The organism is Caballeronia arvi (assembly GCF_001544695.2).
In the GTDB taxonomy this organism is placed as follows: domain Bacteria; phylum Pseudomonadota; class Gammaproteobacteria; order Burkholderiales; family Burkholderiaceae; genus Caballeronia; species Caballeronia arvi.
In genome coordinates this window covers 1-57,671 of record NZ_FCOM02000024.1, presented here as the reverse complement: position 1 = coordinate 57,671, position 57,671 = coordinate 1, and the positions used below count along the sequence as shown (strand labels likewise).

The 57,671-nt window shown below is 63.1% G+C and carries 50 protein-coding genes, 1 tRNA gene and 1 pseudogene (1 of these 52 running past the window's edge); 26 read left to right on the top strand and 26 right to left on the bottom strand.

Annotation, left to right across the window (positions count from 1 at the left end; translation table 11 throughout):
* Positions 1–138, bottom strand: partial view of an inorganic phosphate transporter gene (locus AWB74_RS24040; protein ID WP_061149213.1) — the 5' end (the start) only. The gene continues 1,449 nt to the left of window position 1, outside the view; 138 of the gene's 1,587 nt are visible here — the first part of the coding sequence; it begins with the start codon at positions 136–138; the stop codon falls past the left edge of the window.
* A gap of 291 nt (positions 139–429) precedes the next feature.
* On the opposite strand from AWB74_RS24040, the gene AWB74_RS24035 reads away from it, so the two are divergent.
* From AWB74_RS24035 to AWB74_RS24025, 3 genes are all read left to right on the top strand, one after another.
* The gene (locus AWB74_RS24035) at positions 430–1,368 is read left to right on the top strand and encodes a CHAD domain-containing protein (protein WP_235024667.1); all 939 of its coding nucleotides are present in this window, start codon (positions 430–432) and stop codon (positions 1,366–1,368) included.
* Positions 1,369–1,543: 175 nt separating this feature from the next.
* Positions 1,544–1,678: a hypothetical protein gene (locus tag AWB74_RS48210; protein WP_268811200.1), complete on the top strand. Its 135-nt coding sequence runs from the start codon at positions 1,544–1,546 to the stop codon at positions 1,676–1,678.
* A 131-nt stretch (positions 1,679–1,809) separates the two neighbouring features.
* Positions 1,810–2,184 carry a hypothetical protein gene (locus tag AWB74_RS24025; protein ID WP_235024666.1) on the top strand — a complete coding sequence of 125 codons (375 nt, stop codon included), beginning with the start codon at positions 1,810–1,812 and terminating at the stop codon, positions 2,182–2,184.
* Positions 2,185–3,065: 881 nt separating this feature from the next.
* Here the strand turns inward: AWB74_RS24025 and AWB74_RS24015 are convergent.
* The 4 genes from AWB74_RS24015 to acs form a co-directional block, all read right to left on the bottom strand.
* A tRNA-Ser gene (locus AWB74_RS24015) sits at positions 3,066–3,155 on the bottom strand.
* A 43-nt stretch (positions 3,156–3,198) separates the two neighbouring features.
* Positions 3,199–5,223 carry a sodium:solute symporter family protein gene (locus tag AWB74_RS24010; RefSeq protein WP_061149208.1) on the bottom strand — a complete coding sequence of 675 codons (2,025 nt, stop codon included), beginning with the start codon at positions 5,221–5,223 and terminating at the stop codon, positions 3,199–3,201.
* The gene (locus AWB74_RS24005; protein WP_061149207.1) at positions 5,220–5,546 is read right to left on the bottom strand and encodes a DUF4212 domain-containing protein; all 327 of its coding nucleotides are present in this window, start codon (positions 5,544–5,546) and stop codon (positions 5,220–5,222) included. The genes AWB74_RS24010 and AWB74_RS24005 overlap by 4 nt, the downstream gene beginning before the upstream one ends.
* 76 nt (positions 5,547–5,622) lie before the next feature.
* Complete coding sequence (gene acs / locus AWB74_RS24000; protein ID WP_061149206.1) at positions 5,623–7,605, bottom strand: acetate--CoA ligase; 1,983 nt, start codon at positions 7,603–7,605, stop codon at positions 5,623–5,625.
* 584 nt (positions 7,606–8,189) lie between these two features.
* On the opposite strand from acs, the gene AWB74_RS23995 reads away from it, so the two are divergent.
* The 8 genes from AWB74_RS23995 (at position 8,190) to AWB74_RS23960 (ending at position 14,624) form a co-directional block, all read left to right on the top strand.
* Positions 8,190–8,780, top strand: a complete 591-nt coding sequence (locus AWB74_RS23995) for a TIGR00645 family protein (RefSeq protein ID WP_087039169.1) — start codon at positions 8,190–8,192, stop codon at positions 8,778–8,780.
* 51 nt (positions 8,781–8,831) lie between these two features.
* A complete protein-coding gene (locus tag AWB74_RS23990) occupies positions 8,832–10,355 on the top strand; it encodes a fumarate hydratase (RefSeq protein ID WP_061149204.1) in 1,524 nt (507 codons plus the stop codon).
* A 201-nt stretch (positions 10,356–10,556) separates the two neighbouring features.
* Positions 10,557–11,033, top strand: coding sequence for a bacterioferritin (gene bfr / locus AWB74_RS23985; RefSeq protein ID WP_014190999.1), 477 nt, complete (start codon positions 10,557–10,559; stop codon positions 11,031–11,033).
* 13 nt (positions 11,034–11,046) lie between these two features.
* The gene (gene murI / locus AWB74_RS23980) at positions 11,047–11,916 is read left to right on the top strand and encodes a glutamate racemase (protein ID WP_061149203.1); all 870 of its coding nucleotides are present in this window, start codon (positions 11,047–11,049) and stop codon (positions 11,914–11,916) included.
* Between the two features lie 175 nt (positions 11,917–12,091).
* A complete protein-coding gene (locus AWB74_RS23975; protein ID WP_061149202.1) occupies positions 12,092–12,328 on the top strand; it encodes a (2Fe-2S)-binding protein in 237 nt (78 codons plus the stop codon).
* A gap of 334 nt (positions 12,329–12,662) precedes the next feature.
* Positions 12,663–13,394, top strand: a complete 732-nt coding sequence (locus AWB74_RS23970) for an energy transducer TonB (RefSeq protein WP_061149201.1) — start codon at positions 12,663–12,665, stop codon at positions 13,392–13,394.
* Positions 13,395–13,423: 29 nt separating this feature from the next.
* Positions 13,424–14,182 carry a MotA/TolQ/ExbB proton channel family protein gene (locus tag AWB74_RS23965; protein ID WP_061149200.1) on the top strand — a complete coding sequence of 253 codons (759 nt, stop codon included), beginning with the start codon at positions 13,424–13,426 and terminating at the stop codon, positions 14,180–14,182.
* A gap of 19 nt (positions 14,183–14,201) precedes the next feature.
* Positions 14,202–14,624 carry an ExbD/TolR family protein gene (locus AWB74_RS23960; RefSeq protein ID WP_061149199.1) on the top strand — a complete coding sequence of 141 codons (423 nt, stop codon included), beginning with the start codon at positions 14,202–14,204 and terminating at the stop codon, positions 14,622–14,624.
* Positions 14,625–14,972: 348 nt separating this feature from the next.
* Here AWB74_RS23960 and AWB74_RS23955 read toward each other — a convergent pair whose 3' ends face one another.
* Entirely contained in the window at positions 14,973–15,935 is a 963-nt protein-coding gene (locus AWB74_RS23955) for a LysR family transcriptional regulator (RefSeq protein WP_061149198.1), read from the bottom strand.
* Between the two features lie 162 nt (positions 15,936–16,097).
* Here AWB74_RS23955 and AWB74_RS23950 point away from each other — a divergent pair, with 162 nt between their 5' ends.
* The 4 genes from AWB74_RS23950 (at position 16,098) to hemP (ending at position 18,415) form a co-directional block, all read left to right on the top strand.
* Entirely contained in the window at positions 16,098–16,970 is an 873-nt protein-coding gene (locus AWB74_RS23950) for a pirin family protein (RefSeq protein ID WP_061149197.1), read from the top strand.
* 119 nt (positions 16,971–17,089) lie between these two features.
* Positions 17,090–17,488: an OsmC family protein gene (locus AWB74_RS23945; RefSeq protein WP_061149196.1), complete on the top strand. Its 399-nt coding sequence runs from the start codon at positions 17,090–17,092 to the stop codon at positions 17,486–17,488.
* 39 nt (positions 17,489–17,527) lie between these two features.
* A complete protein-coding gene (locus AWB74_RS23940) occupies positions 17,528–18,016 on the top strand; it encodes an SRPBCC family protein (RefSeq protein WP_061149195.1) in 489 nt (162 codons plus the stop codon).
* A gap of 150 nt (positions 18,017–18,166) precedes the next feature.
* Positions 18,167–18,415, top strand: coding sequence for a hemin uptake protein HemP (hemP, locus tag AWB74_RS23935; protein ID WP_061149194.1), 249 nt, complete (start codon positions 18,167–18,169; stop codon positions 18,413–18,415).
* Between the two features lie 275 nt (positions 18,416–18,690).
* Here hemP and AWB74_RS23930 read toward each other — a convergent pair whose 3' ends face one another.
* From AWB74_RS23930 to uvrB, 6 genes are all read right to left on the bottom strand, one after another.
* Entirely contained in the window at positions 18,691–19,104 is a 414-nt protein-coding gene (locus AWB74_RS23930) for a GlcG/HbpS family heme-binding protein (protein WP_061149193.1), read from the bottom strand.
* A gap of 38 nt (positions 19,105–19,142) precedes the next feature.
* Positions 19,143–20,546 carry a 4Fe-4S binding protein gene (locus AWB74_RS23925; protein ID WP_200822022.1) on the bottom strand — a complete coding sequence of 468 codons (1,404 nt, stop codon included), beginning with the start codon at positions 20,544–20,546 and terminating at the stop codon, positions 19,143–19,145.
* Positions 20,543–21,394 carry an FTR1 family iron permease gene (locus AWB74_RS23920; RefSeq protein ID WP_061149191.1) on the bottom strand — a complete coding sequence of 284 codons (852 nt, stop codon included), beginning with the start codon at positions 21,392–21,394 and terminating at the stop codon, positions 20,543–20,545. The genes AWB74_RS23925 and AWB74_RS23920 overlap by 4 nt, the downstream gene beginning before the upstream one ends.
* 75 nt (positions 21,395–21,469) lie before the next feature.
* Positions 21,470–21,808: a cupredoxin domain-containing protein gene (locus AWB74_RS23915; RefSeq protein WP_061149190.1), complete on the bottom strand. Its 339-nt coding sequence runs from the start codon at positions 21,806–21,808 to the stop codon at positions 21,470–21,472.
* Positions 21,809–21,878: 70 nt separating this feature from the next.
* The gene (locus AWB74_RS23910) at positions 21,879–22,424 is read right to left on the bottom strand and encodes an iron transporter (protein WP_407642464.1); all 546 of its coding nucleotides are present in this window, start codon (positions 22,422–22,424) and stop codon (positions 21,879–21,881) included.
* A gap of 312 nt (positions 22,425–22,736) precedes the next feature.
* Positions 22,737–24,833 carry an excinuclease ABC subunit UvrB gene (gene uvrB / locus AWB74_RS23905; RefSeq protein ID WP_061149189.1) on the bottom strand — a complete coding sequence of 699 codons (2,097 nt, stop codon included), beginning with the start codon at positions 24,831–24,833 and terminating at the stop codon, positions 22,737–22,739.
* Positions 24,834–25,230: 397 nt separating this feature from the next.
* Here uvrB and AWB74_RS23900 point away from each other — a divergent pair, with 397 nt between their 5' ends.
* A complete protein-coding gene (locus AWB74_RS23900; protein WP_061149188.1) occupies positions 25,231–26,430 on the top strand; it encodes an amino acid aminotransferase in 1,200 nt (399 codons plus the stop codon).
* A gap of 75 nt (positions 26,431–26,505) precedes the next feature.
* Here the strand turns inward: AWB74_RS23900 and AWB74_RS23895 are convergent, their stop codons facing one another.
* Complete coding sequence (locus AWB74_RS23895; RefSeq protein WP_061149187.1) at positions 26,506–26,724, bottom strand: hypothetical protein; 219 nt, start codon at positions 26,722–26,724, stop codon at positions 26,506–26,508.
* Between the two features lie 252 nt (positions 26,725–26,976).
* Between AWB74_RS23895 and AWB74_RS23890 the strand changes: the two genes are divergently transcribed.
* Positions 26,977–27,513, top strand: coding sequence for a hypothetical protein (locus tag AWB74_RS23890; RefSeq protein ID WP_061149186.1), 537 nt, complete (start codon positions 26,977–26,979; stop codon positions 27,511–27,513).
* A gap of 79 nt (positions 27,514–27,592) precedes the next feature.
* Here the strand turns inward: AWB74_RS23890 and AWB74_RS23885 are convergent, their stop codons facing one another.
* Positions 27,593–29,005 (bottom strand): lactate utilization protein B, encoded by a 1,413-nt coding sequence (locus AWB74_RS23885; protein ID WP_061149185.1) that lies wholly within the window; start codon positions 29,003–29,005, stop codon positions 27,593–27,595.
* A gap of 10 nt (positions 29,006–29,015) precedes the next feature.
* Entirely contained in the window at positions 29,016–29,750 is a 735-nt protein-coding gene (locus AWB74_RS23880; protein WP_061149184.1) for a (Fe-S)-binding protein, read from the bottom strand.
* A 192-nt stretch (positions 29,751–29,942) separates the two neighbouring features.
* On the opposite strand from AWB74_RS23880, the gene AWB74_RS23875 reads away from it, so the two are divergent.
* Complete coding sequence (locus tag AWB74_RS23875; RefSeq protein ID WP_061149183.1) at positions 29,943–30,758, top strand: IclR family transcriptional regulator; 816 nt, start codon at positions 29,943–29,945, stop codon at positions 30,756–30,758.
* Between the two features lie 78 nt (positions 30,759–30,836).
* On the opposite strand, the gene pbpG is transcribed toward AWB74_RS23875, so the two are convergent.
* On the bottom strand, positions 30,837–32,033 hold the full coding sequence (gene pbpG, locus AWB74_RS23870) for a D-alanyl-D-alanine endopeptidase (RefSeq protein ID WP_061149182.1): 1,197 nt from the start codon (positions 32,031–32,033) through the stop codon (positions 30,837–30,839).
* A 769-nt stretch (positions 32,034–32,802) separates the two neighbouring features.
* Here pbpG and AWB74_RS23865 point away from each other — a divergent pair.
* Positions 32,803–33,378, top strand: coding sequence for a phasin family protein (locus tag AWB74_RS23865; RefSeq protein ID WP_014190976.1), 576 nt, complete (start codon positions 32,803–32,805; stop codon positions 33,376–33,378).
* A gap of 156 nt (positions 33,379–33,534) precedes the next feature.
* Here the strand turns inward: AWB74_RS23865 and lpdA are convergent, their stop codons facing one another.
* The 4 genes from lpdA to AWB74_RS46480 form a co-directional block, all read right to left on the bottom strand.
* Positions 33,535–35,598, bottom strand: a complete 2,064-nt coding sequence (lpdA, locus tag AWB74_RS23860) for a dihydrolipoyl dehydrogenase (RefSeq protein ID WP_087039165.1) — start codon at positions 35,596–35,598, stop codon at positions 33,535–33,537.
* A 75-nt stretch (positions 35,599–35,673) separates the two neighbouring features.
* Positions 35,674–37,305 carry a dihydrolipoyllysine-residue acetyltransferase gene (gene aceF / locus AWB74_RS23855; protein ID WP_061149181.1) on the bottom strand — a complete coding sequence of 544 codons (1,632 nt, stop codon included), beginning with the start codon at positions 37,303–37,305 and terminating at the stop codon, positions 35,674–35,676.
* 79 nt (positions 37,306–37,384) lie between these two features.
* A complete protein-coding gene (aceE, locus tag AWB74_RS23850; RefSeq protein WP_061149180.1) occupies positions 37,385–40,078 on the bottom strand; it encodes a pyruvate dehydrogenase (acetyl-transferring), homodimeric type in 2,694 nt (897 codons plus the stop codon).
* Positions 40,079–40,219: 141 nt separating this feature from the next.
* Positions 40,220–40,363: a hypothetical protein gene (locus AWB74_RS46480; RefSeq protein ID WP_160110311.1), complete on the bottom strand. Its 144-nt coding sequence runs from the start codon at positions 40,361–40,363 to the stop codon at positions 40,220–40,222.
* On the opposite strand from AWB74_RS46480, the gene fixL reads away from it, so the two are divergent.
* From fixL to AWB74_RS23820, 6 genes are all read left to right on the top strand, one after another.
* Positions 40,362–42,896 (top strand): oxygen sensor histidine kinase FixL, encoded by a 2,535-nt coding sequence (gene fixL / locus AWB74_RS23845; RefSeq protein WP_061149179.1) that lies wholly within the window; start codon positions 40,362–40,364, stop codon positions 42,894–42,896. The genes AWB74_RS46480 and fixL overlap by 2 nt on opposite strands.
* A complete protein-coding gene (gene fixJ / locus AWB74_RS23840; protein ID WP_014190971.1) occupies positions 42,893–43,528 on the top strand; it encodes an oxygen response regulator transcription factor FixJ in 636 nt (211 codons plus the stop codon). The genes fixL and fixJ overlap by 4 nt, the downstream gene beginning before the upstream one ends.
* Positions 43,529–43,751: 223 nt before the next feature.
* Positions 43,752–45,152 (top strand): DUF3300 domain-containing protein, encoded by a 1,401-nt coding sequence (locus AWB74_RS23835; protein WP_407642462.1) that lies wholly within the window; start codon positions 43,752–43,754, stop codon positions 45,150–45,152.
* Positions 45,153–45,211: 59 nt separating this feature from the next.
* On the top strand, positions 45,212–46,123 hold the full coding sequence (locus tag AWB74_RS23830; RefSeq protein WP_235024665.1) for a DUF2950 domain-containing protein: 912 nt from the start codon (positions 45,212–45,214) through the stop codon (positions 46,121–46,123).
* A 220-nt stretch (positions 46,124–46,343) separates the two neighbouring features.
* Entirely contained in the window at positions 46,344–47,198 is an 855-nt protein-coding gene (gene folD / locus AWB74_RS23825) for a bifunctional methylenetetrahydrofolate dehydrogenase/methenyltetrahydrofolate cyclohydrolase FolD (RefSeq protein ID WP_061149176.1), read from the top strand.
* Between the two features lie 164 nt (positions 47,199–47,362).
* Positions 47,363–49,486 carry a M3 family metallopeptidase gene (locus tag AWB74_RS23820; protein WP_061149175.1) on the top strand — a complete coding sequence of 708 codons (2,124 nt, stop codon included), beginning with the start codon at positions 47,363–47,365 and terminating at the stop codon, positions 49,484–49,486.
* 81 nt (positions 49,487–49,567) lie between these two features.
* Here AWB74_RS23820 and AWB74_RS23815 read toward each other — a convergent pair whose 3' ends face one another.
* The 3 genes from AWB74_RS23815 to AWB74_RS23805 form a co-directional block, all read right to left on the bottom strand.
* Positions 49,568–50,137, bottom strand: a complete 570-nt coding sequence (locus AWB74_RS23815; RefSeq protein ID WP_061149252.1) for a hypothetical protein — start codon at positions 50,135–50,137, stop codon at positions 49,568–49,570.
* 576 nt (positions 50,138–50,713) lie between these two features.
* Entirely contained in the window at positions 50,714–51,988 is a 1,275-nt protein-coding gene (locus AWB74_RS23810; RefSeq protein ID WP_061149174.1) for an amidohydrolase family protein, read from the bottom strand.
* Positions 51,989–52,075: 87 nt separating this feature from the next.
* Positions 52,076–52,903: a nitrilase-related carbon-nitrogen hydrolase gene (locus AWB74_RS23805; protein WP_061149173.1), complete on the bottom strand. Its 828-nt coding sequence runs from the start codon at positions 52,901–52,903 to the stop codon at positions 52,076–52,078.
* A gap of 103 nt (positions 52,904–53,006) precedes the next feature.
* On the opposite strand from AWB74_RS23805, the gene AWB74_RS23800 reads away from it, so the two are divergent.
* Positions 53,007–53,939, top strand: a complete 933-nt coding sequence (locus AWB74_RS23800; protein ID WP_061149172.1) for a LysR family transcriptional regulator — start codon at positions 53,007–53,009, stop codon at positions 53,937–53,939.
* On the opposite strand, the gene AWB74_RS23795 is transcribed toward AWB74_RS23800, so the two are convergent.
* From AWB74_RS23795 to AWB74_RS49030, 3 genes and pseudogenes are all read right to left on the bottom strand, one after another.
* On the bottom strand, positions 53,899–54,483 hold the full coding sequence (locus tag AWB74_RS23795; protein ID WP_061149171.1) for a GNAT family N-acetyltransferase: 585 nt from the start codon (positions 54,481–54,483) through the stop codon (positions 53,899–53,901). The genes AWB74_RS23800 and AWB74_RS23795 overlap by 41 nt on opposite strands.
* Before the next feature lie 84 nt (positions 54,484–54,567).
* The gene (locus AWB74_RS23790; protein WP_061149170.1) at positions 54,568–57,345 is read right to left on the bottom strand and encodes a sensor histidine kinase; all 2,778 of its coding nucleotides are present in this window, start codon (positions 57,343–57,345) and stop codon (positions 54,568–54,570) included.
* Between the two features lie 197 nt (positions 57,346–57,542).
* Positions 57,543–57,671: pseudogene (locus tag AWB74_RS49030) on the bottom strand (IS110 family transposase); the annotation flags it as partial.

Below are 57,671 nucleotides of genomic sequence, written 5' to 3'. Positions count from 1 at the left end.
TACGGATTCGAGATCGGACGCGAGATGAAGCCCGACATAACCGGCGCCGCCGATGAGAATGAGAAAGAAGACGAAGAGGCTGGTGCGGCGGGCGCGTTCACTGACGCCGCCTTGCTGAGGAAATGCGATATCCGGCATGATAGCCTCGCGCGTTTGCCGTAGCGGTGCTCAGCATACTTTCCGCCGACGCGCCGGATCATGAATCTTTTGTGTCAACAGTTCGCGTAAAGCTTTCACTGCGCGAAGCAACGACGCGATGCGTGTCAGCGAGAACGATTTCATCGAAGTTTCGACGCGCCGTCATACACATGACATTTTGCATGTCTATGTTTCCGGCCAGCACCCTTTGGACGACCGCCGCAGAACGGCGGCGCGCGACCGAAGTGCAAGCAGAACGAAACGTCGTGCGATAAAAGTGCATACCGAGACATGACACTGAATTTCGACCCAGCGCTCGCACGAAAGAGCCTCAGCAGCTCGCTCGGTTCTCTTCCTGCCGCCGCGCGCCCCCGCGTCTCCGATCCATTCTCTCTTCGCGATCAGCCTGTCGCCGATGCTTTCGTCATGCTGACGGCGCCGCTCGCGTCCGAAGCCTTTCAGCAAGCGGAACTGATGACCGGGCGCGCCGACGCCGCGCTGCTCGAACGAATGCGCTCGACGCTTCGGCGCCTGCGCGCGCTGTGGTGGGCATTCGAGCCGCTGCTCGACGAGAAAGAGGCGCGTGTCGTACGCAAGCGCTTCAAACGTCTCGCCGACATCGCCGGCGAACCGCATGATTTCGATGCCGCGTGCGACCTGCTTGCTCGCGCGCAAACGAGCTGCGCGCGTCTCGGGCCGGTCGTGCAGACGCTGCGGCAGGAGCGGCGCGCGGCATCGGCGACGAGTTGCGTGATCTTGCGCCGCGCGCACGTCGACGTGCTGCTGCGCCGCGCGCTCGCCGATGCTCTTCGCCGCCTGGAAGCGCGCGGTGAGGATCGTTCGCTGGAAACGTTCGCGCGTCAGCGCGTGTCGCTCGCCGACGATCTGCTCAGCAAGCGGGAGCATCGCGCGGCCAGGATGAAGCGCGTGGATGCGAAGACCTTGCGCAGCATCGAGGAAGCCGCGGCGAAACTGCAATGCCTGCTCGAACTGTTCGCGCCGGTTCTGGAGCGCGGGCACCGGCATACGATGGCACATCTGCTCGCGGCGCAGGCGGCGCTCGTGCGCCTGCATGACGTGCTCGCGAGCGAGGCCGTCGTCCGACGCGTCGCGCCATCGCTGAACGACAAGGACGCAGTCGACGAAGCGGTTCGCTGGCTGAACAAGGCTGCCCGCGACGAATCGCGAGCGGCGCTCAGGCGCCTGCGCGCGCTGCCTGATCCCGTCTGACGCGCCCGGACAGCGTCCCCTCTTTCGACCATCCCCCCGCGGCGGCGTGGCTCCCGGCGTCCGGCGGGCGCCGTCACGAGGGTTTCGCGGCTGGCGACGCATCGGCATCCTGAACGCATGGCAGTCGCGCACGGCGACGCCTTTCGTCATCGATAGCCGTCAACGGAGTTTCGCCATGTATTTCGGGACACTCGTCGTTCAGCCGCGCAGGGAACAAGACAACTGGGAACGCGACATGGATGCGTCGCTCATCGACACTCCGGGGCGCTGGCGTACGTTCTGGCGCTGGATGGCGCGGCTCTTTGCCTGATCTGCTCGCGCCGGTCCCGAAGCGAAAGTAAAGTATCGTCGCGTGCCTGGGTAATAGGATTCGTCCGGTCGTTTTTCACCGCTGAAGCGGCTTAAATGCGTGCCTCTCGTCATATAGAAAGAGGCTTATTGATGAACAATCTGCAAATTTCCGTCGATGCGCACGGCCACGCGACGCTCTCGCAATCGGTGCAGATCAGCGAGCACTGCAGCAATCGCGCGCGGCTGCTGACGTCGCTCGTGAACATCGTTGCCGCGCCGGGCGGCTTCGAGCACTTCTGCGCGTATCCGGAAGCGATGCGCCGGGACATGCTGGAGTTGATGCGCTCGGTCGCGGAAGAACAGTTGCCGCTCATCGCGGCGCTCGAAGAGCACGCAACGAAGTCCGGTTACGAGCGAGGCGCTCAGGCAGCGCGCGAGGTCCTGGTTCACGAAGAGCAGGCCGCAAATTCCGCTCTGCATTACGATGCTGAAAATCAGCCCGCTCAGTTGCTGATCCATCATTGAGCTTTCCGATATCGCGCCTGCCATCGGCGCGATGACGCGATGCCCCGCGCCCGACGCGGGGCTTTTCATTCGTGGCGGGCGAAGTCGCGTGTCCCGCCCGGCGTCGCTCTGCAATGCCCTTCCTTTCGGCCCCAACGACAAAGCCATGCGCACCTCAAGCGTCCTATTGACGCCAATCGCCGTCACGTTCCTATTCAGTGCGATTACCGTTCGCGCGCAGTACACCGAACACTGGATGACAAACGCGGAAGTTGCGCGCGCGCAGCCGCAGCCTGCTGCATCGCGAAAAACCTCGAAGCCCGTGCAGAACGCGCCGCGGCAAACCGTCGCCGCGACAGCCGGGGACGATCCGATCGCAGCATTCGCTCACGATACACATTCGCAGCGCAACACTGCGCGCCGCTGATGGTTTGCGGTTCACGCTGAGAATATCGCGACTTTTCCGATTCCATTCCGAATTGCATCGACTATGCTTCTGAATGTCGTAAGAGGTGGGTGACATGCGCCGCTGCGCCCTGCCATGTGCGAGAGTTCATCGAGCATTATTAGAGGCGCAGTCATGCCGTGGCGCCCACTACTCTTACGACAACCTTCCCGCCTGATTTTCCCCTGCTCAAAATATTGCATGCGCGTTCGCGCATCGCTGTCGTCTGTTCTCTCAGTGAATCCGTAGGTATCCGAATTTTCCAAAAAATCGGTGAGCTTTCGATCGCCTGTGAAACGTCGGAAGCTCGAAGCCTGCGATATCGAATCTTCGCGATCTTCGAAACAACGACACTCTGCGTTTCACGCATATCAGCAAAACGCGCGATACACGATGCCTAACTCAATTAGGGACGCAGAAAAAGAAAAAGCCCTTGAAGATCAAGGGCTTGAAAAGCTGGCGGAGAGAGGGGGATTCGAACCCCCGATAGGTTTTACCCTATACACGCTTTCCAGGCGTGCGACTTAAACCACTCATCCATCTCTCCGGAAGACCGCGATTATACCAACTTCCCGCGTCCGCGCCAGCCCCTATGGATGACGAATGTAATCGACGAGTGCGCGCGTGTAGGCATCCGGTTTCCGGTCGAAAAGGCTCACCGCAATCGCCACCGCGAAGCCAGCAGGCACGCCGAAGACGCCGGAGCTGATCGGCTCGATGCCGAACCAGCGCGGCCCCGCGAAGCCCGTCAGTTGCACGAAGAACGGATACGTCGACACGATGTAATACACGCACACGACGAGCCCCGCGATCATGCCAGCCACGACGCCGCGCTGCGTCGTGCGCTTCCAGAACACGCCGAGCACGAGCGCTGGAAAGAGACTCGACGCCGCGAGCGAGAACGCCGCGCCGACGAGAAAAAGAATATTGCCCGCATTGAGCGACGCCACGTACGACGCCAGCAACGCCACGCCGAGCAGCAGAATCTTGGAGATGGTCACGCGCCGCTGGCTCGTCGCACGGCGATCGACCATGCAGTAATAGACATCGTGTGACAGCGCATTGGCGATCGTCAGCAGGAGCCCGTCCGCCGTCGACAGCGCCGCGGCCAAGGCGCCCGCCGCGATCAAGCCCGAGATGACATACGGCAGCCCGGCGATCTCCGGCGCCGCGAGCACGACCATGTCCGGCTGCATCTGGATGCCGGCCCATCGCACGATGCCGTCGCCGTTCACATCGCTGATGCGGATCAGATACGGTTCGACCCGACGCCACTGCGTCACCCATTGCGGCAGATCGGCGAAGCGATGCCCGACGAGCCCCGTCAATATCTCGTGCTTGATGAGCACCGCGAGCACTGGCACCGTCAGATAGAAGAGCGCGACGAAAAAGAGCGTCCAGCCGACCGAGCGCCGTGCCGACGACACCGAGGTCGTCGTGTTGTAGCGGGTGAGTATGTGCGGCAGGCTCGCCGTGCCCAGCGACAGACACAACAGCAGCGCAAGAAAATTGACCTGATGCACGCGTGGACTCTCGTCGCCCGCCGAACCTGGCGCAAAGGCGTCGGTCATTGGCACGGGGGGCGCCACGCGCTCGATCAGCGCGTCGCGTTCGCGCGACCACTTCACTTGTGCGTCGGCGGGATCGCGCGGGAAGGCCGCCAGATCCCGCTCGCGCTCGTTGATCTCGCGCAGCGGCCCGTTGTGCCGCCGCAGTTCGGCGATCTCGGCGACGAGGCGCGCACGCTCGGCGTGAAACGACTGCGGCAGCGCATCGATGCGCGTCTGGATCTGCGCGGCCTGCCGCTGGTAATCGGCGCGCACGCGCGCTTCGTCGGGCGATGCGGCCATTGCCCGTTCCAGTGTTTCGACACGCTCCAACACACGCCCGTAGTTGAATTGCGGAAACCAGCCGAGGCCTTCGCGATGCGCGATCATCGAGACGGGAATCAGCATCGCGCTGATCAGGATGATGTACTGCGCGACCTGCGTCCACGTCACCGCGCGCATGCCGCCGAGAAACGAGCACACCAGAATGCCCGCGAGTCCGCAGAAGATGCCGATCGAAAACTCGATGCCGATGAAGCGCGACGCGATCAACCCGATGCCCTGGATTTGCGCGACGAGATAGACGAACGAGCACAGAATCGCCGCGATGGCCGCGAGCGCGCGCACGAGGTTGCTGGAAAAGCGCGTGCCGAGGAAATCGGGAATCGTATAGCGCGCGAGCTTGCGCACGTAAGGCGCGAGCAGGAACGCGACGAGACAGTAACCGCCCGTCCAGCCCATCACGTAGGCGAGGCCGTCGTAACCGCTCGCGTAGATCGAACCGGCCAGACCGATGAACGACGCAGCCGAAAGCCAGTCGGCCGCGGTCGCCATGCCGTTGAACGCAGACGGCACGCGTCGACCGGCCACGTAGTATTCGACGAGATCCGACGTGCGCGACAACAGGCCGATCACCGCGTACACCGCGATCGGCACGAACAGGAACACATAGCCGATCCACGTGCCCGGCCCCGTCGTGCGCTCGATGCGCTCCATCAGAAAGATGAAGAGCAGAAAGCCGACGGTATAGAGCGTGTAGGAAAGGATCAGCCGGTTGGTGAGCTTCATGCCGCGTCGCCTCGTTCCGATCGGGCGGCGCGCAACAGTCGCGCATCGGCGATCTGCATCAGCACGATATAGACGAGGATCAGCGCGACATACACGAGAATCGCGCCCTGCGCGCCGAAGTAAAACGGCAGCGTAAAGCCCGCCACGCGCACGTGCTCGAAACGTTGTGCGAAGAGCGGCAGGCCGAACGAGACGATGAAGCCAATCGTCATCAGCACGGCGATCAGCGCGACGTTGAAACGCCAGTAGCGTCGATGCGCGCGCGCCATCGCCACGGATACGGGCGGCGGCGAGGCAGGCGTCGGGCTGGAGGAATCGGACATGCGGCTTTTTATCAAAAGCGCATGTCATCGGCAATACGGATCGACCGCTGCTCAACTGGCAGCGGCCGATCCACGATCAGCGCGCTTCGCCGAGCTGATCGAGAATCGCGGGATTTTCAAGCGTGGAGACGTCCTGCGTGATCTCCTCGCCCTTCGCGAGCGAGCGCAAAAGACGTCGCATGATCTTGCCCGAACGCGTCTTCGGCAGGTTCTCGCCGAAGCGAATGTCCTTCGGCTTCGCGATCGGACCGATCTCCTTGCCGACCCAGTTGCGCAGTTCAGTCGCGATCTGCTTCGCTTCATCGCCTTCCGGACGCGAGCGCTTCAGCACGACGAACGCGACGACGGCTTCACCGGTCGTATCGTCCGGGCGGCCGACGACCGCAGCCTCGGCGACCATCGGATTCGCCACCAGCGCCGACTCGATTTCCATCGTGCCCAGACGGTGGCCCGAGACGTTCAGCACGTCGTCGATGCGGCCCATGATCGTGAAGTAGCCGGACTCCTTGTCGCGCACGGCGCCGTCGCCGGCGAGATAGAGCTTGCCGCCGAGTTCTTCCGGGAAGTAGCTCGTCTGATAGCGCTTCGGGTCGCCCCACACATTGCGGAGCATCGACGGCCACGGACGCTTGACGACCAGAATGCCCCCCTGCCCGTTCGGCACGTCCTGACCGGTTTCATCGACGACCGCGGCCATGATGCCCGGCAGCGGCAGCGTGCACGAACCCGGCACGAGCGGCGTCGCGCCCGGCAGCGGCGTGATCATGTGGCCGCCCGTTTCCGTTTGCCACCAAGTATCGACGATCGGGCACTGGCCGCGGCCGACGTTCTCGTGGTACCACATCCACGCTTCAGGATTGATCGGCTCGCCGACCGTGCCGAGGATGCGCAGCGTCGACAGGTCGTAGCTCTTCGGATGCACTTTCGCATCCGCTTCCGAGACCTTGATGAGCGAGCGGATCGCCGTCGGTGCGGTGTAGAAAATTGTGACCTTGTGGCGGTCGATCATCTCCCAGAAGCGGCCGGCGTGCGGATACGTCGGCACGCCTTCGAACATCACCTGCGTCGCGCCGATCGCGAGCGGACCATACGCGATATAGCTATGCCCCGTGATCCAGCCGATGTCTGCCGTGCACCAGAAGATGTCGCCGGGCTTCATGTCGAAGGTCCACTTCATCGTCTGCGCGGCCCACAGCAGCGTGCCCGCCGTGCTGTGCTGCACGCCCTTCGGCTTGCCCGTCGAACCCGACGTATAGAGGATGAAAAGCGGATGCTCCGCGCCGACCCATTCCGGCTCGCACTGCGCCGATTCGTTCTCGACGATCTCGTGCAGCCACGCGTCGCGGCCTTCGGTCCATGCGACCTTGCCGCCCGTGCGCTGGTAGACGATGACGTCCTTCACCTTCTCGCAGCCGCCCGCCGCGAGCGCTTCATCAGCGATGCTCTTCAAAGGCAGCGCCTTGCCGCCACGCATTTGTTCGTCGGCGGTGATGAGAGCGACCGCGCCGACATCGACGAGACGTTCGTTGAGCGACTTCGACGAGAAGCCGCCGAACACCACCGAATGCGTCGCGCCGATGCGTACGCACGCCTGCATCGCGACGACGCCTTCCACCGACATCGGCAGATAGATCACGACGCGGTCGCCCTTCTTCACGCCGCGCTTCTTGAGCGCATTGGCGAGACGGCTGACGCGTTCGAGCAGGTCCTGATAGGTGACGTTGGTGACGGTGCCGTCGTCGGCTTCGAAGATGATTGCGTTGTCGGCTCCGCGGCCCGCTTCGACATGGCGGTCGAGACAGTTGTACGACGCATTCAGCTCGCCGTCTTCGAACCACGTGTAGAACGGCGCCTTCGATTCGTCGAGCACCTTGGTGAACGGCTTGTGCCACGAAAGCGTGTCGCGCGCGAGGCCCGCCCAGAAACCTTCGTAATCGCGCTCGGCTTGCTCGGCGAGCGCCTTGTAGGCGTCCATGCCGGAGATTGCCGCACCCGCCGATGCCTTGGCTGACGGCGGGAACACGCGTTTTTCATGCAGAACCGATTCGATCGCAGACATCGACAACCCCTTTGATGGTGTTTCCAGAATCCGGCGGCGCGCGCGTCGCTGAATGGGCCGCGTGCGCCGCATGTTATGAGGTTCGAAAGCGGACAACGCGCAGCGTTCCCCTTCCGGACCGTGTCTCCATAATGATGACCGCGCCCGTGCGACGCGGAAGATGTCACAGCACATTCGCCTGCTGCGCCCATCCTGCAATGATTTGAAGATAAGCCCGTCAACTTACCCGCTTCTTACGTGCCGGAGCCGATCGGCACGGGGTATACGCGAAGTCGGCGCGGCTCCCGCAATGCGGCCCCACAATCGTAACTGAACTCCCCGCGCGTTATCCAGAGATGCTTTCTTACTCATCGCGATGATGTCGCACGTCGGCAGTAACGTTCCTGGACGTACGCGCCTGACTCGACATGCCATCGGCGCTTTCCGAAAGCTTTCGGCAAGCACGCGCGGTGACGCGCTACAATAGCGGGCTTCCCGATACCGCGAATGCGTTTCTCTCCGCATTCGCCGGCGCATCGCACGTTTTGGTTCGTCATATTCGCCCGTCATCATCTCCGGTCCGACCATCGACTGAAAAGCCGCCCATGTCCGCTCCCAAGCATGCTTCCGCCTCGCCCTCGCCGTCCGGCCCGATGAAAGCGCTGCCGAAAATCATCTTCATGAGCCGCTGGCTGCAGGTGCCGCTTTACCTGGGCCTGATCGTCGCGCAAGCCGTGTACGTCGTGCTGTTCCTGAAGGAAGTGTGGCATCTCGTCACGCACGCGATGACGCTCGACGAGACCAACATCATGCTCGTCGTGCTCGGCCTGATCGACGTGGTCATGATCTCGAACCTGCTCATCATGGTGATCGTCGGCGGGTATGAGACTTTCGTGTCGCGGCTCGGCGTGGAAGGCCATCCCGACGAACCCGAATGGCTCGATCACGTCAACGCGGGCGTGCTGAAAGTGAAGCTCTCGATGGCGCTCATCAGCATTTCGTCGATCCATCTGCTGAAAACGTTCATCAACCCGGATCAGCACACTTTCCATACCGTGTTGTGGCAGGTCATCATCCACGTCGCGTTCCTCGTCTCGGCGCTCATCATGGCGTACGTGGACCGGTTGACCACGCACACGCATCCGCGCCATTTCCACGACGAATCTTTTTCGCCGCCCCGAAACGCAATCGAGTGAAGCGTCGCCCAGAACGCCTACACATAATTTCGTCCCCCCTGAGCTTACGCCATGACCGTCATCAAGCAGGAAGACCTGATTCAGAGCATCGCCGATTCGCTGCAGTACATCAGCTGCTACCATCCGCTCGACTATATCCAGGCGCTCGGCCGCGCCTACGAGCTGGAAGAGAGCCCCGCCGCGAAAGACGCGATCGCACAAATCCTGACCAATAGCCGCATGTGCGCCGAAGGCAAGCGTCCGATCTGCCAGGACACGGGCATCGTCACGGTGTTCGTGAAGGTCGGCATGGACGTTCGATGGGACGGCGCGACGATGTCCGTCACCGACATGATCAACGAAGGCGTGCGCCGCGGTTACCTGAACCCGGACAACGTGCTGCGCGCGTCGATCGTCTCGCCGCCCGAAGGCGGCCGCAAGAACACGAAGGACAACACGCCGGCCGTGATCCACTATGAGATCGTGCCGGGCGACAAGGTCGACGTGCAGGTCGCGGCCAAGGGCGGCGGCTCGGAGAACAAGTCGAAGTTCGCGATGCTGAACCCGTCGGATTCCATCGTCGACTGGATTCTCAAGACCGTCCCGACGATGGGCGCCGGCTGGTGCCCGCCGGGCATGCTCGGCATCGGCATCGGCGGCACGGCCGAAAAGGCGATGGTCATGGCGAAGGAATCGCTGATGGACCCGATCGACATTCAGGACATCATCGCGCGCGGCCCGCAGGACTGGATCGAAGAACTGCGCGTGGAACTGCACGAGAAGGTGAACGCGCTCGGCATCGGCGCGCAGGGTCTCGGCGGTCTCGCAACCGTGCTCGACGTGAAGATCATGGCCGCGCCGACGCACGCGGCATCTAAGCCCATCGCGATCATCCCGAACTGCGCTGCCACGCGCCACGCGCACTTCACGCTCGACGGCACGGGCGCAGCCAAGCTCGACGCCCCGCCGCTCGACGCATGGCCGAAGGTCACGTGGCAGCCGAACACGGAGACGAGCAAGCGCATCGACCTGAACACGCTGACGCCGGAAGAAGTCGCGTCGTGGAAGCCGGGCCAGACGCTGCTGCTGTCGGGCAAGATGCTCACGGGCCGCGACGCGGCGCACAAGCGCATCGCCGACATGCTCGCCAAGGGCGAAAAGCTGCCCGTCGATTTCACGAACCGCGTGATCTACTACGTCGGACCGGTCGATCCGGTGCGCGACGAAGCCGTCGGTCCGGCAGGCCCGACGACGGCCACGCGCATGGACAAGTTCACGGAAATGATGCTCGCGCAGACCGGCCTCATTTCGATGATCGGCAAGGCCGAGCGCGGACCGGTCGCGATCGAGGCGATCAAGAAGCACAACGCGGCCTATCTGATGGCGGTCGGCGGCGCGGCGTATCTCGTATCGAAGGCAATCCGCGAAGCGAAGGTGCTCGCGTTCGAAGACCTCGGCATGGAAGCGATCTACGAATTCGACGTGCAGGACATGCCGGTAACGGTTGCCGTCGATTCGACCGGAACATCGGTCCACAAGACCGGTCCCGCCGAATGGCAGGCGAAAATCGGAAAGATCCCCGTCGCAACGGCTTGAAGCGTGATCAATAGCGGTTTATAACGCTAAAGATGAAAGAGCCGGGCAAACTGCCCGGCTCTTTTCTTTGCAAAGACGTTATTCGAGAAGGATTTTCATTCTCAGTTTTGTCTGGAACAAAGAATTTCTTCTCAACCTTGGCATTGTCACGCTCTAGGTTTATCTTTCCCTCAGTGCCCCACGTTACAACAAGGAACAATCATGCAAGGCGACGCAAAGGTCATCGAATTTCTGAACGCTCAGTTGAAAAACGAGCTGACCGCGATCAATCAGTACTTCCTGCACGCCCGGATGTATCAGCACTGGGGCCTCGAAAAGCTGAACAAGCATGAGTACGACGAATCGATCGGCGAGATGAAGCACGCCGACTGGCTGATTCAGCGCGTGTTCATGCTCGACGGCCTGCCGAACCTGCAGGATCTGCACAAGCTCCTGATCGGCGAAGAGACGAAGGAGATTCTCGAGTGCGACCTGAAGCTCGAGCAGATTTCGCAGTCGACCTGCAAGGAAGCCATCGCGTACTGCGAGTCCGTGCGCGACTTCGTCTCGCGCGAGATCTTCGAAAAGATCCTGCACGACACCGAAGAACACATCGACTGGCTGGAGACGCAACTGGATCTGATCGACAAGGTCGGCATCCAGAACTACCAGCAGACCATGATGGGCGATCACGAATAATTCCGTGTCGCGTATGTCCGGACACGCCGAGTTTCGCGTCGATGCGCCCGTGAGCACTGCGCCGGTCGGAATCTTCGATTCCGGCCTGGGCGGCCTGTCGGTGCTGCGCGCGGTGCGCGCGACGTTGCCGCGCGAGCGGCTGATCTATGTCGCCGATTCCCTTCACGCACCTTATGGCGAGCGTGACGACGATTTCATCGTCGACCGCACGATGGCGATCGGCGAATGGCTCGTCGGACAAGGGGCGAAGGCGCTCGTCGTCGCGTGCAATACGGCGACCGCGCAATCGATCGCGCTCGTGCGCGAACGGCTGCCGATTCCGCTCGTCGGCGTCGAGCCTGGCGTGAAACCGGCGGCGGCGCTGTCAACGTCGCGCGTGGTCGGCGTGCTGGCGACCGCCGTGACGCTGCGTTCTGCGCGCTTCCAGTCGCTGCTCGACCGTTACGCGGGCGACTGCCGTTTCATCTGTCAGGCTGGCCACGGGCTGGTTCAGGCGGTCGAGCGCTGCGACACCTCGTCGCCCGCACTGATGGCGTTGCTCGAAAGCTATATTGCGCCGATGCTCGACGCCAACGCCGACACGCTCGTGCTCGGCTGCACGCACTACCCTTTCCTCGATCGCGCGATTCGCGAGATCGCCGGCGAGCGGCTTCAGATCGTCGATACCAGCGTCGCAATCGCGCGGCAGCTCGATCGTCTGCTCGACGCTCATGCGCTAAGGAATGTCACCGCGCCGCCGGACTCCCTGCCGCGCTTTTGCTCCACCGCCGACGGCGAATCGCAGCGCCAGCTTGCGGCCTCCCTCCTTCAGCTCGACGCTGCCGTCGAGCACGTCGACATCCCTTCGCGCCGCACGCGCCTCACTGAACCCGACATCGTCTGAGGGTTTCTTTCGCGAAGGCGCGCGCACGCCGCGCGCTTTCGCCCGCCAGACAAGGCTCCTAGCAATAAACCCGCTAACTTGCGTGCTCTGTTACAAAAAACACCGAGCCCCGCTTGCAAACACGGCAATCTAGAATGATAATAATTCGCATTAACGCTAGCTATCGCGAACGATCATGATTGTCTGTGTCTGCAAATCAGTGTCCGACCGCAAGATCCGAGCCGCCATCGCCGATGGAATGGATTCCTTCGACGAACTGCAATTCGAGCTCGGCGTGGCGCTGTGCTGCGGCAAGTGCGAGGCAACCGTGCGCGATGTGATGATGGAAAGCGGCGTCTGCGCGTCGCGCTGTGGAATCGAGCAACGCGAAATGGTCGCGCCGCTCACGTTCTACGAACGCAAGGCCGCCTGAAGCATCCCGCACGGCGCGGCCAACACCGCGTCCGCGCCTCAACCGACGTCGCCCGCTGCTTCCGCCCGCGTCGTTTGGTCGTTTTGATTGCCTCCAGCAAGCCAGGTTACCTTCGAATCTCCGGTCACTTCTAGCCAGCCGCGCAACCCCTTACCCCTGGAGGGAAAGATGGAATTGCTGATCGGTTTCGTGACCACCCTGTTTATTTCCCTGCTTATTTTCCGAAAATGACGTCTGGTTTCTTCCGCACCGCGCTTGTGCCGTCATTCGACTTCGAGATGGAAAGCAGCGTTTTCAGCCAGCACCCACGCAGCACCGCACGCAACCAATAACAATGCAGTCCCCGACCACTTCTCCCGCCGCGTTCCGGACGGCACAGGCATCCAACGGCAATCCGCGTGTGATCGCGGCGTGCGCCGCTGTCGTCGCGATCCACGTTGCGCTTCTGGGCGCCGCGCTGACGATGCGCAACGAGCCGCTGCCGCGCCCGATCGAAGCAAAGTCGATCACCGCGCAGTTGATCAGCGAAACGCCGCAGCCCGCGCCGCAGCCGGTTGCTGTGGAAACGCCGCCGCCGCCCAAGCCGGTTCCGCAGCCCGTTCCGAAGCCGCAGCCCAAGCCGAAGGTCAAACCGAAAATCGAGCCGAAGCCCACGCCGATGCCGGTGACGGAAGCGCCATCGCAGATTGCCGCGCCCGCGCCCGAACCTACGCCGCCCGCTCCGCCGCAACCCGCGCCGCCGCCCGCCGCGCCGGCCATCGGCAAGCCGAGCATGGATCTCGCCGCGCCGAAGAACGTCGCCCATCTGAGTTGTAACATCGCGCAGCCAGACTATCCGGCGATGGCGAAACGCCGTGGCGAAACCGGCACGGCGGTCATCCGTCTGACGGTGGGTCTGTCCGGCAAGATCGAGAACGCCACGTTGCAAAAGAGCAGCGGCTCGTCGCGCCTCGACGACGCGGCGCTCGACGCCGTGCGCGGCAGCGCGTGCAGTCCCTATAAGGAAAATGGCGAAGCGATTCGCGCGACCGCCACGGTGCCGTTTGTTTTCAGTCTGAACGACTGAGCGGTTTTTTTAGATACAAGGAAAGAGAAATGGAAAACTACGGGATTGCGCACGTCTGGGCGCAAGGCGACTTCGTGACGCGGGGCATCGCGCTCGCGCTCGTCATCATGTCGGTGCTTTCGTGGACGGTGATCGTCGTGAAGGCGTGGAACGTCGTGCGCCTGAAGCGCCTGACCAAGAACGCCGAGCAGGCGTTCTGGCACTCCGACGACTTCAATGACGGCATCAAGAAGCTCGGCAGCCAGTCGTCGAGCCCGGCGGACAACCCGTTTCTCGCGCTCGCGCTCGCCGGCCAGGAAGCGGCCGAGCATCACACGCAGACGCAGCCGCATCTGCACGACCGCATGGACGTGTCGGACTGGATCACGCGCTGCCTCAAGGATGTGATGGACGAAGGCGTCGGCCGCATGCAGTCGGGCCTCGCGGTGCTCGCGTCGATCGGTTCCACTTCGCCGTTCGTCGGTCTCTTCGGCACGGTGTGGGGGATCTATCACGCGCTCCTGACCATCGGCGCGACCGGCCAGACCTCGATCGATCAGGTTGCCGGTCCCGTGGGCGAATCGCTCATCATGACCGCGTTCGGCCTCTTCGTCGCGATTCCGGCGGTGCTCGGCTACAACGCGCTCACCCGCGCGAACAAGGGCATCGTCACGAAGCTGAACCGCTTCGCGCACGGCCTGCACGCCTTCTTCGTCACCGGCGCCAAGCTCAATTCGGCTACGCGCCCCGCGAAGAACGGCAACGCCGACAGCCTGCGGATCGCGACGCGCGCGTCCGCGTCGTCGTAAGCGAGAGGAGGTTCGCATCATGGCCATGAGCCCTTTCGCCAGCGATGAAGACGACGGCATGATGAGCGAAATCAACATGACGCCGCTCGTCGACGTCATGCTGGTTCTGCTGATCATCTTCCTCGTCACGATTCCCGCCATGCATCACGCGGTGAAGATCGACCTGCCGCACGCGAGCAGCCAGCCGCAGGACGAAAAGCCCGCGCACGTGAACATCGCGATCAAGGCCGACGGCACGACGCTGTGGGACGATCAGCCGATCGACGAAGCGACGCTCAATGCGCGAATCGCGCAGGCGGCGCAGCAGAATCCGCAGCCGGAAATCCATTTGCGCGCGGATCGTCAGGTGGCGTATGAAAAAGTCGCCGATCTGATGTCGGCGGCGCAGTCGGGCGGACTGACGAAGATCGGTTTCGTCACCGAACCGAAGAACGGCAAGTAACGCCCAGGCGACATCGGTAAGCGCCCTCTTTCGGGCGCTCAAAGTAAAAGGCCTTCATCGTCAGATGAAGGCCTTTTTTCGTGCGCGCTCGGCGCATTCGGGCGAGGCGGTCACTTTGGGTTCGTATAGCCAGAACCAGAAGTCCCGTCACATGCGGCAGCCGTGGTCGACACGGACAGCGCAATCAACCCTATCAGGCTAACTATCAGAGCAGCCGTGAGTTTTCGCATAGGAGCTCCTTAGCGAAAGAGCCTTCAATATACCGCCGCGACTTATGTCGTTCAATTGAATCTGACCATCGCAAGTGCGCGCTTCAATGTCATAAACCAATGAGCGCCGCAAACGCGGTCAAACTGTTTCTCGTTCCGGCTTTTCGTGAACAGGACATTCTCCGGGAAAGCGCTGGCCGCTGCCGATCGACTCGACGAGAAAATCCACGAACGCGCGCACTGCAGGGACCATGCCCTGCCGCGACAGAAAGACCGCGTAGAGTTGCGGCGATGGAAACGTCCAGCCCGGCATCACCGGCGATAGCTGGCCCGAGCGCAACGGCGCGCCGTACATCATCTCCGGCAGCGCCGCGATGCCGACGCCGCGCATCACCGCTTCGCGGATCATAGAAAGATCCGCGGTGACCAGCCGCGGCTCATGCTCGAACTCGTGGCGCGTGCCATCCGGCGCGATCAGCCGATAGACATGGCGCCCGTCTGCCGAGGGCGTATCGAGCGTATCGTATTGGGCGAGCTCGGCGGGCGTCATCGGCGGCGCGTTCGACTTGAGCAGCGACGGCGCCGCGACGAGCATCTGCTCGGTACGCCACAGCGGCCGCGCGACGACGTTCGAGCTCGCGGGCGGCTCCGAGCGCACGCGCAGCGCGACATCGATCGCATCTTCGAACAGATCGACGACGCGGTTCGTCACGCGCAGCACGATGCGCACTTCCGGATAGCGATGCATGAAATCCGGCATCACGGCGGAAAGAAACGTCTGCGCGATAGTGACCGGCACGCTCACGCGCACCGTGCCGCGCGGCGAATCGCGCAGGCTCTGCACGACGTTGACGGCCGCCTGGGCCTCGGCGAGCATCGCCTGGCAATGCTGGTAGAAGAGTTGCCCCGCCTCGGTGAGCGCGAGCTTGCGCGTGGAGCGCTGCAAAAGACGCACGCCCAGCGACGCCTCCAGTTCCGACACGCGCCGCGACAGCCGCGACTTCGAGATGCCGAGCACGCGCTCCGCGGCCGAAAACCCGCCGTGCTCGACGACGTGCGAGAAGTACATCAGATCGTTCAGGTCATGCGAGTCGGCTTTCATCTATTACTCGATGTCGCTCTGAAGCGTGAAGCGGTTCGTTATCGCCAGCGGGACAATCCATTGCGCCGCGGCCTCTTTTAACGCGAAATGCGGCCCATATAATAGCTCTGTGTTTCAAATTCAGCGCTATTCCCTTATTTTCCGATTCCGAAGCGAGGCCCCATGTCCACCAGCCGCAGCATCGAACGCATCATCCCGGCGACCCGCACCGTCGAAGGCGGCGGATTTGTCGTGCATCGCCCGTTTCCGACCCGTCTTCTGATGGATTTCGATCCGTTCCTGCTGCTCGATGAAATGGGCCCCGCCGACTACGCGCCCGGTGAGGCGAAGGGCGCACCCGATCATCCGCATCGCGGTTTCGAGACCGTCACGTACATGCTCGAAGGCGAGTTCGGCCACAAGGATTCGGCGGGTCACTCGGGCACGCTGCGCCCCGGCGACGTGCAATGGATGACCGCCGGCGCGGGCGTCGTGCACAGCGAAATGCCAGCGGAAGAATTCACGCGGCGTGGTGGCCGCGTGCACGGCCTGCAACTGTGGGTGAACTTGCCGCAGCGCGACAAGATGATCGCGCCGCATTATCAGGAGATTCCGTCGGCGCAGATTCCCGTCGCGACGAGCGAGGACGGCAAGGTCAGCGTGAAGGTCATCGCCGGCGAGGCGCTCGGCGTGAAAGCCGCGATCGAAACGCGCACGCCGATCCTGTATCAGCACTTTTCGCTGAAACCGGGCGCGAAGGTCGAACTGAGCGTGCCGCGCGACTATCGTGTGTTCGCGTATCCGCTGTCCGGCACTGCGCTCTACGGCCCGCAGAGCCAGCCCGTGCGCGCGCAGCAAATGGTCATCTTCCGCGACGACAGCGATACGATCGCGCTCGCCGCCGGCGACGAACCGGTGGAGTTGCTGCTGATCGGCGGCGTGCCGCTGAAAGAGCCGGTCGTGCGCTATGGCCCGTTCGTGATGAACACCGAAGACGAGATCCGTCAGGCGGTCGTGGATTATCAGGAGGGCCGCATGGGCGCGATCACGCACTGAGCGCTAGCCGGCGAAACGGTGCGGCATGAACGGACGCATTACGTCACAATGACCGTTCTAGCCGCGCCGTTTTCGTCATCTTTGTCATTCTTGCAATTCAACCCGAACAGGAGCAACGCATGGCCGGACCTTCCGTGAGCGCAAGCATCGGCAACACCGACTTTCAAGTCCGTCTCGGCGACGGCACGCATTCGTGGATCGCCGACGAACCGGCCGGCATCGGCGGCGGCGACACGGGCCCGGAACCGGCGTCGCTCCTGCTTGCCAGCCTCGGTGCATGCACGTCGATCACGCTGAAGATGTACGCGAAGCGCAAGGAATGGCCGCTGGAAGCGGTGCACGTCGAGTTGTCGATGACGAGCACCGCGGACGGCACGAACATCGATCGCCGTATCGCGCTCACGGGCGCGCTGTCGGGCGAACAGCGGGAACGGCTATTGCAAATCGCCAATGCGTGCCCGATGCACAAGGTCCTGTCCGGCGCGATTCGCATCGAGTCCGGGCTCACGCCGCAGTAATGCATCGCGGGCACCACGAACGTCCAAGGAACTGTCGTCTTGAATTTCGAACATCTGATCCAGATCAACGATCCGCTCAACCCGCTCGTCGAAGCGCTTACGCGCGAGCAGCTGTGGGAAGGACTCGTCCTGCGCGCCGAGCAGCCGCAACTGTTTGTGCTGGGGCTGGATAGCTGCGACATCCTTTCGCGCGATGGCGACACGATGGAGCGTGAACTGCACTATGGCCAGGCCACCGTGCGCGATCGCGTGACGCTCACGCCGAGTTCGAGCGTGCGCTACGACATCCTGCCGACGGCGGAGTATGTAGGCGGCTCACTCACGATGGCGATCGAGCAGCCCGACGCGCTTCAGCTCTTTCTGCGCTTCACCTACCGCACGACGCTGCCCGAGAACGAGAACCCGAGCGCCGACGAGCGTCAGACGCAGGAGATCGTGAAGTCGGCCTATCGCGAATCGGATATCGACACCGTGCGGCTCATTCGCCAGTTTGCGCACGGCCGGACCGCCGGCAAGCCGCTGCACTGACCCGTTGTATCGGATGCGGCCGCGAATGCTTCACCGGCCGCATCGAGTATGGCTATCGAAAGCTGCGTGTCCATCGGAAAGTCTATTTGCAAATAGGAATAGTTATCATTTACTATAGACCCATCGAATCAACGAACGCACACTTCCGACATGACCGACACGCTGCGATCCTCCACGCTCAGGCTGCGCCGCCCGGCTGTCCGCGACGCCGCGATCACCCGACCGAAAGCGACCACCGTTACGACGGTGCATGTCGCGCATGCGGCGGACAGCAATGGCGAGCGGTCGCTGAAAAGCGACGCGCTGCTGCAGGGACGCAGCCACGTGAGCATCGTGCATAACGGGGAGACCTATCAGTTGCGCGCAACGCGTCTGGGCAAGCTCATCCTGACGAAGTAACGCGCAAGCAAGAACAGCAGTCAGTACCGTGTATTGTGGGGACCACCTCGCCAAGAGGTGTTTGGCCTTAGCCAGCGAGGACGACTTGCACGCGAGAATTTAGACCCCTTCGTGCAAACACCAGCCAGTCGTCGATAGCAAGCGAAGCCGCTTTTTTTGGTTCCTGCCCGGGTTGTATGATGCGCGCCGATGAGCGCCGCATCCGAAAACAGAATGGCACGCCTTCGTTACGAAGACGTGCCATTTTTGTTGCGCGAATACTTCAGCCGTTCCAGTCAGACGTTCTCGACGCCCAGCGCCGCGATGCCCGCTTTCGCGATCTGCGCATCCTGATCCGACTTCACGCCCGACACGCCCACCGCGCCGACGATATCCGCGCCGACGAAAATCGGAACGCCACCTTCGAGCATCGCTGTCATCGGCGCCGACAGAAACGCCGTGCGGCCCTGCTTGATCGTGTCTTCGTAGACCTTGGTCTCGCGGCGGCCGAGCACGGCGGTGCGCGCCTTGCCCGTCGCCATTTCCGCGGTGCTCGCGCCCGCGCCATCCAGACGATGCAGATGCAGCAGATGCCCGCCATCGTCGACGATCGCAATCGTCACGTTCCAGTTGTGTTCTCGGGCGTGCGCCTCGGCGGCGGCGGCCATGGCCTTGACGTCTTCATCGGTCAGTACGGGTTTGGTTCTCACTTCTCGCTCTCGTTGCCGTTGAACACGGCGTGGACGGTTTATCGGCTGAAGCCCCAGAACATCAGGTACCAGGCGCTGTCCGCGACGGCCAGCGCAAGGACAAACCATACCATCGCGAGAAGGCGCGAACCAAGCGCCGATGCATGGCGCCCCGTCACGCGCCACGCCAGCCACGCGCTCCACAGATTCGCGGCGGCGAGCAATCCGAGGCGCAGACCCGGCACCCACCACAACGGCAGATGCTCCGCGCGCAACAGCGACACGGTCGTCGCCGACAGGCCGAGAAACACGCCTACGCCGGCAAGCGGAATCAGCGCGAGGGTCAGGTGATGCAGGCGCGTCGAATCGAACTTGCCGAGCATGCGCGTGCCCGCTGCGAGCAGCGCGAGCAGCGCCGTGCCATACACGAGGCCAGTGACGACGATGTAGGCAATGACCATCGTGCCGTCGAGCCACGAGAAAACGTCGTTCTGTTCCGGGTAATGCGTGAACAGGAACCACGGCGCGTTGGTATCGAGCGGCCAGAGAATGTCGTGATCGATGAGCCACGCCGCGAAGACCTGCTTCAGGTCGACGAACCACGTGCTCACGGTCCAGTGGAACGCGCCGATCGCGATGCCCAGCAAGCCGTACAGAATGAGCGCGGTGTCCCACGGATTCGCGGCCTTGTCGCCGAGCTTCACGACTTCTTCCGACGGCGAGCGCCACGTGAGCGCGATCGCGTCGCGATGGCCGCTGCATCGGCCGCACATGTGACAGTCTTGCGCGCCCTTCATGTTGCGCAAGGGCACGAGCGGCGCACAGTTGATCGGAATCACGCGATGACCGTGCTCGCCCTTCGTGTACGAGCGGCGCCACGCGTCTTCGTCGACCTTGTAGTGGAAAGGAGCTAGGCGCGCGAGCAGCGAAAACACGCCGTTGACCGGACACAGATACTTGCACCACACGCGTTTCTCGCGGCCATACAGCACGCCGATGATCATCGCGCCGACCGTCGAGCCACCGAGCACCAGCAGCACGGCTTTCGGATACTGATAGACGCTGACCATCTGGCCGTAGATCGTCGTGAGCCCGAACGCGACGAACGGCCAGCCGCCCCAGCGCATCCAGCGCGGAATCGCCCAGCCGCGGCCGAACTTGCTCGCGAACTCGGAGAGCGCGCCCTCGGGACACAGCACGCCACACCAGACGCGGCCTAGCATGACCATCGACAGCAGCACGAACGGCCACCAGATGCCCCAGAACACGAACTGCGCGGCGAGCGTGAGGTTGCTCCAGAGATGCGCGGCGCCATCGGGCAGCGGCATCACGGCCGGAACGACGATCAGAAACGCATAAACGGCAACGACGACCCACTGAATCATGCGGATCGTGCTGCCGTGACGCTGCATCCATTGGCCGGCTTGTTGCAGCCGGCCGGGTCTAGGCATTACGGAACTCATGCTGGACGGCTTGCCGCCTTTTGTTTTTGCGCCATCTGGTTTTTCGAATGGCGCATGAGGAGATAGATGACGATCCAGTACACCGCATACGCGACGAGATTCATGCCTGCCGGATGCGCGCGATAGCCCGTGAGTGTAGCGACGAGCGAGCCGAAGGTGCTCGAATCATCGAGAATCGCGGACGTGTTCCACACCTGATTGACGATGACCGGCAGCACTTCCATGTCGATGAGCTTGTCGACGCCCGTCTCGAAGAGACCTGCCGCGAGGAACAGCAGCATGATTTCGGTCACGCGGAAAAACGAGCGCCACGAGAAGATCTTGCCGCCGAGCTGCAAGAGGTAGAACGTGAGCAACGCGAGGCCGAAGCCGAGAAGGATCGCGACATACTGCGACGCGTCGACGTGACCCGACTGGCCGAAGCCCACGCCATACAGGAACACGGCGGTTTCGCTGCCTTCACGCGCGATCGCGAGCGCGACCAGCAGCGCGATGCCCCACCAGTGCCCGTCCTGCGTGCTCTTTTGCAGCGACGTTTCCATGTCGCGCTTCAGCGTGCGGCCGTGACGCTTCATCCACAGCACCATCTGCACGATCAGCACGCACGCGATCAGCACCATCGCGGTCTGGAAGTAATCCTGCGCATTGCCCGACAGCACTTCGGTGAAACCGATGAGCGCCGCGCCCAGCGCGACCGCCGCGATCAGCCCCGCCGCGACGCCGAACCACAGATAAGGCAGGCCGCGGCGCGCCTGATGATCGCCGTTCTTCAGCCACGCGTAGAGAATGCCGACGACGAGCAACGCCTCGACGCTCTCCCGCCACACGATGAAAAGTACCTGCCCCATTCCAGACCTCCAGCAATTCCACTTCAACCGGCCGCGCGCATGTGCGCATGTGCTTCGTTGCGTGCGGCGCGTCCGTTACTTGGCGACGATCACGCCTTGCGCGCTCTGATGAAAGTCGTCGAAGAACTTGTATTCACCCGGGTCCAGCGGCGCGATCACGACGAACGAATCGGCGCCCGGCGCGAGCACCTTCTCCTTGCGCAGCTGCACGCTTTCGAACTCGGCGGCGCCCTTGCCGATGTTGTGCACCTCGATCTTGATGCGCTGCCCCGCCGGCACTTCGATGCGCGCCGGGTTGAGCTTGCCGTCGTTCATTTCGAGCTTGAACGTCGGCAGGTCGGCGGCTTGCGCGAGTCCCGCGACCGATGCGAGCGCAGCCACCGCGAGAGCGGCCATCTGGTTTTTCAGTTTCATGCGTACTTCCTAAGAATGAGCGCATCCGGCTGCGCAATAGCCGGATGCTCACGGGCGCTTACCAACTAACTTAGTAGCCGCCCTTCTTGCCAATGCCCGCGAACGGGAAGTCGTACTCGATCGTAAACGGCTTGAACCACGGGCCGACGCCGGTTTCCTTGTCGACGTGACGGCCGAACGCCATGTGGCCTTCCTGCGACGGCGGCGAAATGTGCAGCTTCAGGTGATACTTGCCCGGGCCGAACAGCTTCACGTTGTCGCCGTAGTGCGGGCCGTCGCTCGCGACCATCGCCATCAGGTCGCCCTTCACGGTTTGCGTCGTGCCGACCTTCGTGAGCTCATACGTCACGTTCAGATACGGCATCCAGTCGCCTTCCGCGAAACCGGTCGGGTTGTTCTTGACCGCGTGAATGTCCGCTTCCAGGTGGATATCCGAATCCGACGCCTTGCGCATCATGCCTTCCGGCGCCATCGTGATCGGCTGGAGATAGACGGCGCCGGTTTCCATGCCGCCCTCGATATGCTGCTTGCCGATCGGATATTCGGCGGCCGAGGCTGCCATCATCGCCGTGAGACCTGCTGCGGCGACGAGACCGCGCATCAACGTTGAACCCATCAGAAACTCCTTGTTGTTATCGATTGGCGCGCGCCACGCGAGCCTTGCCACTAAACCATTGGAATGCGCCCGGACCGTCGGTTTTCAGAGCGGCAATAGCACAACTCTGTGAACGTTAATACGAACCATTCTCAATGTTCGTCAGTTTAGCATTGTTCGACACCCGGAACAATTTGAGCGTGCTTACAAACCTAGACGCAGTAAGGCTTTTCGCGGGATCGCGGGACGCGCGAAACAACGAAAAAAAAAGCGCGGCAAATCTTTCGACCGCCGCGCCTTTGGATTAAGCCCTTTAAATCACTTACATAACGCTTACTTCCCGCCGATTCCGCTCACGTGATCGCCCACGTTCGCCCCGAAAACGCGTTGCCGCAGCAGCGCCAATTGGTCGCGGGTCTGGGCGGCCTTTTCGAACTCGAGATTCTTGGCGTGATCCATCATCTGCTTCTCGAGGCGCTTGATTTCCTTCGCCAGTTGCTTCTCGGACATGTCCTCGAACTTCGCGCGCGTCTGCGCTTCCTTCAGCTCGGCGCGGGCTTCGTCGGCGTTGTAGACGCCATCGATGATGTCCTTGATGCGCTTCTCGACGCCGCGCGGCGTGATGCCCATCTTCTCGTTGTGCGCGATCTGCTTTGCGCGGCGCCGCTCGGTTTCGTCGATGGCGCGCTTCATCGAGTCGGTCATGTTGTCGGCGTACAGAATGGCCTTGCCGTTCACGTTGCGCGCCGCCCGGCCGATGGTCTGGATCAGCGAGCGCTCGGCGCGCAGGAAGCCTTCCTTGTCGGCGTCGAGAATCGCGACCAGCGACACTTCGGGAATATCGAGACCTTCGCGCAGCAGGTTGATGCCGACGAGCACATCGAACGTGCCGAGCCGCAGGTCGCGGATGATCTCGACGCGCTCGACCGTATCGATGTCGCTGTGCAGATAGCGCACCTTCACGCCGTGGTCGGCGAGAAACTCGGTGAGCTGCTCGGCCATGCGCTTGGTCAGCACCGTGACGAGCACGCGCTCGTGGACCGCGACGCGCGCGTTGATCTCGGAGAGCACATCGTCCACTTGCGAGCGCGCGGGACGCACTTCGATTTCCGGATCGACGAGGCCGGTCGGACGCACGAGCTGCTCGGCCACCTGCCCCGTTTTCGCTTTCTCGTAGTCGGCGGGCGTCGCAGAAACGAAGATCGCCTGGCGCATCTTGCGCTCGAACTCGTTGAACTTGAGCGGGCGATTGTCGAGCGCGGACGGCATCCGAAAACCGTAGTCGACGAGATTTTCCTTGCGCGCGCGGTCGCCGTTGTACATGCCGTTCAACTGGCCGATCAGCACGTGCGATTCGTCGAGCAACATCAGCGCGTCGGGCGGCAGATAGTCGACGAGCGTCGGCGGCGGTTCGCCTGGCGCCGCGCCCGAAAAATGCCGCGAATAGTTCTCGATGCCCTTGCAGAAGCCGAGCTCCTGCAACATTTCCAGATCGAAGCGCGTGCGCTGCTCGAGCCGCTGCGCCTCGACGAGCTTGCCGCCGCCATGAAAGAACTCGAGCCGCTCGCGCAGTTCCAGCTTGATGGTTTCGATGGCGCGCATGACGGTATCGCGCGGCGTCACGTAATGCGACGACGGATACACGGTGAAGCGCGGAATCTTGTTGCGCACGCGGCCGGTGAGCGGATCGAAGAGCATCATCGATTCGACTTCGTCGTCGAAAAGCTCGATGCGCACCGCCATTTCCGCGTGCTCCGCCGGGAAAATATCGATGGTGTCGCCGCGCACGCGGAACGAGCCGCGCTGGAAGTCGGCTTCGTTGCGCGTGTACTGCATCGCGATCAGCCGCGCGATGACGTCACGCTGGCCGAGCTTGTCGCCCGTGCGCAGCGTGAGGATCATCCGGTGATATTCGGACGGGTTGCCGATACCGTAGATCGCGGAAACCGTCGCGACGATCACTACGTCGCGCCGCTCGAGCAGGCTCTTCGTGGCCGAAAGCCGCATCTGCTCGATGTGCTCGTTGATCGACGAATCCTTCTCGATGAAGAGATCGCGCTGCGGGACATACGCTTCCGGCTGGTAATAGTCGTAGTACGAGACGAAGTACTCGACGGCATTGCGCGGAAAGAACTCGCGGAACTCGGCGTAGAGCTGCGCGGCGAGCGTCTTGTTCGGCGCAAAGACGATCGCCGGACGGCCCATGCGCGCGATCACGTTGGCCATCGTGAAGGTCTTGCCGGAGCCGGTCACACCGAGCAGCGTCTGGAACGACAGACCGTCCTCGATGCCTTCGACGAGCGTCGAGATGGCGCCGGGCTGATCGCCCGCGGGCGGATACGGCTGATAAAGCTGGAACGGCGAACCTTCGAACGTGACGAACTTCGATTCGTCCAGTTCTTCGGGAGATTCGATGAGGGTATCGGACATGTGAACCTGAAGACCTGAGTCTGCGCCGGGCAAACACCTATTCTAGCGGCTGGCGGAAAACACGCGCGGCCCGGTCGATGGAGAGCGAATCGAACACATTGGGACCGCGCTCTCGTTCTCAAGCGTGCGTCTTGCGGCCCTTTTTGCGTCTTCGAGCGGCATCGGTCGAAATGACGCGCGCGTGAAAAACACGCATCCGCCGGGCCCTCACGGCAAAAAGGCCGTGCGGATTCGCTACAATGTGCGACTGGGCTCGACGGCGGGCATGGCCGCCGCACGCCGATGCGACGCGCATCGACACCGCCGAAGACGCCACCCGGGCATCGCCCCGCCTCGCGCTCCTGTCTTTTCCGAGCGCACGTCCGCCGCACCGTCTTTTTCTCACTGCTGATAGATCATGTCTCTTTTCTCTGCCGTCGAACTCGCTCCCCGCGACCCGATCCTGGGCCTCAACGAAGCCTTCAACGCCGACACGCGCACGACCAAAGTCAATCTGGGCGTCGGCGTGTACACCAACGAGGAAGGCAAGATTCCGCTGTTGCGCGCCGTGCGCGACGCCGAGAAAGCGCGCGTCGACGCCGCGCTGCCGCGTGGCTATCTGCCGATCGACGGCATCGCCGCCTATGACGCCGCCGTGCAGAAGCTGCTGCTCGGCGAAGGCTCGCCGCTCATCGCCGCGGGCCGTGTCGTGACGGCGCAGGCGCTCGGCGGCACGGGCGCGCTCAAGATCGGCGCGGATTTCCTGAAGCGCGTGAATCCGGACGCCAAGGTCGCGATCAGCGATCCGAGCTGGGAAAATCACCGCGCGCTGTTCGAAAGCGCCGGTTTCGACGTGGTCGCCTATCCGTACTACGACGCCGCCACGCACGGCGTGAACTTCGACGGCATGCTCGCAGCCCTCAACGGCTACGCGGCGGGCACGATCGTCGTGCTGCACGCGTGCTGCCACAACCCGACGGGCGTCGATCTCTCGGACGATCAGTGGAAGCAGATCGTCGACGTCGTGAAGGCGAAGAATCTCGTGCCGTTCCTCGACATGGCGTATCAGGGCTTCGCGGAAAACATCGACGCCGACTCGGCCGCCGTGCGTCTCTTCGCCGCCGCCGAACTGAGCGCATTCGTGTCGTCGTCGTTCTCGAAGTCGTTCTCGCTGTACGGCGAGCGCGTCGGCGCGTTGTCGATCATCACGACGGGCAAGGAAGAGTCGGCGCGCGTGCTGTCGCAACTGAAGCGCGTGATCCGCACCAACTATTCGAACCCGCCGACGCACGGCGGCTCGATCGTCGCGGCCGTGCTGGCTTCGCCGGAACTGCGCGCGACGTGGGAACAGGAGCTCGGCGAAATGCGCGATCGCATCCGCGCGATGCGCAACGGTCTGGTCGAGCGCCTGAAGGCAAGCGGCGTCGATCGCGATTTTTCCTTCGTCAGCAAGCAACGCGGCATGTTCTCGTACTCGGGCCTGACCGCGGCCCAAGTCGACCGTCTGCGTGACGAGTTCGGCATCTACGCCGTCAGCACCGGCCGCATCTGCGTCGCCGCGCTCAATATGCGCAACCTCGATGTGGTCGCGAACGCCGTCGCTGCCGTCCTGAAGTAAGCTGCTGCGGCCGTTTCTGAGAACGAAAATGGCGCCTTTTCGAGGCGCCATTTTTTGTGCGCGTTTTCTGCCGATTCAGAGCGTCTTTTGCGCGGGAAGCACGTCCGGCGAAGCGGCATCGTCTTCAACGAAACCGAGCGAAATGGCGCGAGCAAGTTCGGCACTCACGCCGGCAACACCGGTTTGCTCGTGTCGCAAGGCCGCGCCCCCGCCTTCGCCGGCGTGCATGCAGAACGTCAATGCGAGAGGAAGCAGGATGGCGACGGGCCAGTAGGTCGATATTGTCTTTTTCATGGGACTGCCTTGGGTTCATATGTCGCAGCGGACGAAGACCCACTGACGGACGCTTCGAATGTTACGCAATCGTCCCGATCTTAAAAAGACGTTGAAAAGCAAAGGTTTGTTGCGCTGGCGACAACAAGCGTTCTGTTGCCTGTTCGCTCGCCCCGACGCGGCGTCGTCATAAAGGCTTACAAAGTTGTTGGGACAACGCGGCGCCGGTGTTGTCTTATTGAAATAATCGATCAACGAATCGCCCCTACGATCATGAAATCCGCAGTTGCTGGTCTCTTGCTTGCCTCGTCCGCCGCGCTCCTCGGCGGCTGCGCGGCGTATCCCGACGCCTACGGTGGTTACCCGGCGGGCGTCTATGACGATCCAGGCTATGGCTACTACGGCGGGCCGCCGGTCGTGCAACCGGGTGTCGTGGTGGGCGGCGGTTATTACAGCGGTCCGGCCTACTATGGTCCCGGACCTTACTACGGACCTGGACCGCGTCGTTACTGGGACGACGGTCCCGGCTGGCGACGTCCGCCTCCTCAGGGCGGCTGGACCAACAACAGGCCGCCCAATGGCGGTCATGGCGGCCCGCCGCCGCAAGCCGGTGGAGGACGTCCGTCCGGCGGTCCGCCGCCTCAGCAGGCGGGCGGCGGTGCGCCGCTGCCGAAGGCAGTCGGCGGTCCGCCGATGCGGCCTCCTGCCGCCGCCGCCCCGCCCCCGGCGAATTCAGGAGGCGGCAGCAATCGCGGCAGCAGCTACGGCGGCGGCCCCAATAAATGGCATACCGGGCCGGTCGGAAACTGAGCGGCTCTGCTTCTTCGGCTCGACAAAAACGGCGCTGGAACGCAAGTTCCAACGCCGTTTTCGTTCGCGAACGCAGCGCTCAGCCCAAGTGCGAGTGCTGCGCCTTGTATAACTCCCGGAATGTGCGGCCGACCGGCGCGGGCATATCGCGCGTGCCGGTCCATCCAGCACCGAACGGCAGACGCGAGATCGCCTTCCGGTTGCCGCCCATGCGTTCGAGCACGCGCACCGCGAGCTTCGTGAATAACGCATACGCAGCCGGGCGTTTCGCGAGATAGCCCCACGCCGCGAGCGCGGCGCGTTCGTTCCACGGCCGCAACCGCCGCTCCATTTGTTTTTCGCGTAACTTGCGTAACAAATCCGAAAGCGGAATGCCCACCGGACAGACGCTATTGCACTCGCCACAGAGCGTAGCGGCTTGCGGCAGATCGAGCGCTTTGTCGATACCGACATACGCCGGGGTGAGCACCGAACCCATCGGGCCCGGATACACCCAGCCGTACGCATGCCCGCCGATCTTCTGATAGACCGGACAATGGTTCATGCACGCGCCACAGCGGATGCAACGCAGCATCTCCTGGAACTCGCCGCCGATGAGCCCCGTGCGCCCGCCATCGACGAGCACGAAGTACATATGCTCCGGCCCGTCCGTTTCACCGGGCGCGCGCGGGCCGGTCAGCAACGAAAAGTAATTCGAGATCGTCTGCCCGGTCGCGGAGCGTGGCAGCAGGCGCATCGCGGTGGCGAGATCGTCGAGCGTCGGCAGCACCTTCTCGATGCCCGTCACCGCGACGTGCACGCGCGGCATCACCGTGCACATGCCTTCGTTGCCCTCGTTCGTGACGACGGCCACCGACCCGGTCTCCGCAATCAGGAAGTTGCCGCCCGTCACGCCCATATCCGCCGACATGAAATGCGGACGCAGCACCTCACGCGCCTCGCGCGTCATCTCGGGGATATCGGTGAGACGCGGCTTGTTGTGCGTCTTCGCGAAGAGATCCGCGATCTGCTCCTTATCCTTGTGTACGACCGGCGCGATGATGTGGCTCGGCGGCTCGTTGTCGTTGATCTGCAGGATGTATTCGCCGAGGTCGGTTTCGATCGACTGCACGCCCATCTCGGCGAGCACGCGATTCAGCTGCATCTCTTCGGAGACCATCGACTTGGTCTTGATGACCTTCTTCACGTCGTGCTTGCGGGCGATGCCGGCGACGAGTTTCGCCGCGTCCTGCGTCGATTCGGCGTACAGCACCGTGGCGCCGCGCCTTGTTGCTTCGCGCTCGAAGGTTTCGAGCCACACGTCGAGATTGTCGAGCGCGCGATTGCGCCGCTCCTTCAACGCAGCGCGCGTCGCCTCGAAGTCGATGTCGCGCACGGCGGTCGCTCGCGCGCTCACGAACTTGGTCGAGAGCTTCGTGAGATTCTGCTGCAGCCGCTCGTCGGCGAGTTTCGATGAAGCGCGCGCCTTGAAGTGCATCGTCTGGACTTGCATGAGTCGCTCCTCAGGCGTTGCTGGTGACGTCGCCGGCAAGCACCTGCGCGATATGCAGCACGCGCGTGCTCGTGTCGCCGGTGCGGCGCAGACGCCCTTCGATGTTCAGCATGCAGCCGAGATCGCCGAGCACGACGGTATCCGCCCCGCTCGCCTTGATGTTCGCGCATTTCTCGTCGACGATCGCCGTTGAGATGTCGCCGTACTTCACCGCGAAGGTGCCGCCGAAACCGCAGCAATGTTCGCAGCCGGTCATCTCCGTCACCGGCACGCCCGCTTGCGCGAGCAATGCGCGCGGCTGCGCTTTCACGCCGAGCTCGCGCAGGCCGGAGCAGGAATCGTGATACGTCACCATGCCGTCGAATGCACCCGGCTCCATGCGCGCCTTCGCAACGGTCACGAGGAAATCGGTGAGTTCGAAGACGCGCGGCTGCAGACGCGCGAAGCGGTTCATCAGTTGCGGATCGTCGCGAAAAAGATCGCCGTAATGCGCGCGGATCATGCCGCCGCACGAACCCGAAGGCACGACCACGTAATCGAACTGCTCGAATTCGCCCAGCGTTTTCTCTGCGAGATCGCGGGCGAGCGGCCGGTCGCCGGAGTTGTAGGCGGGCTGACCGCAGCACGTCTGCGACGGCGGCACGATGACTTCGAAACCCGCGCGCTCGATCAGCTTGATGACCGAGAAGCCAATTTCAGGACGCATCATGTCGATGAGACAGGTGACGAAGAGTCCGACTCGCATTGGGGGCGTTTTCCTGTTTTGTAGAAGTGATTTGAACGCACGCCGATTATCCGCGAAAGTCCCGCGCGACGGCGTTCGTCGCGGCCACGCGCGTCGCAGTCGGGATCAGTGTTTCCTGGCAGCGTTCGCTTTTTTCACATTATGAGATACAATTGCCATTCCGCTGTTTGACGCATCAACCGATTTTTCACGATGAGCGATACGAACCCGGAATCCAAGACCTCCATTCAGGTGATCGAGCGCATGATGCGTCTTCTCGACGCCCTCGCCGGCCACACTGATCCCGTCAGCCTGAAAGAGCTCGCGCAGAGCACCGACCTGCACCCGTCCACCGCGCATCGCATCCTGAACGACATGGTGTTGTGCCGCCTCGTGGACCGCTCCGATCCCGGCACGTATCGGCTCGGCATGCGGCTGCTGGAACTCGGCAATCTGGTGAAAGCGCGTCTTTCGGTGCGCGAAGCCGCGATGCCGCCGATGCGCGAACTGCATCGGCAGACCGGGCAAACCGTCAATCTGTCCGTCCGTCAGGGCGATGAGATCGTCTATATCGAGCGCGCGTATTCCGAGCGTTCGGGCATGCAGGTCGTGCGGGCGATCGGCGGGCGGGCGCCCTTGCATTTGACCTCGGTCGGCAAGCTCTTCCTTGCCGCCGACGAAGCCACGCGCGTGCGCGCCTACGCGATGCGCACCGGCCTGTCGGGGCACACGCAGAACAGCATCACCGATCTCGCGAAACTCGAGCGCGAGCTTTCGCACGTGCGCCAGCAAGCGTGCGCGCGCGACAACGAAGAGCTGGAACTAGGCGTGCGCTGCATCGCGGCGGGCATCTACGACGACACCGGACGGCTCGTCGCCGGCCTGTCGCTCTCCGCGCCGGCCGATCGTCTGCAGGACGCGTGGCTCAAGCAGTTGAGCCACACCGCGCTCGAAATTTCGCGCTCGCTGGGTTATCGGCCGGAAGAAGCCGCAATGGAAGCGCAGCAGGCTCAACACGCGCATCGCTGAGACGCGACGCACGAAAAAAACGGGATTCGTCTTTCGACGAATCCCGTTTTTGCATTTACGTCAGCAGAAAACCGGCGCTCAAGGATTCGCGCCGCTGCCCATGTCTGCGCTCATGATGTGCGGCTCGCCGAGCGTATCGAGATACGAACGAAGACGGCCCGCATCGGCGAAGCGCGAGTACTTGCCATACGAGTCGAGCAGCACGATCACGACCTGGCGGCCGTTCACGTTCGCCTGCATCACCAGGCACTCGCCCGCTTCGTTGATGAAGCCGGTCTTCTGCAAGCCGATATCCCACGACGCATTGCGAATCAGCGCATTCGTGCTGTTGTACGCGAGATTGCGCTTGCCGGTGAACACGTCGTAGCTGCGGTCGGTCGAGAACTTGCGAATCAGCGGATATTGATACGCCGCGTTCACCATCTTCACGAGATCACGCGCGCTCGACACGTTCTGGCTCGTGAGACCCGTGGAATTCTCGAAGTGCGTGTCGGTCATGCCGAGCGACTTCGCCTTCGCGTTCATCGCGGCGATGAACGCCGGACGGCCGCCGGGGTAATAGCGCGAAAGAGCCGCCGCCGCGCGATTCTCGGATGCCATCAGCGCGATGTGCAGCATGTCTTCGCGATTGAGCTCCGAGCCGACCGCGAGGCGCGAGCCGGTGAACTTCTCGTAATCGCGGTCTTCGTCGGTGACGGCGAGCTCGTCGGTGAGCGGCATGTGCGAATCGAGCACGACCATCGCCGTCATCAGCTTGGTGATCGATGCGATCGGCACGACGGCGCGCGAGTTCTTGTCGAAGAGCGTCTCGGACGTGTTCTGGTCGACGACATACGCAACGCTCGAGCGCAGCGCGAGGCTGTCGGGCGTGTCATGCAGGCCGAACGCCTGACCGACGGACGTGGCGCGCGGCTGGTACGCGACTGCATGCACCGCGGCGCGGCGCGAACGGTCCATGCGATAGCTCACCCGATGCTTCTTCGATGCGCGGGGCGCGTCTTCGTCGTCATCGGCGGCAGCGACTTTCGCGGCCTTCGCCGGCTTCGGCGCTCTGAGTGAGGTTTTTGCCACGCGCGCCGGCTTTTCAGCGTTGGCCGCGGCTTTGGCGGGTTTCTTTACGGTCTTGCTTGCGGTGGCGGTGGCGGTCTTCGCGAGGGCTTCAGCCGGAACCGCTGCGAAGGACGTCGCGACTGCGATGGAGACGGCGAGGGACAATGCGGAGCGCATCGCCACGCCGTGCACCACCTTCAACGACGAAAACATTTCGGTTTTCATTAGTGTTCTGTTGGGCGGCTGGAGAGTACCGCCAAGTGTAGTGAAGCTACGAAATTTAAGCAATATTAAGTACTTATGGGCACTCGTTAAACCGAGTTGTAAGCCCTGAATGCTTATTACTGATCGACAACACGCCACGATCGGAAAAAACGATCGTTCTGGCGAAACAGTGCTGCCGACAGCGCGCTCTTCTACCCGACGACCAACGCACTATCGGCAAAACTTTCCAAAACTTTAGACAGACTGAGGGATCGATTCGGACAAAACTCAGCGATTCCGAATCGAGGAATGAGTCTTTCAGGCGCCCGCCTTGGTTCACCGCGGATCGGACAGTCGAAATGTTAACGTTTCTTCCACATTTTGGTGTACGGCGACGTCTTAAAAATAAGACATACATGAGACGAAGTCCGATTTTTGTGGCGGCAGAAAGGTCCGCTCGTGCGAACGCAACATCAAAGCTTCATCCGGCTGTGCTTTCATTGAACGATGGATGCATGCGTCACATCCGATGCGGGCCCGCCCGGCCTTAATTCCTAGGGGTTTCCCCGAACGAATTTTAGTGTTTTCCTGAAAAGTAAGCTGTTGTTTAACAAGCATTTTTCGCGATTGTGCGGCGCACAAAAAGTGCTTGACAACCATAGGAATATGTCTAAAATGGCCTTCATGTTGCGACGCACCAATCGCAGTTGCACCTAGCCGGCACGTTCGCCGCGCCGGATCTACCAAACCACGACCCGCGTTTTGATGGGTCGGCCATCAGGAGCCTGAGATGACGCTGTTGACCCCCGAGCAAATCGCCGCTGCACAAAAAGCCAACTTCGACACGCTGTTCGGCCTCACGAACAAGGCGTTCGAAGGCGTTGAAAAGCTCGTCGAACTGAACCTGCAAGTCGTGAAGTCCACGCTGGCCGAAAGCCAGGAAAACGCCCAGCGCGCGCTGTCGGTGAAGGACGCACAAGAACTGCTCGCGCTGCAAGCCAGCCTGACCCAGCCGGTCGCAGAAAAGGTGCTGTCGTATGGCCGTCACCTGTATGAAATCGCATCGGCTACGCAAGCTGAATTCGCCCGCGTCGCGGAAGCTCAGTACGAAGAGCAAAACCGCAAGGTGCAAACGCTCGTCGACAACGTCGCGAAGAACGCACCGGCCGGTTCGGAAACCGCTGTCGCCGTGATGAAGTCGGCTATCACCGCCGCCAACACGACGTACGAAACGGTTCACAAGGCAACGAAGCAAGCTGTCGAAATCGCTGAAAGCAACTTCAACGCCGCTGCAACGGCTGCGACGAAGGCTGCTACGCAAGCGACGGAACAAGCTTCGCGCGTTGCGAAGAAGTCGGTTGCCTAAGTTTGCCGCCGGGCCCTGCCCGGTGTAGTGCAGCACGCATCACGAAAAACCCGGCCCCCGCGCCGGGTTTTTTGCGTCTGCCGTTCGCCGCGCGATAAAAAAGAGGCGCGCTCCAGTCAAGAAGCGCGCCTTTTGCGCTTTGAGCAAACAGAAAACTTACTTCTTGCGCTGCGGCGGCAAGTCCGTGCACACACCTTCATACAGCTCCGCCGCCATGCCGACCGATTCGCCCAGCGTCGGGTGCGGGTGGATCGTCTTGCCGATGTCGGTCGCATCCGCGCCCATCTCGATCGCGAGACACACTTCGCTGATCAGATCGCCCGCATTCAGACCGACGATGCCGCCGCCGATCACGCGATGCGTCTCTTCATCGAAGATGAGCTTGGTGAAACCTTCGTCGCGGCCATTGGCGATCGCGCGGCCGGACGCGGCCCACGGGAACACAGCCTTGCCGAACTTGATGCCTTCGGCCTTGCACTGGTCTTCCGTCTTGCCGGCCCACGCCACTTCCGGATCCGTATAAGCGACGGACGGAATCTGCATCGCGTCGAAATACGCCTTCTCGCCGTGCGCCACTTCCGCTGCGACGTGGCCTTCGTGCACGGCCTTGTGCGCGAGCATCGGTTGGCCGACGAGATCGCCGATCGCGAAGATATGCGGCACGTTGGTGCGCATCTGATTGTCGACGTTGATGAAGCCGCGATCCGTCACCGCCACGCCCGCCTTGTCAGCACCGATCTTCCCGCCGTTCGGGCTGCGGCCGACCGCGAGCAGCACGAGGTCGTAACGCTGCGGCTCGGCCGGCGCCTTCTCGCCCTCGAACGTGACGTAGATGCCGTCTGCCTTCGCTTCCGCCTTGGTCGTCTTGGTCTTCAGCATGACGTTCGTGAAGCGCTTGGAATTGAACTTCTCCCAGACCTTCACGAGATCGCGGTCCGCACCGAGCATCAGGCCGTCGAGCATTTCGACGACATCGATGTCCGCGCCGAGCGTCGAATACACCGTCGCCATTTCCAGGCCGATGATGCCGCCGCCGACCACGAGCATGCGCTTCGGAATCTGACGCAGCTCGAGCGCGCCGGTCGAATCGACGACACGCGGATCATCCGGGAAGAACGGCAGCTTCACCGCCTGCGAACCCGCCGCGATGATCGCCTGCTTGAACTTCACGACCTTCTTGCCGTCCGGGCCGTTCACTTCCATGTGATACGGATCGACGAAACTGCCGACGCCCGTCACCACCGTCACCTTGCGTGCCTTCGCCATGCCCGCGAGACCGCCGGTCAGCTTCTTGACGACGCCTTCCTTGAAGCCGCGCAGCTTGTCGAGATCGATCTTCGGCTCGCCGAAGCTGATGCCGTGCGCGGCCAGCTCCTTCGTTTCATCCATGACGAGCGCGGTGTGCAGCAGCGCCTTCGACGGAATGCAGCCGACGTTCAGACACACGCCGCCGAGCGTCGAATAACGTTCGACGAGCACGGTCTTCATGCCGAGGTCGGCGGAACGGAACGCAGCCGAGTAACCGCCGGGGCCGGCGCCGATTACGAGCATGTCGCATTCGACGTCCGCCGCGCCGGAATAGCTGCCCGCTTGCGGCGCGGGCGTCGGAGCGGCGGCAGGCGCCGGAGCCGGCGCTGCTTTCTGAGCCGCAGGCGCAGCGGCGGAAGCACCGCCTTCGAGCGTCAGGATCAGCGTGCCTTCCGACACGTTGTCGCCGACCTTGACCTTCAGTTCCTTCACCGTGCCCGCCGCGGGCGACGGCACGTCCATCGTCGCCTTGTCGGATTCGAGCGTGACGAGCGACTGCTCCTTCTCGACCGTATCGCCCGGCTTCACGTGGATTTCGATGACCGGAATGTCCTTGAAGTCGCCGATATCCGGCACCTTCACGTCCTGCACGCCGCCGCCCGCAGCCGCAGCGGGTGCAGCAGCAGCCGGCGCGGGCGCAGCGGCCGGCGCAGGCGACGGAGCAGCAGCGGCGCCTGCGGTTTCGATCATCGCGATGACCGAGCCCTGCGAGACCTTGTCGCCCTGCTTGACCTTCACTTCCTTGATCGTGCCCGCGACATCGGCGGGCACTTCCATCGTGGCCTTGTCGGTTTCGAGCGTGATGACGCCCTGTTCCTTTTCGATGGCGTCGCCGGGCTTGATATTGACTTCGATGACATCGACATCGGAGAAGTCGCCGATGTCGGGTACTTTTAGTTCGACGAGACTCATGTTGTCCCCTAAGAGATGTGCGGATGGAACCTCGGGACAAAGCCCCAAGGTTCCGCCGTCGGCCGGATCAATCGATCAGAGAATGACGCGACGGAAATCGCCCAGGATCGCCGACAGATAAGCGTTGAAGCGCGCGGCGGCCGCACCGTCGATGACGCGATGGTCGTACGACAGCGACATCGGCAGCGTGAGGCGCGGCAGGAACTGCTTGCCGTCCCACACGGGCTTCTGATAGCCGCGCGAAAGGCCGAGGATCGCGACTTCGGGCGCGTTGATGATCGGCGTGAAGTGCGTTCCGCCGATGCCGCCCAGCGACGAGATCGAGAAGCAGCCGCCCTGCATCTGATCCGGCTTCAACTTGCCGTCGCGCGCGAGCTTCGACAGCTCGGCCATTTCCTTGGCGATATCGACGAGGCCCTTCTTGTCGGCGTCGCGGATCACCGGAACGACGAGGCCGTTCGGCGTATCGGCCGCGAAACCGATGTGGTAGTACTTCTTGAAGACGAGGTTGTCGCCGTCCAGGCTCGCATTGAAGTCCGGGAACTTCTTGAGCGCCGAGACCACGGCCTTGATGACGAACGCGAGCATCGTGAACTTCACGCCTGCTTTCTCGTGCTCCTTGTTCAGCTTCACGCGCAGTTCTTCGAGCTCGGTGATGTCGGCTTCGTCGTTGTTCGTGACGTGCGGGATCATCACCCAGTTGCGATGCAGGTTCGCGCCCGAAATCTTCTTGATGCGCGAGAGCGGCTTCGGATCGACCGGACCGAACTTCGTGAAATCGATCTTCGGCCACGGCAACAGACCCAGCTCGCCGCCGCCACCGCCCGCGGGAGCAGCCGCGGCAGGCGCCGCGCCCTGGCCCGACATCACGCCCTTCACGAACGCGGTGATGTCGCCTTGCGTGATGCGGTTCTTCGGACCGGTGCCGCGCACGCGCGACACATCGACGCCGAGTTCACGCGCGAACTTGCGCACCGACGGCGACGCATGGCTCGACGTGCGCGTGCCGTCGCCGGCGGGCATCACGGGCGCCTGCGCGAGCGCGGACGGCGCTTCCTTCTGCGGCGCCGGTTTCGCGGGCGCATCCGGCGGCACTTCCTTCTGCGCGGCCGGCGCGGGCGACGGAGCCGGAGCGGCGGCCGCGCCGCCTGCGCTGCCTTCCAGCACGAGGATCAGCGAGCCTTCGGAAACCGTATCGCCGATCTTGACTTTCAGTTCCTTCACGGTGCCGGCGGCGGGCGAAGGCACGTCCATCGTCGCCTTGTCGGACTCGAGCGTGACGAGCGACTGTTCCTTCTCGACCTTGTCGCCCACTTTCACGGCGATCTCGATGACCGGAATGTCCTTGAAGTCGCCGATGTCCGGCACCTTCACGTCGACGGAACCACCGCCCGATGCAGCGGCGGGCGCGGGCGCAGCGGCCGGAGCCGGTGCGGGAGCCGCCGCCGGAGCGGGCGCAGCAGCAGCGCCGCCTTCCAGTACGACGATGAGCGAGCCTTCCGACACGCTATCGCCCACCTTGACCTTGATTTCCTTCACGACGCCCGCTGCCGAGCTCGGCACGTCCATCGTGGCTTTGTCGGATTCGAGCGTGACGAGCGACTGCTCGGGCTCCACCGTGTCGCCCACCTTGACCAGTACTTCGATCACGGGGACGTCCTTGTAATCGCCGATGTCCGGCACTTTGACTTCGATCGCTTGACTCATTATTAGTGTCTCCTGGGTTGCACGCGGCCTCTTTCCGCTTCGGAAAGAGGCCGCGTCACAACACACGGGGGCGATGCCTTTAGACGGTCATCGGGTTGGGTTTGGACGGGTCGAGGTTGTACTTCTTGATCGCCTCAGCGACGACCTTGCGCTCGATCGTGCCTTCGTCGGCCAGCGCGTTCAGCGCGGCCAGCGTGACCCAGTAGCGGTCGACTTCGAAGAAGTGGCGCAGCGCTTCGCGCGTATCCGAGCGGCCGTAGCCGTCGGTGCCGAGCACCACGAACTTCTGCGGCACGAACGCGCGGATCTGATCGGTCAGCGCGCGGATGTAATCCGTCGATGCGATCACCGGACCCTTCGCGCCCGTGAGCAGCTTCGTGACGTGCGCGACCTTCTTCTCTTCCGTCGGATGCAGCAGGTTGTAACGCTCGACGGCCTGGCCTTCGCGCGCCAGTTCGGTGAAGCTCGGCACGCTCCAGAGATCGGAGCTGACGCCCCAGTCGTCCTTCAGCAGCGCGGCGGCGGCGATGACCTCGTTGAAGATCGTGCCCGCGCCCATCAGCTGGACGTGCGCCTTCGCCGGAGCATCGGACTTCTTGAACGCGTACATGCCCTTGATGATGTCGGAAGCCACGGCATCGCCCTGTGGGATCGCCGGATGCTCGTAGTTCTCGTTCATCACGGTGATGTAGTAGTACACGTCTTCCTGATCCGCGACCATGCGACGCAGGCCATCCTGCATGATGACGGCGAGTTCGTAGCCGAACGTCGGGTCGTAGCTCACGCAGTTCGGGACCGATGCCGCCCACAGCAGCGAATGGCCGTCTTCGTGCTGCAGGCCTTCGCCGTTGAGCGTCGTGCGGCCCGCGGTGCCGCCGAGCAGGAAGCCGCGCGAGCGCATGTCGCCCGCGGCCCATGCCAGATCGCCGATACGCTGGAAGCCGAACATCGAGTAGAAGATGTAGAACGGGATCATGATCTCGCCGTGCGTCGAATACGACGTCGCGGCCGCGATCCAGTCACACATGCCACCCGCTTCGTTGATGCCTTCCTGCAGAATCTGACCCGTCTCCGATTCCTTGTAGAACATCAGCTGGTCGGAGTCTTCCGGAATGTACTTCTGGCCGTCCTGATTCCAGATGCCGATCTGGCGGAACAGACCTTCCATGCCGAAGGTGCGCGACTCGTCCGGGACGATCGGCACGACGCGCTTGCCGAGCGCCTTGTCCTTCAGGAGGATGTTGAGAATCCGCACGAAGGCCATCGTCGTGGAGATCTCGCGGCCTTCGCCCGTGCCCTTCAGCAGCGGCTCGAACGCGGCGAGCGCCGGCACCGGCAGCGATTCCGCCTTTTCGCGGCGCGCCGGCAGATAGCCGCCCAGGTCCATGCGCTTCTGGCGCATGTACTCGAGTTCCTTCGAGCCTTCTTCGAACGTCAGATACGGTACATCGGCGATCTGCTCGTCGCTGAGCGGCAGACGGAACTGGTCGCGGAATTTCTTCAGCGTGTCGATCGGCAGCTTCTTCTGCTGGTGCGTGATGTTCATCGCCTGACCGTGCTCGCCCATGCCATAGCCCTTGATGGTCTTGGCGAGGATGACGGTCGGCGCGCCCTTCGTGCGAGTGGCTGCGTCGAAGGCCGCGTAGATCTTGTGCGGATCGTGGCCGCCGCGGTTCAGGTTCCAGATGTCCTCGTCGGACCAGTCGGCGACCAGCGCCTTCAGTTCCGGCGTGTTGAAGAAGTGCTCGCGCACGAACGCGCCCGACTCCGACTTGTAGGTCTGGTACTCGCCATCGACGACGTCCATCATGCGGCGCATCAGCGCGCCGGTCTTGTCGCGTGCGAAGAGCGCATCCCAGCGGCTGCCCCAGATGACCTTGATGACGTTCCAGCCCGCGCCGCGGAACTCGCTTTCCAGTTCCTGGATGATCTTGCCGTTGCCGCGCACCGGCCCGTCCAGACGCTGCAGGTTGCAGTTGATGACGAAGACGAGGTTGTCCAGACGCTCGCGGCCGGCCATGCCGATCGCGCCGAGCGATTCCGGCTCGTCCGTCTCGCCGTCGCCGAGGAACGCCCAGACCTTGCGGCCTTCGGTCTTGGCCATGCCGCGCGCCTGCATGTACTTCATGAAGCGCGCCTGATAGATGGCCATGATCGGGCCGAGGCCCATCGAGACGGTCGGGAATTGCCAGAAATCCGGCATCAGCCACGGATGCGGATACGACGAGATGCCCTCGCCGCCCACTTCCTGGCGGAAGTTGTTCAGTTGCTTTTCGTTCAGACGGCCGAGCAGGAACGCGCGCGAGTACACGCCCGGCGACGAGTGGCCCTGCACGAACACGAGGTCGCCGCCGTGCTCTTTCGACGGCGCGTGCCAGAAGTGGTTGAAACCGACGTCATAGAGCGTCGCGGCCGACGCGAACGAAGCGATATGCCCGCCGACGTTCGTGTCCTTGCCCGCGCGCAGGACCATTGCGATGGCGTTCCAGCGGGTGTACGAGCGGATACGGTGTTCGATGTCCTGATCGCCAGGAATCTTGGACTGCGACGCGACGGGGATCGTGTTGATGTACGGCGTGTTCGCCGAAAACGGCAGATGCTCGCCGTGCACGCGAGCAAATTCGATCTGTTTCTCGATCAGGTAGTGCGCGCGATCAGGACCGACCGCGGAAATCACGCCGTCGAGCGCGTCGAGCCACTCGGCGGTTTCCTGAGGATCGTCGTCCTTGGCGTTGGCGACATATTTGAGAACTTCGTCGGGTACAGCGGACATGCTCGTCTCCTGATGTGAGGAACACTCTCTGAAAACCGCCGGCGCACGCCCGCAAAAAGGCGGGCACTGGCCGCGTGCCGGCAATTCTAAAGAGGGTCGCGATCATGACGCAAGGAATTTTTCAAATCATGAGAGTTCATCTCACCATACGAAAAATTGCTGCAACGCACCGTCCGATAAGACTTTTTTCTTCAGATGTTTCTCCTCCTTTTCCCGCAGTCGAGCCTGCCCAACCGTCTTTTTACGCCATTTAACAATCAGGTGGTGCGTTACAATCGCTTCCATGTTGACCGAACGGCTGATCAAACGCTCGGCGAGGTCCGCGCGCAAGCCGACCGACGCCTCGCCCTCTCGCTGGCACCACGGACCGTGGTGGTCGAACTCCTATTTACTCACGCCGCTCATTTCCATCCTCGTATTTCTGGTGGTGATGAGTCTCATCCTGTGGAGTCTGAACCGGCGCGAGCAACAGCAGCAGGAAGACACGCTGTATCGCAATGTCGCGTGGGCGCAGCAACAAATACGCCTGTCGATGACGGGCGCACAAGAACAGATTCAGGCGCTCGCGCGCGACATTGCGACCGGTCACGGCGACCCGCAAAACTTCCAGACCTCGTCCACGGACATCATGCAGGGGCATCCCGAGATCCTCTACATGAACTGGTACACGAGCGAGCATAAGCCGCGCTGGCCCAATACGCCGTTGCCCGTGCTCGGATCGCGCCTCGCCAAACCCAACGAAACGCAGATGGATGAGGCCGTGCAGGCCGCCTTCGACGAAGCGCGCACCAGCCGCCGCCAAGTCTACTCGCCGCTGCTCTACGACGATCTCGGCAACGGCTATATCACCCTCCAGACGCCCGTCTTCCGCGATCGCGAGTTTCTCGGCTCGATCGCGGCGGTGTTCTCGATCGAAGGCATCCTCAAGCACGACATTCCGAGCGAACTGTCGGCGAAGTACAAAATCTCCATCACCGATCTGAACAACCGCGAGCTCGCGACCACGTCGAGCCGTCCGCGTCTGCCGCGCGACATGTTCTACGACCTGCCGCTCGACCCGCCGGGGCAAGGGCTGTCGGTGCGCGTGTATTCGTATCCGCAGCTCACGAACTTCACCAACAACACGCTGGTGTGGCTCGTCGCGGGTTTGTCGTGTTTCGTGCTGTGGAGCTTGTGGAGCCTGTGGAAGCACACGCGCCAGCGCTTCGAGGCGCAGCAGGCGCTCTACGCTGAAGCGTTCTTTCGCCGCGCGATGGAAAACTCCGTGCTGATCGGCATGCGCGTGCTCGACATGCACGGCCGCATCACGCACGTGAATCCGGCGTTCTGCCGCATGACCGGCTGGGACGAGAGCGATCTCGTCGGCAAGAATGCGCCGTTCCCGTACTGGCCGCGCGACGCGTATCCCGAGATGCAGCGCCAGCTCGACATGACCTTGCGCGGCAAGGCGCCCTCTTCCGGCTTCGAGCTGCGCGTGCGCCGCAAGGACGGCTCGTTCTTCCATGCGCGCCTGTACGTCTCGCCGCTGATCGACAGTTCGGGGCGTCAGACCGGCTGGATGTCGTCGATGACGGACATCACCGAGCCGAAGCGCGCGCGCGAGGAACTCGCCGCCGCGCACGAGCGCTTCACGACCGTGCTCGAAAGCCTCGACGCAGCCGTGTCCGTGCTCGCCGCCGACGAAGCTGAGCTGCTCTTCGCGAACCGCTATTACCGGCATCTGTTCGGCATCCGTCCGGACGGCCATCTGGAGCTCGCGGGCGCCGCATTCGACGGTAGCTCGCAAAGCTCGTCCGACACCATCGACATGGTCGATACTTACGCCGGCCTGCCCGCAACCGCGCTCACCGAGAGCTCGGCGGACGCGCAGGAAGTGTATGTCGACGGCATCCAGAAGTGGTTTGAAGTGCGCCGCCAGTACATCCAGTGGGTCGACGGCCATCTCGCGCAGATGCAGATCGCGACCGACATCACGCAGCGCAAGCAGGCGCAGGAACTCGCGCATCAGCAGGAAGAAAAGCTGCAGTTCACGAGCCGCCTGATGACAATGGGCGAAATGGCCTCGTCGCTCGCGCACGAGCTGAACCAGCCGCTCGCCGCGATCAACAACTACTGCTCGGGCTGCGTCGCGCTGGTCAAATCCGGCCGCATGACGCAGGAAACGCTCCTTCCCGTGCTCGAAAAGACCGCGCAGCAGGCTGTGCGCGCGGGCATGATCATCAAGCGCATCCGCGAATTCGTGAAGCGCAGCGAGCCCAAGCGCCAGGCCGCGCGCGTCGCGGATATCGTCGCGGACGCGGTCGGTCTCGCGGAGATCGAGGCGCGCAAACGCAAGATCCGCATCGTCACGGAAATCCGCTCGCGCATGCCGGTGATCTACGTCGATCCGGTTTTGATCGAACAAGTGTTGGTCAACCTGTTGAAAAACGCCGCGGAAGCAATGCATGATGCGAAACCGAACGCCGTCGATCCCGTGATACGCGTCGTCGTGATGCGCATGGACGGCGGCGTCGTGTGCATCAGCGTGGTCGATCAGGGTCCGGGCGTCGACGAAGCAACCGCCGAGCGCCTGTTCGAGCCGTTCTACAGCACCAAATCGGACGGCATGGGCATGGGCCTGAACATCTGCCGCTCGATCATCGAGTCGCATCGCGGACGCCTTTGGGTGGTCAACAACGTCGAAGCGGACGGCCACGTGACCGGCGCGACTTTCCACTGCAGCCTGCCGATCGGCGAAGTGGAAGGATCATCGGGCACGGGCGGCACGGATGCGCAGGACGAACATACGAGACAACAAACAGTTACGGGAGAACTATGAGCACAGTCACCACTCAGGAAACCGTCTTCGTCGTCGACGATGACGAAGCCGTGCGTGATTCCTTGCGCTGGCTGCTCGAAGCAAACGGCTATCGCGTTCAATGTTTCTCCAGCGCGGAATCGTTCCTCGACGTCTATTTGCCGATTTCCCATTCCGGCGCGATCTCCTGCCTGATTCTCGACGTGCGCATGGCCGGCATGACGGGTCTCGAGTTGCAGGAGAAACTCATCGCCGAGAATTCGCTGCTGCCGATCATCTTCGTGACGGGTCATGGCGACGTGCCGATGGCCGTCTCGACCATGAAAAAAGGCGCGATGGACTTCATCGAAAAGCCTTTCGACGAAGCGGAACTGCGCAAGCTCGTGGAGCGCATGCTGGAAAAGGCGCGCAGCGAGAGCACGAGCGTGCAGCAGCAGCGCGCCGCCGCCGAGCGCCTGGGCAAGCTGACGGCGCGCGAGCATCAGGTGCTCGAGCGCATCATCGCGGGGCGCCTGAACAAGCAGATCGCCGACGATCTCGGCATCAGCATCAAGACCGTGGAAGCGCATCGCGCGAACATCATGGAGAAGCTCTCCGTGAATACCGTTGCCGATCTGCTGCGCCTCGCGCTGTCGAACAAGCCGCAACAGTAACGGTCCATCTCTCTCAGCGGCCGGCGTCTTCTCGCGCCGGCCGCACCTCTCACGGCGCGCGCTCGCGCGAACGTGTCTCTTGCCTCCCTCCGAAGCCCCGTTGTCTGCCGAACTGAAAAGTGATATTGGCTGAATCACGCCGCTTCCACGGCCTGATTCCTTCGCTTCAATCCGGCACGCGCAACGGGCTACGGCAATGCAACGTCTTGCACGGGGGGACTCGATGTCGAAACGAATTCGTGTCATTGATTCGCGTATCGGCACGGTGAGAGCGATCATGCTCGCCGCCGCGCTCGCCGCAATGCCGCTTCTCACGACGCATTCGGGAGACGCATACGCGCAGACCGAAGCGCCGGCTGCGCAGAAGCTCACGAACCAGCAGCTCGACGCGCTCACAGCGCCCGTCGCGCTCTATCCCGACGCGCTGCTCGCGCAGGTACTGATGGCGTCGACGTATCCGTCGCAAGTCACCGACGCGGAGGCGTGGTCGAAGGCGAATCCGAACGTCAAGGGCGACGACGCGGTGAAAGCCGTGCAGTCCGAGCCCTGGGACCCGAGCGTGCAATCGCTCGTCGCGTTCCCGCAGGCGCTCGCAACGATGGCCTCCAAGATCGACTGGGTGACGCAGCTCGGCAACGCGTTCATCGCGCAGCCCAGCGACGTGATGGACTCGGTGCAACGTCTGCGGAGTGCGGCGCAAAAGGCGGGCAATCTCAAGACGACCGAGCAGCAGAAAGTCACGACGGCGCCGCCGCCGCCCGGCAGCACGACCACCAGCACGACGGTGATCCAGATCGAGCCGGCCAATCCGCAGGTCGTCTATGTGCCGACGTACAACCCGACGGTCGTCTACGGCACGTGGCCGTATCCCGCGTATCCGCCGGTCTATGTGCCGCCGCCGCCCGGCTACGCGATCGCGACGGGATTCATGTCCGGCCTCGCGTTCGGCGCGGGCGTCGCGGTCGTGAATTCGCTGTGGGGCAACTGCAACTGGGGCCACGGCGACGTGAATGTCAACGTGAACCGCTACAACAACATCAACACGAACAACCGCATCAACGCGAACAGCAACAACGTGCGCTGGAACCGCAACGATCCGCAGTTCAACCGGACCAATGTCGCCGCGAACCGGCAGAACACGCTCAACAACGCCAATCGCGGCGCGAACGCCAACCAGTATCGCGGCCGCGAGGACGCGCGCTCGCAGGCCGCGCAGACGCTGCAGCAGCGCACCGGGCAGAACCTCAACGAATCGGCGAGCCAGCGGGCGCAGAGCATCCGGCAAGGCGGCGGGCCGAACGCGCGCGACACGAGCAACCTGCGGCAGAGCTCGCAGAATGTGAACCGCGACAACGCGCTGCGCGGCGCGGGCGACGGCAACGGCGCGCGGCAGGACATGCAGCGCGGACAGGCGAGCCGCGAATCGTTCGCCAATCAGTCGCACAACCGTGTCGGCGGGGGCGGCGGCGGCACGCAGCGTCAGGCCGGCGCGGGCGGTGGCGGATTCGGCGGGGGTGGAGGCGGCGGTGGGGGCGGCGGCGGATTCGAGCGCGGCGGCGGCGGCGGTGGGGGCGGCGGGTTCCATCGAGGTGGAGGTGGAGGCGGAGGCTTTCATCGCCGTTGATGATCGACCCGACGCCCAGGCGCCGCGCACGCGGCGAACGCCAGATTGAGGAGCCCGAGATGACCGCTACCCAAACATTCGCCTCATACAAAAAGCCGTTGCTGCGCGCCTGCATCGCCGTGTCGCTTGTGCTCGGCACATCGGCAGTCAAAGCGCAGACCGTCTATCCGACCGCGGAAGCCGCGGCGCAGGCGCTCACCGACGCCATCGCCACCAACGACGAAACCGCGCTCGCCAAAGTGCTCGGCAAGGACCATCGGCGTTACGTGCCCGAAGGCACCATCGGCGAGCAGGACATCTATGCCTATCTCGGCGCGTGGGCGCAGCAGCATCGCATCGTCGAGGATGAGAAGCCGCTGGACGGGCGCCCGGCCGCGCATATCGAGGCAGGCACGAGCGGCTGGACGCTGCCGATTCCGCTCGTGAAGGTCGCGAAGGGCTGGCGCTTCGACATGCCCGCCGCGCGCGACGAGATGGCCACGCGGCGCATCGGCCGCAACGAGCTGTCGGCGATGCAGGTCGTGCTCGCGTACGTCGCCGCGCAAAACGACTATCAGAAGACGACGGAACACTACGCCGACCGCTTCGTCAGCACGGCCGGCAAGCGCGACGGCCTCTACTGGCACACGGCGCCCGGCGAGCCCGAAAGCCCGCTCGGCCCGCTCGCTGCGACGATGCCCAACAAACCGAGCGCCGCCGACGGCTATTACGGCTATCACTACCGCATCCTGACGGCGCAGGGCTCGCACGCGCAAGGCGGCGCGAAGAACTACATGCAGGGCGGCCAGATCAAGCAGGGTTTCGGTCTGATCGCGACGCCCGCGCACTACGGCCAGACGGGCGTGATGACGTTCATCGTCAATCAGGACGGGCAGATTTACGAGAAGGACCTCGGTCCCGCGTCGATCCAGCGCTCGGCCGCGATCAAGTCGTTCGACCCCGATTCGTCCTGGAAGGCGGTCTCGCCATAAATATCGGCGGCATCGACGGATCGGCGGCAATGGCGACTTAAAACGCGGGAAAGCCCCCGGCGGTATAATTTCGCCCTTTCCCAAGGGCGCGTTCGCCGAAAGCGCGCCCAGCAACTTGCGCGAGCGCCGCGCACCGCAGCCGGAGAGAGCAGCGGGCACGGCGCCGGTCATGAGCCCTCTCACGCCCTCGCGCCCTCGCCCATCCTCGATCCGATTCGCCATGACCGCCCAACTCATCGACGGCAACGCCCTTTCCAAGACTCTTCGCGCCGATGTCGCCACGCGCGCCGCCGCCCTCACCGCTCGTGGCCACAAGCCGGGCCTTGCCGTCGTGCTCGTCGGTGACAACCCGGCGAGCGAAGTCTACGTGCGCAACAAGGTGAAGGCGTGCCACGACAACGGCCTGCATTCGGTGATGGACCGCTTCCCCGCGACGCTCACGCAAGGCGAGCTGCTCGCGCACATCGCGAAGCTCAACGCCGATCCGTCGATCCACGGCATTCTCGTGCAACTGCCGCTTCCCGCGCACGTCGACAGCCACAAGGTCATCGAAGCGATCGCGCCCGAAAAGGACGTCGACGGCTTTCACGTCGCCAATGCGGGCGCGCTCTTGACCGGCAAGCCGCTCTTTCGTCCATGCACGCCCTACGGCGTGATGAAGATGTTCCAGGCGCACAAGATCGATCTGAAAGGCGCGAACGCGGTGGTGATCGGCCGCTCGAACATCGTCGGCAAGCCGATGGCGCTCCTGCTGCTCGAAGCCGGCGCGACCGTCACGATCTGCCATAGCAAGACGCGCGATATCGCTCGCCACACGCGCGACGCCGATGTGATCGTCGCGGCGGTCGGGCGCCGCAACATCGTCACCGCCGACATGGTGAAGCCCGGCGCGACGGTGATCGACGTCGGCATGAACCGCAACGACGAAGGCAAGCTGTGCGGCGACGTCGATTTCGCCGCGGTGAAGGAAGTGGCCGGCTACATCACGCCGGTGCCGGGCGGCGTAGGCCCGATGACCATCACGATGCTGCTCGTCAACACGATCGAAGCGGCCGAGCGCGCGGCGCAAGCCTGATGTCGGCGCGGGGCGTTGATCGACGTTAATCGGCCCCTTAAAAACAATCGATTGGAATTTGCCCCGCCCGCCCCAATAATCTCGGAACGAGCCGGCGCGGGGCATTTGTTCAGTTTGTTCTACTGTCCCGCCCGGGCTTCACCCAACACCAGAACGGGAGAGCCATGAGCGATACCACGTCAGCCATCACGTCCGATGCGGCAGCGGCCAATCCGCTGCTCGATTTTTCCGATCTCCCGCGCTTCGGCGAAATCCAGCCCGCGCACGTCACGCCGGCGCTCGATGTGCTGCTCGCCAATGCGAAAGCCGCCGTCGACCGCGCGGCCGCGCCCGACACGCCCGCGACATGGAAGGACGTCGTCGAGGCGCTCGAGGAGGAATCCGAGAAGCTGTCGCGCGCGTGGGGCGTCATCGGCCATTTGAACGCCGTCGCCGATACCCCGGAGCTGCGCGCCGCCCACGCCGAGAATCTGCCACGCGTCACCGAATTTTCCGCGAGCGTCGGCCAGAATCTTGCGCTCTACGAGAAGTACAAGGCGATCGCCGCCGGGACGGAATTCGCCGGGCTGTCCGCAGAGCGCAAAAAGATCCTCGAAAACTCGTTGCGCGATTTCCGCCTTTCCGGCGCCGAATTGCCCGAAGACCGCAAGCCGCGTTTCGCGCAACTGCAGGAAGAACAGGCGGCGCTTGCGAAGGCGTTCTCCGATCACGTGCTCGATTCGACGAACGCCTACGCGTACATCGTCACCCAGGAACGCGACCTCGCCGGCCTGCCCGATGACGTGATCGAAGCGGCCCGCGAAGCCGCCCAGCGCGACGGCAAGGGCGGCTGGAAGTTCACGCTGCATTTCCCGTCGTATTTCCCGGTGCTGCAATACGCCGAACATCGCCCGATGCGCGAAGCGATGTACCGCGCATACGTCACGCGCGCGTCGGAGCTTGGCGCAACTTATGGCGACGGCAAAGCCGAGTGGGACAACACGGCGAACGTCGTCGAGAATCTGAAGCTGCGCGAGGAAGAAGCGAAGACGCTCGGGTATCAGAATTTCGCGGAAGTGTCGCTCGCGCCGAAGATGGCCGAATCGCCCGCGCAAGTCATTGCCTTCCTCGAAGATCTGGCGACGCGTGCGCGTCCCTACGCCGAGAACGACTGGATGGAACTGCGCGCGTTCGCCGCGACCGAGCTCGGCATGCCGGAGCTGCAGCCGTGGGATATCGCGTATGCGGCCGAGAAGCTGCGTCAGAAGCGCTATTCGTTCTCCGAGAACGAAGTGAAGCAGTACTTCCCGCAGGAAGCCGTGCTGAAGGGCCTGTTCAAGGTCACCGAGACGCTCTTCAACGTGTCGATCCGCCGCGACGAAGCCGCCGTGTGGAATCCGGACGTGCGCTTCTTCCGCGTCGAGAACAAGGACGGCACGCTCGTCGCGCAGTTCTATCTGGATCTCTACGCGCGCGAAGGCAAGCGCGGCGGCGCCTGGATGGACGACGCGCGTTCACGTCACAAGCGCACGCAGGGCGGCGTGCAGACACCGGTCGCGTATCTCACCTGCAACTTCTCGGCGCCGGTGGGTGGCAAGCCCGCATGCTTCACGCACGATGAAGTCATCACGCTGTTTCACGAGTTCGGGCACGGGCTGCATCACATGCTGACGCGCGTCGATGAGCTGGGCGTGTCGGGCATCAACGGCGTCGAGTGGGATGCGGTCGAGTTGCCGTCGCAGTTCATGGAGAACTTCTGCTGGGAGTGGGACGTGCTCACCGACATGTCCGCGCACGTCGATACCGGCGCGCCGCTGCCGCGCGAGCTCTTCGACAAGATGCTCGCCGCGAAGAACTTCCAGAGCGGTCTCGGCACGCTGCGTCAGATCGTCTTCTCGATGTTCGACATGGTGCTGCACACGTCCTACGATCCGGCGAACGCGACGCAGAACGTGAACGACCTCGCACGCGAGATCAACGAGAAGTTTCATGTGATTCCGCAGACGCCGTTCTCGCGCTGGCCGAACACGTTCAGCCATATTTTCGCGGGCGGATATGCGGCGGGCTACTACAGCTACAAGTGGGCGGAAGTGCTTTCGGCCGATGCGTACGCCGCGTTCGAGGAAGCTGCCATGGCGGGCAACGGTTCGGTGCTGGATGCGACTACGGGCACGCGCTATCGACGCGAGATTCTGGAAGTCGGCGGCAGCCGGCCGGCGATGGATTCGTTCAAGGCGTTTCGCGGACGGGAGCCGGATATCGATGCGTTGTTGAGGCATAACGGGATGTCGGGTCAGGCGGTGCATTGACGCGGCTGGTTTTGCGAAAGAACCCCGGCCTGTCGAGCCGGGGTTTTTTACGCCCCTGCTCGATGTTTCGATCGACACCGGCTAACGGAAGCCGAAGACCGCGACCTTCTTTCCCTCGAAACTTTCCTGCACACCTTGCTCGCAATTCGGCGGACACGTCACTTTGCCGTCCTTGCTCGAGCCCGCCACGGTGACCGCTCTGTAGACAACGGATTCGATGAGCGTGCCGTCGGCAGCAACGACGATGTTCAGATCCGTCTCGACGCCTGCCGGCACCGCCCCGCCGGCCGTATAGATGATCTTCATCGTGCCGGTGCAATCGTGGTTCACGGTATAGGCGCCGATCTGGGACGGATTGAACGTGGTCTGCCCGCCTTTCGGTAAACCGCCGATGACCCCGAAGTCGGTGCGTGAAAAGTGGCCCCTGCCGTCGAACGTCACCAGCGCGACGTCATCGAGAATCGATGGCGCGGCGTACGGATGCACGGCACCGTCATCGCCTATCAATCCAAGTATCTCTCCGTGGCCGATAAACCCATACGGTCCGTTCAGCGTTTCGTTCGAACAATGTCCGCCGGCCAGCGCAACTTGACTGAGCGAAAGAAGCGCAACGACTGTTGCCGACGCAATGCTTGAATGCTTGATCTTCACGGTCATCTCCTTGTCCAGCGAATGGGGCGTTCAATATCACGGCGCGCAGAGGCCTGTTGCCCTGGTTTGGGCATCCGATTAAAAACGAAATTAAAAAGGCCGCAGTGAATCCCGGCTGCCGCCGTTTGACGAGGAAGCAATGAGAGAACGAATGGCCGTCAGTGTGGCCGGGCGTTATGGAGTGTGGGGCGAGAAGTCGAAGTGCCGGCCAGGTCAATAACGGCGAAACGCATCACCAAGCGGTTATCTTTCGCCTGGTGTCGGCAGACGCGCGCAGAAGAGGTGCACGAAAGTCCGCGCAATTGTGACTTCGTGGGTCAGCCACGCATTAAAGTCGCGTAGCGAAAATCAGTGTAATGCACGATTGTCGCAGGTGCCAGATAGATTTCTGGATTTGCGGTTGATATGGTATCCCGATCATCGGACAAAATGAATGACGAGTGTGCACCGTCCGCAGAATAACCTTAGTCGGCAACTCGACGAAATCGGCTGTCGCGCCGAATGGCCGTTGCCGCCCGAAAGCCGCAACGGCATTGAAAAGCGAGCACGCCTTACAAATTCATATCGGTCTTGCTATCAACGGGCGATTCTGAAATCCACCTCCGCAGGTCTTCCTTCCAGCGTCAACGTCGCACGAACGGCCGGACTGCGGCTCACCACCTTCCCTCGCCTCACAACAGCCGTCCGCGCCGCGCGCAATCGAATCGCTTCGATCGAATCGCGCGCATCGAGCACGACGCAATCCGCATAGCATCCCACTTCGATGCCATAGCCTTCCAGCCCGAGAATCTGCGCCGGATTCTTCGTCACCGCATCGAAGCACGAACGCATCGCATCGACGCCGGTCATCTGCGCGACGTGCAATCCCATGTGCGCGACTTCGAGCATGTCGCCGGAGCCCAGGCTATACCACGGGTCCATCACGCAGTCGTGCCCGAACGCGACCGTGATGCCCGCCGCCATCAGTTCCGGCACACGCGTCATGCCGCGCCGCTTCGGATACGTGTCCGAGCGCCCCTGCAACGTGATGTTGATAAGCGGATTCGCGATCGCATTCACGCCCGCCTCGCGCATCAGCGGAATCAGCTTGCTGACGTAGTAGTTGTCCATCGAATGCATCGATGTGAGATGCGAGCCGGTCACGCGTCCATGCAATCCGAGCCGATGCGTCTCCGCCGCCAGTGTTTCGATGTGACGCGACATCGGATCGTCAGACTCGTCGCAATGCATGTCCACGCGCAAGCCCTGCTCCGCCGCGTATTCGCACAGAAGCTTCACCGATGCCGCGCCGTCCGCCATCGTGCGCTCGAAGTGCGGAATGCCGCCGACGACATCGACGCCCAGCGCGATCGCGCGCTTCAGGTTTTCGAACGCGCCCGCGCTGCGCAACACGCCGTCCTGCGGAAACGCGACGAGTTGCAGATCAAGATACGGCTTCACGCGCCGCTTCACTTCGACGAGCGCTTCGACGGCGAGCAGGCGCGGATCGCAGACATCGACATGAGAACGGATCGCCAGCAGCCCGCGCGCGACGGCCCAGTCGCAATACTGCAACGCGCGCTCGACGAGCGCTTCCTGCGTGAGATCGGGCTTCAGTTCACCCCAGAGCGCGATGCCTTCGAGCAGCGTGCCCGACGCGTTCACGCGCGGCAGGCCGTAGGAAAGCGTCGCGTCCATGTGGAAATGCGCATCGACGAAAGGCGCGGTGACGAGCGAGCCGTTCGCATCGATTTCCTCGCGCGCGGTGGCGGCGAGCCGCGGCTCGATCGCGGCAATGCGCCCGGCTTCCATGCCGATATCGACGAGTTCACGCGAATCCACGAGCGCCGCGCGGCGAATGATCAAATCCATGTGCGAAACCTCCGTCCCGGTCTTTATCGTCCGAATCGTCCGAATTCGTCCGATTGTATCGGGACAGAAATGCCGTGCGCGTTCGCTTCAGCGCATCAGGCGGTTTCGGCCGACGATCGCGAAACTCAGCGGCAACGAGCCGCGTGGCGCCGCGCGCTCGGTTTCCATCACGAGCGGATACGCATTGCCCCGCTGCGCGAGCGGCGCGTAGAGATCGGGCCGACGCGCGGCCAGCGCTTGCCTTGCGCTGCTCGCCTCGGCCAGCGACGGCTTCACTTGCGCGACGATCAGGCCGTCATTCGCGCTCGCATGACGCGCGAGCACGCGGCCATCGGGACCGACGATCATCGCCTGATCGCTCGATGCACGAGCGTAAGCGATATACATGCCGTTGTCGGCGGCGCGCGCGGCCAGCGTCGCGCGATGCGACCGGTCGCCGCGCATCGGTGCGATGAGCAGCGTCGCGCCCATGAGCGCCGTCATCCGCACGTTCTCGACGACGTCGTTGTCCTCGCCGATCAGAATGCCGATACGCATGCCGAACGGCGCATCGAACACGGTGAACCCGCTGCCGCCGTGAAATCTGCGATGCGTCGCGTGCAGCTTGCGATGGCGCGCGCGCCCGCCGCCCGGAAAACAGAGCGCGTAGCTGTCGTAGAGGCGTCCGTCTTCCGTGCGCTCGATCCAGCCGACGCCCGCTGCGACGCCGGCCGCATCGACGGCGGCGGTCAACTGCATCGCAACGTCATCGAACGATTCGGCGTGCGCTTCTTCGATAGCGGACGGAGGAAAGACGGCGAGTTGCACGCCGTGCCGCGCGGCATCGGCGAGCCTGGCGGCGATGAGCGATCGATCGGCCAATTCATGCGCGATCACGGCGACGCGAAACGATGCGGCTTCCGAGCGGGCTTCCAAGCGAGCCTCCAATGAAGACGAGTAGATAACCTCATTGAATCGCTCGCACATCGATAAGTAAAATGAATGTTTCGATCGATTCGATAACTTCACGGAATCGAAAATGGAACTGAAACTTCTACGGGCCTTTCTCACGATCGCGGAACTGCGTCACTTCGGCCGCGCCGCCGACGCATTGCATCTGAGCCAGCCCGCGCTCAGCAAGCAGATCGCCGCGCTGGAAGCGAGCCTCGGCGCGCGTCTGTTCGAGCGCGGCCGTCACGGCGCGGATCTGACGGCGTTCGGTGCTGGCTTCATCGCCGATGCGCAAACGCTCGTACGCGACGCCGACGACGTGCTGGCACGCGCGCGCGAAGCGGCCAGCGGCGCGCGCGGATTTCTGCGCGTCGGACTGTGCCTGTCGACGCTCACGCACGTGCCCAGGCTCATCGCGGAATTCGGTGCGCTCAATCCGGGTGTGAGCATCACGCTGCACGATCTTTCGTCGCAGGAGCAGACGAACCGCCTTCTCGCGCGCAAGCTCGATGTGGGATTCATGCGCATGCCCGCGGGCGCGGGGCTATCGGGCTTCACCGTGCTCGATGAAACCCTGGCACTCGCCTTGCCCGCGCACACGCGCCACAAGCGTCTGCCTGCCGAGCTGAACGAGCTGAACGAACCGGGATTCATCGCGCTGTCGCGCACGCGCGGGCCGGGGCTGTCCGCGCAGATCGATCGCTGGTGCGCCGGGCACGGCTTCACGCCGCGCGTGATTCAGGAAGCGGACGACATCCAGTCCGTGCTGGCATCGGTGGCGGGCGGCGTGGGCGCGGCGTTCCTGCCGTCGCGCGCGCAATACCTGCTGCGCGATGCGCGCGTGATGATCCTGCGCGATCAACACGCGCGATGGCGCGTCGGTCTCGCATGGCAAGCCGGTCGCGAAAGCACGGTCACGGATCGCTTCGTCGCGTTCATGAAGGCGCGTGCGAAGACATTGAAGGCATCGAAGGCGAGCGCTACGCCCGACGATCGAGCTTCGCAAGGAGCATCGCTTTGACGCCGGGCCATTCGTCGTCGATGATCGAAAAACGCACCGAGTTGCGCTTGCGTCCATCGGGCATGATGCGCTCGTGCCGCACGATGCCTTCCTCTTTCGCGCCGATGCCGAGTATCGCCGCGCGCGATTTCTCGTTGAGCTCGTCGGTCGTGAACTGAACGCGCACGCACTGCATCGTCTCGAACGCGTGCGCGAGCAGCAAAAGCTTCGCTTCCGTGTTGATGCCCTTGCGCTGCGTCGATGCTGCGAGCCACGTATGGCCGATTTCCAGCTTGCGGTTCACGCGATCGATCTTCCAGTAACGCGTGCTGCCGACGATACGGCCATCGTCCGCTCGCACGATCACGAACGGCATCACCGTGCCGGCATCGCGGCCCGCGAGCGCCGTGTCGATGTAGCGGTCGATCGTGTCGTCGTTCGGCACGACCGTCACGCTCAGGTTCCAGAGCGCGCCATCGGCGGCAGCGTCGAGCAAGGCGGCGCGGTCATCGTGTTGCAGCGGGCGAAGCTGCACGCGTCGCCCGTTCAGAGTCGGTTGGCTCATCGATCGTTCGAAGATTTTTCGTGAGCGAACATCATAAAGCGCGGCGCGAAACGACGCCGGAGCGCCGATACCAACGCCCGCAGTTCAGACATCGCCCGCTGCTTTCGATTCGATGTCTTCGTCGGGCGGCACGTCTTCCGGCGGCGCATCGTTCGCGGGCAGCGTGAACCAGAAGCGCGCGCCTTCGATGCGTCCGTTCGCGTCCGCGCGATTCTCGACGCCGATCTGCCCGCCATGCGCCTCGACGATCGCGCGGCAGATCGCGAGACCCAGCCCGATGCCCGGCTGCGCCGATTCTTTCTCGCCGCGCGTGAATTTGTCGAAGAGACGGTTTTGCATGCCGGACGGCACACCCGGCCCTTCATCGTCGATACACACGCGCACGAAGCGTGCATCGCCGTCATGTTCCAGCGCCGCGCCGATGCGGATTGGCGTGCCGGGCGGCGTGTACTTCGCGGCGTTTTCCAGAAGATTGGCGAAGAGGCGTTCCATCAGCACGGCGTCGAGTTCCAGAAGCGGCAGGTTCGCCGGCACGCGCGCCTGCACGGAGCGTCCGGCGAGCACGCGACGCGACGTGGCGAGCGCCGCGCCGACGGTTTCCTCGAGCATCGACCATTGGCGATTCAGACGTATCGCGCCTGCTTGCAGACGCGCCATGTCGAGCAGATTGATGACGAGCCCGCTCATGCGCAGCGCTTCCTCGTGAATCGCGTGCACGAGTTCCTGCGATGCTTCCGGGCTGCCGCCCGCTTCCCGCGCCTGTTCCTCCAGCACCGAAGCGAAGCCGACGATCGACGTGAGCGGCGTACGCAGATCGTGCGAAATCGCCGACAGCAGCGAATTGCGCAGCCGCTCGGATTCCATGTTGACGAGCGCGTCCTGCGCGATCTCGACGTAATGCACGCGCTCCAGCGCGAGCGCGATCTGCGACGCGAACGTCTCGATCATGCGGCGCTGCTCGGGAACCGCGAGCTCGGCTTCGCGCCCCGTCGCAAGCGCGAGCACACCGCGCGTGCGCATCGGCGCCTTCAGCGGCAGATAGAGCGCCTGGCTCGCCGGCAGGGTTTCGGTGCCACGTCCAGCGGGCCGCTGCTGGTCGTAGACCCATTGCGCGATATCGAGATCGAGACGCGCGGCGTCGAGCGTCACATCCGGATTCGGTTCGCCCACTTTCTGGCGGACTTTCTCGGCGGCGTCGGGCAGCAGGATCGCGACCTTCGCCTGAAAGATCTCCGCGACATGCCGCGTGCCGATCTCGATGATCTGCTCGGTCATCAGCGCGGCGGCGAGCTCTTTCGTCATCGCGTACATGGCGCCGGTGCGGCGCTCGCGCTGCGACGCGATACGCGCCTCGCGCCGCAGGCTCGACGTGAGATGGCTGATCGTGAGCGAGGTCAGCAGCATCACGACGAAAGTCAGCAGATATTGCGTGTCCGTCACGGAGAACGAGAGCTCGGGCGCGACGAAGAAGAAATCGAACGCGGCGACCGACAGGAACGACAGCATCACGCCCGGTCCGCGCCCGAGCCGCACCGCTGCGAAAATCACGCCGAGTAGATAGAGCATCACGAGATTGGTGATCGCGATCTGGCGCGCGGCCAGCAGTTGCGCGACGAGCGTGATGCCCGCGCCGATCGCGAGCGCGTAGAGATACGCCCGCGGCGATGAGTGCGCGCCGTCGCGCCACGTGCCGAAGGCTTCGGCGAGCGTGCGGCGGTCTGCGTCGCGCGCACCGGTCGATACGAGCGTCACGTCGATATCCGAGCCTTGCCGGATGATGCGCTCGCTCACCGGCCGCCCCGTGAACCGCCGCCATCCGGCGCTCACCCGTGCGCCTGCCACGAGCTTCGACACGTTGCGCATGTGGGCGTAGTCGATGAGTGTCGCGGCGGCATCGGCGCCATCGAGCGTCACGGTTTCCGCGCCGAGTTCGGAGGCGAGCTTGAGGGCGTCGAGGGTGCGGCGCCTGTGCTCGTCGGAGAGTCGTTGCAGCTTCGGCGTTTCGACGTAGACCGCGAGCCAGTCCGCCTTGAGCGCGGCGGCGAGCCGCGCGGCCGCGCGCACGAGCGTCGCGCTTTCCGGCCCTGGCCCGATGCACGCGATCAGCCGTTCGCGCGCGCGCCAGATGCGTTCGATGGACTGATCGGCGCGGTACTCGCGCATTTGCGCATCGACGCGGTCGGCGGTGCGGCGCAATGCGAGTTCGCGCAGCGCGATGAGATTGCCTTTGCGAAAGAAGTTGCGGACCGCGTGCTCGGCTTGTTGCGGCAGATAGACTTTGCCTTCGCGCAGACGGTCGAGCAGTTCTTCGGGCGGCAGATCGACGAGCGTGACTTCATCGGCGAGATCGAACACGCGGTCGGGCACGGTTTCCCAGACACGGATGCCCGTGATGCGGCCGACGATATCGTTGAGGCTTTCGAGGTGCTGGACGTTGACGGTCGTGTAGACGTCGATGTTCGCATCGAGAAGCTCTTGTACGTCCTGCCAGCGTTTCATGTGTCGCGAGCCTTGCACGTTCGAATGTGCGAGTTCGTCGATCAGGATCAGTTGGGGCTTTCTTTGTAGCGCTGCGTCGAGGTTGAATTCTGCCAGCAGGCGGTTTTTATATTCGATACGCGCTGGTGGGAGGGTTTCGAGACCTTCGAGGAGGGCGAGGGTTTCCTTGCGGCCATGCGTTTCTGCCACACCGATGACGATGTCGATGCCCTCGTCGCGGCGGCGGCGCGCGGCTTGCAGCATCGCGAAGGTTTTGCCTACGCCGGCGGAGGCGCCGAAGAAGATTTTTAGTCTTCCACGGTGGCGTTTTTCTTCTTCTCGATGGAGTTTGTCGAGGAGTTCATCGGGAGTCGGGCGAGGCATTGCGTTCTTGTCTTCTGGTTCGGGGGCTGGATTGTGTTTCTACGGAATCCTGATTTCGCGTCGGTCTATTTTCTCTGCCCCTATGCGGGGCGGCAGTCACTTTCTTTGCTCGGGACCAGAGTAAGCGCTAAAGCGCCAACTCTGGTCGACGCAAAGAAAGCAACTGTATTGAATGTCAAGGTTTGAAGCGCAAAAGATCATGGTTTGGAGGGGTTCCAGTGTTTGGCGTCACGCATCATGGCGTTGAGCTGAGTGAGCAACTTACGCATGCCGGCGACGAAGGCGACCTTGGTTTTCTTGCCTCTGGCACGTAGCTGATCGCAAAA

Coding starts and splice junctions, on each gene's coding strand:
- AWB74_RS24035 (WP_235024667.1), top strand. CDS start 430: ATGACACTGAATTTCGACCCAGCGCTCGCACGAAAGAGCCTCAGCAGC.
- AWB74_RS48210 (WP_268811200.1), top strand. CDS start 1,544: ATGTATTTCGGGACACTCGTCGTTCAGCCGCGCAGGGAACAAGACAAC.
- AWB74_RS24025 (WP_235024666.1), top strand. CDS start 1,810: ATGAACAATCTGCAAATTTCCGTCGATGCGCACGGCCACGCGACGCTC.
- AWB74_RS24010 (WP_061149208.1), bottom strand. CDS start 5,223: ATGAAGCTCACCAACCGGCTGATCCTTTCCTACACGCTCTATACCGTC.
- AWB74_RS24005 (WP_061149207.1), bottom strand. CDS start 5,546: ATGTCCGATTCCTCCAGCCCGACGCCTGCCTCGCCGCCGCCCGTATCC.
- acs (WP_061149206.1), bottom strand. CDS start 7,605: ATGTCTGCGATCGAATCGGTTCTGCATGAAAAACGCGTGTTCCCGCCG.
- AWB74_RS23995 (WP_087039169.1), top strand. CDS start 8,190: ATGTCCGCTCCCAAGCATGCTTCCGCCTCGCCCTCGCCGTCCGGCCCG.
- AWB74_RS23990 (WP_061149204.1), top strand. CDS start 8,832: ATGACCGTCATCAAGCAGGAAGACCTGATTCAGAGCATCGCCGATTCG.
- bfr (WP_014190999.1), top strand. CDS start 10,557: ATGCAAGGCGACGCAAAGGTCATCGAATTTCTGAACGCTCAGTTGAAA.
- murI (WP_061149203.1), top strand. CDS start 11,047: ATGTCCGGACACGCCGAGTTTCGCGTCGATGCGCCCGTGAGCACTGCG.
- AWB74_RS23975 (WP_061149202.1), top strand. CDS start 12,092: ATGATTGTCTGTGTCTGCAAATCAGTGTCCGACCGCAAGATCCGAGCC.
- AWB74_RS23970 (WP_061149201.1), top strand. CDS start 12,663: ATGCAGTCCCCGACCACTTCTCCCGCCGCGTTCCGGACGGCACAGGCA.
- AWB74_RS23965 (WP_061149200.1), top strand. CDS start 13,424: ATGGAAAACTACGGGATTGCGCACGTCTGGGCGCAAGGCGACTTCGTG.
- AWB74_RS23960 (WP_061149199.1), top strand. CDS start 14,202: ATGGCCATGAGCCCTTTCGCCAGCGATGAAGACGACGGCATGATGAGC.
- AWB74_RS23955 (WP_061149198.1), bottom strand. CDS start 15,935: ATGAAAGCCGACTCGCATGACCTGAACGATCTGATGTACTTCTCGCAC.
- AWB74_RS23950 (WP_061149197.1), top strand. CDS start 16,098: ATGTCCACCAGCCGCAGCATCGAACGCATCATCCCGGCGACCCGCACC.
- AWB74_RS23945 (WP_061149196.1), top strand. CDS start 17,090: ATGGCCGGACCTTCCGTGAGCGCAAGCATCGGCAACACCGACTTTCAA.
- hemP (WP_061149194.1), top strand. CDS start 18,167: ATGACCGACACGCTGCGATCCTCCACGCTCAGGCTGCGCCGCCCGGCT.
- AWB74_RS23925 (WP_200822022.1), bottom strand. CDS start 20,546: ATGAGTTCCGTAATGCCTAGACCCGGCCGGCTGCAACAAGCCGGCCAA.
- AWB74_RS23920 (WP_061149191.1), bottom strand. CDS start 21,394: ATGGGGCAGGTACTTTTCATCGTGTGGCGGGAGAGCGTCGAGGCGTTG.
- AWB74_RS23915 (WP_061149190.1), bottom strand. CDS start 21,808: ATGAAACTGAAAAACCAGATGGCCGCTCTCGCGGTGGCTGCGCTCGCA.
- AWB74_RS23910 (WP_407642464.1), bottom strand. CDS start 22,424: ATGGGTTCAACGTTGATGCGCGGTCTCGTCGCCGCAGCAGGTCTCACG.
- uvrB (WP_061149189.1), bottom strand. CDS start 24,833: ATGTCCGATACCCTCATCGAATCTCCCGAAGAACTGGACGAATCGAAG.
- AWB74_RS23900 (WP_061149188.1), top strand. CDS start 25,231: ATGTCTCTTTTCTCTGCCGTCGAACTCGCTCCCCGCGACCCGATCCTG.
- AWB74_RS23895 (WP_061149187.1), bottom strand. CDS start 26,724: ATGAAAAAGACAATATCGACCTACTGGCCCGTCGCCATCCTGCTTCCT.
- AWB74_RS23890 (WP_061149186.1), top strand. CDS start 26,977: ATGAAATCCGCAGTTGCTGGTCTCTTGCTTGCCTCGTCCGCCGCGCTC.
- AWB74_RS23885 (WP_061149185.1), bottom strand. CDS start 29,005: ATGCAAGTCCAGACGATGCACTTCAAGGCGCGCGCTTCATCGAAACTC.
- AWB74_RS23880 (WP_061149184.1), bottom strand. CDS start 29,750: ATGCGAGTCGGACTCTTCGTCACCTGTCTCATCGACATGATGCGTCCT.
- AWB74_RS23875 (WP_061149183.1), top strand. CDS start 29,943: ATGAGCGATACGAACCCGGAATCCAAGACCTCCATTCAGGTGATCGAG.
- pbpG (WP_061149182.1), bottom strand. CDS start 32,033: ATGAAAACCGAAATGTTTTCGTCGTTGAAGGTGGTGCACGGCGTGGCG.
- AWB74_RS23865 (WP_014190976.1), top strand. CDS start 32,803: ATGACGCTGTTGACCCCCGAGCAAATCGCCGCTGCACAAAAAGCCAAC.
- lpdA (WP_087039165.1), bottom strand. CDS start 35,598: ATGAGTCTCGTCGAACTAAAAGTACCCGACATCGGCGACTTCTCCGAT.
- aceF (WP_061149181.1), bottom strand. CDS start 37,305: ATGAGTCAAGCGATCGAAGTCAAAGTGCCGGACATCGGCGATTACAAG.
- aceE (WP_061149180.1), bottom strand. CDS start 40,078: ATGTCCGCTGTACCCGACGAAGTTCTCAAATATGTCGCCAACGCCAAG.
- fixL (WP_061149179.1), top strand. CDS start 40,362: ATGTTGACCGAACGGCTGATCAAACGCTCGGCGAGGTCCGCGCGCAAG.
- AWB74_RS46480 (WP_160110311.1), bottom strand. CDS start 40,363: ATGGAAGCGATTGTAACGCACCACCTGATTGTTAAATGGCGTAAAAAG.
- fixJ (WP_014190971.1), top strand. CDS start 42,893: ATGAGCACAGTCACCACTCAGGAAACCGTCTTCGTCGTCGACGATGAC.
- AWB74_RS23835 (WP_407642462.1), top strand. CDS start 43,752: ATGTCGAAACGAATTCGTGTCATTGATTCGCGTATCGGCACGGTGAGA.
- AWB74_RS23830 (WP_235024665.1), top strand. CDS start 45,212: ATGACCGCTACCCAAACATTCGCCTCATACAAAAAGCCGTTGCTGCGC.
- folD (WP_061149176.1), top strand. CDS start 46,344: ATGACCGCCCAACTCATCGACGGCAACGCCCTTTCCAAGACTCTTCGC.
- AWB74_RS23820 (WP_061149175.1), top strand. CDS start 47,363: ATGAGCGATACCACGTCAGCCATCACGTCCGATGCGGCAGCGGCCAAT.
- AWB74_RS23810 (WP_061149174.1), bottom strand. CDS start 51,988: ATGGATTTGATCATTCGCCGCGCGGCGCTCGTGGATTCGCGTGAACTC.
- AWB74_RS23800 (WP_061149172.1), top strand. CDS start 53,007: ATGGAACTGAAACTTCTACGGGCCTTTCTCACGATCGCGGAACTGCGT.
- AWB74_RS23795 (WP_061149171.1), bottom strand. CDS start 54,483: ATGAGCCAACCGACTCTGAACGGGCGACGCGTGCAGCTTCGCCCGCTG.
- AWB74_RS23790 (WP_061149170.1), bottom strand. CDS start 57,345: ATGCCTCGCCCGACTCCCGATGAACTCCTCGACAAACTCCATCGAGAA.